We start from the raw sequence: 49,709 nt of genomic DNA on the forward strand, positions 1-49,709 counted from the left end.
GCGCGGGTGGTGGGGGGTGGGTCGGGGCCGGGGCGGGGGTGTCCGTCCTCGGAACGGCGCGGAATCGGGCGTTCGAGTGGTACTGGCGTTGACGCGCCAACCGCTGCGGGCGAACACCCCCGTCCCGTCCCCTTCCCGCCGTGCGCGGGCGACGGCCCGTTCCAGGCCGGCGGTGCGTTCCTGACCTGCGGGAATGGGGGTCTTCGGTTTGTGCGGGAGGAGAGGGCTGATGACTCGGGCGCGGCGTACGCGTGAGGGGATACTGCGGGCCGCTCGGGTGCGGTTCGCCGCTGACGGGTATCAGCGGGCCACGATCAGGGCCATCGCGGCCGACGCCTCGATCGACCCCTCGATGGTGATGCGGTACTTCGGCAGCAAGGAGCGGCTGTTCGACGCGGCGCTCGATCTGGATCTGGGGCTGCCCGACCTCACGGGGACCGACCCGGAGCAGTTGCCGCAGTGTCTGATCGCCCACTTCCTGGCACCGTGGGAGGAGGACTCCGCCGAGGGGTCCCTGCGGCTGCTGCTGCGGTGCGCGGCGACCAACGAGCGGGCCGCCGAGCGGCTGCGGCAGATGCTGCACGAGCAGTTCACCAGTTGCCTGAGCGGCGTGCTCGGGCATGAACGCGCCGCCGCCGGCAGCGGGCTGCTGGCCGCCCAGCTGCTCGGCGTGGCGTTCACGCGGTACGTGCTGCGGCTGAGGCCGATCGCCGAACTGTCGGTGCCGGCCCTGGCCGAGCTGGTCGCGCCGTCGATGCGGCTCGCGCTGGACACACCGTCAGTCGCGCCAGCTCACCGGTGAGCGGTAGGCCCGCTCCCAGAGCGGCACGACCTGTACCGTCTCGTGTTCGTGATGTCGCGCCGCGGCGGCGCGGGAGAGCAGGACGGCGGTGAGGGCGGCGAGTTCCTCGGCGCCGAGTTCGCCGCCCCGGACCACGCGGACGAGTGGTGCGGTCATCTGGGGCTCCTTCTACTGGGGCGGGTTGCCGTGCTTGCGGGAGGCCATTTCGGCGTGCTTGGTGCGCAGCATGCGCAGGCCCTCGATCAGCACGCGGCGGGTGTCGGCCGGGTCCACGACGTCGTCGAGCAGGCCGCGTTCGGCCGCGTGGTAGGGGTGCATCAGCTCGGCCTGGTACTCCTTGACCAGCTGGCGGCGCATGGCGTCGGGGTCGTCGGCGTTCTTGATCCGGCGGCGGAAGATGACGTTGGCGGCGCCTTCGGCGCCCATGACCGCGATCTCGTTGGTGGGCCAGGCGTAGGTGAGGTCGGCGCCGATGGAGCGGGAGTCCATGACGATGTAGGCGCCGCCGTAGGCCTTGCGCAGGATCAGGGAGACGCGGGGGACGGTGGCGTTGCAGTAGGCGTAGAGCAGTTTGGCGCCGCGCCGGATGATGCCGTTGTGTTCCTGGTCGACGCCGGGCAGGAAGCCGGGGACGTCGACCAGGGTGACCAGGGGGATGCTGAAGGCGTCGCACAGCTGGACGAAGCGGGCCGCTTTTTCGCTGGCGTCGATGTCGAGCACGCCGGCCTGGACCAGTGGCTGGTTGGCGACGATGCCCACCACCTGGCCGCCGAGGCGGGCGAGCGCGCAGATGACGTTGGCCGCCCACCGTTCGTGGACTTCGAGGACCTCGCCGTCGTCGACGATCTCCTCGATGACGCGCCGCATGTCGTAGGGGCGGTTGCCGTCGGCGGGGACGAGGTCGAGCAGGGCGTCCGTGGGGCGGTCCGCCGGGTCCTCCGGCGGGGTGGCGGGTGGTGTCTCGCGGTTGTTCTGCGGGAGGAGGGAGAGCAGGTAGCGGACCTCCTCGATGCAGGTCTCCTCGTCGTCGTAGGCGAAGTGCGCGACACCGGACACCTCGGCGTGCACGTCGGCGCCGCCGAGACCGCCGATGGACACCCGCTCGCCGGTGACGGCCTGGACGACGTCGGGTCCGGTGATGAACATCTGCGAGGTCTCGCGGACCATGAAGACGAAGTCGGTGAGGGCGGGGCTGTAGGCCGCGCCGCCCGCGCACGGGCCGAGCATCACCGAGATCTGCGGGATGACGCCGGAAGCCTTGGTGTTGCGCCGGAAGATGCCGCCGTAGCCGGCCAGCGCGGTGACGCCCTCCTGGATGCGGGCGCCCGCGCCGTCGTTGAGGGAGACCAGCGGGGCGCCGGCGGCCAGGGCGCGGTCCATGATGCGGTGGATCTTCTGGGCGTGCGCCTCACCGAGGGCGCCGCCGAAGATACGGAAGTCGTGGGCGTAGACGAAGACGGTACGGCCGTGCACGGTGCCCCAGCCGGTGATCACGCCGTCGGTGTGGGGACGCCGGTCCTCCAGTCCGAAGCCGGTGGCGCGGTGGCGGCGCAGGGGCTCCGCCTCGGTGAACGAGCCCTCGTCCAGGAGCAGGGCGATGCGTTCGCGGGCGGTCAGCTTGCCCTTGGCGTGCTGCGCCGCGGTCGCCTTCTCGTCCCCCTGCGCGATCTGCTCCTTGAGCGCCCGCAGGGCGGCCGCCCGGCCCTGTACGCCGTGGGCGGTCATGACGCCACCGTGGCGAGGAGTTCGGGCATCGCCCGGACCGCGTCGCCCATCGTCCAATCCAGCAGGGCCGTGCCGACGCTCATGCCGCCGCCGAACGCGGCGAGGACGACGAGTTCGCCGGGGGCGACCGCGCCGGTGCGGTCCATCTCGGCCAGGGTGACGGGCACGGAGGCGGCCCCGGTGTTCGCGTATCGCTCCAGGGTGAGGTGCAGGGCGGCGCCGTGCAGGCCGAGGTCGGGCCACAGCTCGGCGAGCATGATGCCGTTGGCCTGGTGGGGCACGAAGTGCTGGACGGCGTCCGCGGGGACGGCGGCGCCGCGCAGCAGACGCTCGATCTCCTGCGGCAGGGTGCGCTGGACGAAGGAGCGCACCGCCCGTCCGTCCATGCGGAAGTAGTGGCCGCCTTCGGTGACCGTGCGGGGAGAGGCGGGGCGGCGGCTGCCGCCGGCCTCCACCCCGATCAGCCGGTGCGCGTCGCCGCGGGTGGCCAGGGAGACGTGGCGCAGTCCCCGGCCCGCCGGGACGGGGCCGAGGACGACCGCGCCGGCGCCGTCGCCGAAGAGGACGGCGGTGCGGCGGTCGCTGTAGTCGAGGATGCGGGAGTAGAGGTCGGCGCCGATCACCAGTCCGTGCCGCTGCTCGCCGGGGCCGGCGCCGGCCAGCAGTTTCTCCACGGTCTTCAGGGCGTAGACGAAGCCGCTGCACACCGCGTTGACGTCGAAGGCGGCGGCCCGGTGGGCGCCGATGCGGTCCTGGACGAGGGCCGCGGTGGCGGGCTGGGGGTGGTCGGGGGTGGAGGTGGCGACGACGACGTACGCGAGCCGGTCGGCCGTCAGACCGGCGCGGTCCAGTGCCTCCCGGGCGGCCGCCGCGGCCAGGTCCGAGGTGGCCTCGTGGGGAGCGGCCCGGCGCCGCTCACGGATGCCGGTCTTGCGGACGATCCACTCGTCGGTCACGCCGGCGTCGTGCGCGATCTCCTCGTTGCTGATGACCGTCTCGGGCAGGTACGAGCCCACTCCGGTGATGCCGATGGACTGCACGGTTCCTCCTCGGGCAACGGCGAGCCTCAATAACTCACCATTCGTTGAAATCATCGCAGAGGCGCTTGACTAATTCAACACACAGAGAGTTCACTTGCTCGTGAATTACCGGTCGGCGCACCAGGGCGCCGTCCGGACGGTCACACCAAGACGGGGGTTGCGGAGCATGACCACCATCAGCGAAGTGAGCACGGAGGACGCCCGGATCGAGGCGACCCAGTCCCTGATCTCCGCGGGCCGCGTGGTCTTCACCGAACTCGGCTACCGCGGGACCGACTTCTCGGACCTCGCCGCGGCGGCCGGCCTGGACCCCGCGTACGCCCGCGAACTGCTGCCGGACAAGGCCGCGGTGTTCGGCGCGCTCGTCGAGCGGACCGTCAGGGTCGCCGGGCTGCTGGGCCCCGCGCTGGCCGAGGGCGTGAACGAGGACCTCCCCGCCCGTATCGCGCGCACCTACCTGGCCCTGTGGGAGCCCGGCGAGGAGGAGGAGTCCCCGCTGGTGCAGGTGTACCGGATCGGACTCGCCGACAAGGAGGCCTCGGCGGTCCTGCGCGCACGCGTCGCGGAGACCCTCAACTCGGCGGTGGACCAGGGCCTCGGCGGCGACGACCCGGAGCTGCGCACCGCGCTCTTCGGCGCGCAGCTCGGCGGGACGGCGATAGCCCGGCACCTGCTCGGGGTCAGGACGCTGGTGTCCGTGGACGTCGGCACGGTGATAGAGACGATCACGCCTGGACTGCGGGCTACGCTACTGGGCACCGCGTCCGCCGGATGAGTCCGGCAACGGCACGACGAGGAGCGCCCCGACCCCCGCCGTCGGCCTTCGACTGCCGCCCACGGATGGTCTCCACGGGCCCCGCCTGATAGAGTGTATTCACTATGCAGTGAATTATCGGTCGGCAAGCCTCGTTGAAGTGCAGTGATCCCATGACATCCAAGGGCACGGACAGTTCCGCCACCCCCGCACGCAAGTCCACCCCCGCCTCCCGGACGGCCACCTCCACCGCGAAGCGGACCCGCCCGCAGCGGGCCCGCAGCGGGCGCCGCCCCGGCGACAGCGGCACCCGCGAGCAGATCCTCGAGTCGGCGCTCCACCTCTTCGCGGACCGCGGCTACGCCAGGACCACGATCCGCGCGATCGCCGAGGACGCGGGCGTGGACCCGGCACTCGTCCACCACTTCTTCGGCAACAAGGAAGGGGTGTTCGACGCCGCGGTCAATTCGCCCTTCAGCGTCTCCACGACCTTCGACACCATGCCGGAATCGCAGACGGGCACCTCGGAGGCCGTCTGGATCGCCCGCAGGTACCTGGAGTTCTGGGAGAACGAGCGGACCCGCTACGCCATGACCGCCATCTACCGGGCGGGGCTGGCCGACAGCGCGACCTCGGACGTCCTCCGGGCCCGTGTCGAGGCGAGCGCCAAAGGCTGGGCGAGCCGGAGCGGTTACCGGGACCGCCCCGACTCCGAGGTGCGAGCGGCACTGGCCGCCAGTCATCTGGCCGGCCTGGCCATCATGCGCTACATCCTCAGGCTGAACCCGCTGGCGGAGATGACCTTCGAGGAGTTCCTCTCCTGGGTGGTGCCGTCGCTGGAGCTGCGGCTGTCCGTCGAACTGGAGCCGCTCGGGCCGCAGGACTGACCCGCGGCCGAGCGGGGCACCGGCGAACGGTCCGGACGGTCGGCCGTCAGACGCCGTCCCTCCAGACAGTGCGCACCGCCATCACGGAGACCCCTGGTCCGACCCCGAGCGCCAGACCGTGCGCTCCGTCGGCGGGCGGCTTCGCGAAGGCCCTCTCCAGCACCTCCAGCACCGAGGCGGAACCGAGATTGCCCACCTCGCGCAGCGAGTCGCGGGCCAGCCCGAACAACGCGGGCGGGCACCCGATGCCCTCGACGAGGGCATCCAGGACCTTGGGACTCCCGGTGTGCGAGACGACGAACTCGGGAGTGCCGTCGGAGCCGGCGGGGGCGGTGCGCGCCAGCCACTCGTTCAGCCGCGGCATGACTCCCCGGATCGCGCGCACCAGATCCGGGGAGTTGTGGGCGTGGAACCCGTCGCCGTCCAGGTGCGAACCGACGATGTCGTGACTGAGGGGCTGGACGCATTCCCAGGAGTGGGTGAGCTCCATGTGCGGGCCGTTCGCCCGGGAGCGGACCACGCAGGCACCGGCTCCGTCACCCAGGATCCCCTTGAAGATCATGCCGTCCATGCCCGTGTCGGCGCGGTGCAGGTAGTGGCTGAACACGTCGGCGCACACGACGAGAACGGTCGCGTCCGGTCGGGCGGCCACCAGCTCCGCCGCCATCGAGATGCCGAACACCCCTCCGGTGCAGCCCAGTTGCGTCACCGGTATGCGGCGCACCGACGGCGGCAGCCCCAGTCTCGCCATCAACAGGACGTCCAGTCCGGGCGTCGTGTGCCCGGTGGCGCTGACGACCACCAGGGCGTCGACGTCGGACGGCTCCAGGCCCGCCTCCCGCAAGGTGGTGCGGGCGGCCTTCTCCGCGAGTTCCAGGGAGTCGGCGAGGTGTTCGCGGGTGCGCACCGCGAGTGACCAGTCGCCGCGCATCTGCTCCGCGAGGGGCCGGGTGTACCAGCGCGTCCGCACGGTGGTGGCGGCGATGGTCCGGCGGATGTGGGCGCACCTGGGGTGGTCGGCGTACAGCTCGGTGATGCGCTCGAGGACTTCCTCCGTGGTGACCTGATGGCGGGGCAGAACGACGACAGGGGCACTGACGACTCGCACGACGACTCCAAGACTGTGGGAAGCCTGCAGGGGAGGTGCGGGCCGGTCACACCCGCCAGGTCCGTCCGCGCCCGGGCTGCCACCACGCCGTGGTGGAGCGACCCGTTGCCGTGGAAGTCTGCGCACGCCGAACACCCCCGGTGTCTGACAGTGCTCCCCCCGTGGGAGCGCCTTCGCAGCGCGGAAAGAAAGATGCGGAGCTGAGATCGCTGTACCTACCGGCACGCGGCGGCCCGAAGCTGACCCTTGGGGTCTGCGCCGTCGGCTGTGCCGTGGCTGACCGGCACCCGGACAGGAGCGGCCCGGGCACACCGGTGGACATGCCCTCGGCCGGTCCTGGGCTTCAGAGCGTGTCCCTGACGTGACCGTACGGCAGAGCGGGTGCCGCGGCAAGACCGAATTTCAACGCTCGTGGAATCGGCCGGGCGGACATATTGGTCCAGCTCTCAATCACTTTCCCCTCGCGGCCGGCCGCTTCGCGAATGGATGTCAACATGCATTGAAATCATCGCATGTTGAGTTTAGTCTTGGCGGACGAGCGACCCGCTCCACACCGAGAAAGGGCCGACCGCCATGTACGCACCGGCGCGCCACCGCGCGGACACCGACCCCTGGGTGGAGCGCGCGGTCTGCCGCGACGCCGACCCCGAGACCTTCTTCCCGCCCGCCGGCGGCACCGACGACTCCGACCGCGAGACGGCCGCCAAACGCCTGTGCGCCCGCTGCCCGGTGACCCGCGAATGTCTGCGCGAGGCGCTGCTGCACGAGGAGAGCACGGGCATCTGGGGCGGGCTCACCGTGCGGGAACGGCGCGAAGTGCTGCGGGTCGCCGCCTCGTTGCGGGAGATACCCGGCGAACTGGCCACGTTCCTCGCCCGCGGCGGACGCCGGATCACCGCACCGCCGCGGGAACGGCCGGCGTACGTGTGGTTCCTGCACCGGAACGGGTGGGAACCGGGCCGGATCGCCGCCGCGCTGGGGCTCACCTTCAGCCAGGTCCAGCAGGCCTGGCGCGCGGCGGAGTACGCCTCCGCCTGCACCCGCGGACCGGTGCACCGGATGCCGGGATTCAGCCCGGCGAAGGTCCCCGCGGGCAGGACGCGCACGCCGGCGGCGCGGGCGGGTGCGCCCGAGGCCGCGGCCACCGGGACGCGTGACGGCATCCGTCCCCCGGGCGGGCCGGCCACGCCCGCGGTCCGCACCGTGCGGCCGGCCCCGCCCGGTACCCGTACGCCCGACGGCCCAGCCGCCGGCGCCCCCGTGACCGGCACCCGTACGCCGGACACCCGAGTGCCGAAGGCCCGCGCGGCGGAACCGGACCGGCCCCGCGGCCCCCGGCGCTGGGTGCGGCTGGGCGGCGCGGCCGGCGCCGGCGTCGTGCGGGCGTCATGAGCGCGCTCACCTCGGCGCCGCCGCGCCTGCTGACCCGGACCGTCACCACCGACGACGGCGCCGAGATCGTCGTGGAAACCCACGGCGCACCCGACGCCCGGGCCACGGTCGTGCTGTGCCACGGCTGGACCCTGTCCGCCCGCGGCTGGCGGCCACACATCGACGCGCTGACCCGGCCCCGCCCCGGCTTCCCGGCGGTGCGCACGGTCAGCTACGACCAGCGCGGTCACGGCCGTTCGACCCGTGGCACCGCCCTGCTCGACATGGCCCTCCTCGGCCGCGACCTCGGCCGCGTGCTGACCGAGACCACCGCCGGGCTCGACGGTCCCGTGGTGCTGGTCGGCCACTCGATGGGCGGCATGGCGATCCAGCAGCTCGCCGCGCACCGGCCCGGCATGTTCGAGGCGCGGGTGGCCGGCGTCGCACTGATCTCGACCTGCCTCGACCAGGTCGGGGCGGCGCCCGCCACGCCCCACGAAGGGCAGGCGCGGCGCCGGGCCGACGCCGGGCGCCGGGCGGTCGCCGCCGGTCTGCTGCGCTCCCCCGGCTGGGCCCGCACCGTGCACCGGCTGCTCACCGGCCCGCTCACCCACCCGTCGACCGCTCCCGTGTGGCGCGCGCTGTTCGGCGCGGGGCCGCGGGGCGAGGGCGTCCGCACCGACGCGCGTGCGCTGCGCGACATCCCGCCGTTGACGGTCGCCGAGTTCTACGCCGCCCTGACCACCCATGACTGCGCCGGACGCCTGGGCGCGCTGGGCCGGGTGCCCACCCGCGTCCTGGTCGGCGCCCTCGACGCGTACACCCCGCCGCAGCAGGCCGCGCGGCTGGCCGACGACATCCCCGGCGCCGTCCTGCAGACGGTGCCGCACCAGGGCCACGACCTGCCGTACGAGCGGCCCGTGCTGGTCGTGGAGACGGTGCACGCGCTGCTGCGCGAACTGCGGCGGCCCGAAGATCCGCCCGGTGGCTCCCGCCCCCGTCCCGCCGAGCCGATGGCGACAGCGCGGTGACGCGCCCGCACACCGGCCCGGACGGTGAGACAGGGCTGCGCAGCGACGTGCTGGCGGCGCGCCGGATCGTGGTGAAGGTGGGCTCGTCGTCGCTGACGACCGCGCTCGGCGGACTCGACTCCGACCGGGTGGACGCCCTGGTGGACGTGCTCGCCCGGACCCGGGTCGCGGGCGCGGAGATCGTCCTGGTCTCCTCGGGCGCGATCGCCGCCGGTCTCGCCCCGCTGGGCCTGACCGAACGGCCCGCGGACCTGGCCCGCCAGCAGGCGGCGGCCTGCGTCGGGCAGGGGCTGCTGGTGGCCCGCTACACCGCCTCCTTCGCCCGCTACGGCCTGCGGGTGGGCCAGGTCCTGCTGACCGCCGACGACATGGGCCGCCGCACCCAGTACCGCAACGCCCACCGCGCGCTGGCCCAGGTGCTGACCATGGGCGCGGTGCCGGTCGTCAACGAGAACGACACCGTGGCCACCGCCGAGATCCGGTTCGGCGACAACGACCGGCTCGCGGCGCTGGTCGCCCACCTGGTCAGGGCCGACCTGCTGGTGCTGCTGTCGGACATCGACGGACTGTACGACGGCGACCCGCGCCGGCCCGGGACCCGGCGGCTGCGCGAGGTGCGCGGCCCGCAGGACCTGCGGGACGTGGAGATCGGCGGTACGGGCAGCGGCGTCGGCACCGGTGGCATGGTGACCAAGGTGGAGGCGGCGCGGATCGCGACCGCCGCGGGCGTCCCCGTCGTGCTGACGGCCGCCCGGCACGCCGCGGACGCGCTGGCCGGGCGGGAGACGGGAACGCTGTTCCACCGCACCGGCGACCGGGGCGCCGACCATCTGCTGTGGCTGGAGCACGCCAGCAGCCCGCGCGGGACGGTGCAGCTCAGCGACGGGGCCGTGCACGCGCTGGTGCAGGGGCGCGGGCCGCTGCCCGCGGAAGGCGTCATCCGGGTCGAGGGGCACTTCGTGGCCGGCGACCCGGTGGAACTGGTGGACGAGGCGGGCCGGGTGGTCGGCCGCGGGCTGTCCTCGCTCGCCGTCCAGGAACTCGCCCTGCTGCGCGGCCGCTCGGGCCGTGAGGTGGTCGGCCAGGACGACCTGGTGCTGCTGCCGGCCGCCGCCCGCGCCGGGTTCCCGGCCCAGCTGCGCCGACGGGTCAGCGTACGGGTCCGGCCCGCCCGCGAGGTGCCCGTCCACGATTCCGCCCGGCCCGGCGAGCCCGCGGGCCTGCCGCCGCGCCGGCCGGCGAGCTGACACCCGGCCGGTCCGAGCCCCCGCCCGGCGCCCGGGGAACCTTGCCCGGCTCCGGGCCGGCCGCCGACGCCCCACGGTGCGTCCACCGGCCGGAGGGCCGGACCGGCCGGCGGACGACCCGGCCCTCGTGCTTCCACCGCGATGTCCGGCAGCAGGGCACCGCCGTCCGGGTGACGCCGAAGGCGAGGAACGAGCAGCAGCCGCCTTCCCGTTCCACCAGGCCCCGGACCTTACGGCGAGGGGCGGGTGCACAGGGAGGCGGCGGGCCGTCGAGGGGGGTGGGGGGTGTCAACCTGTTGCGAGAGTACGGGTGTTGGAGGCTTCGGGTGGATACCGCGGTGGTTCGTGGGGGGCGTCGACGGCGGGTGGGACGGGGTTCGGCCAGGTGGGCCGCGCTCCCCTCCGGGCGGCGCCGGCGGACCACCGGCGGCGCCTGGAGGGGAGCCCGGGGAGGTACGTCGAAGCGCCCTCGTGACCACCACAGGAAGGACGCCGCTGCCGACCGCTTCCGGTGACGACCGGTCGTCGGGGGCAACACCCATGTCGACGCGCAGGTTCTTCGTCGCCACCGCGGCGGTCGCCGCCGTGCCGACGGCCGGCGCCCGTGCCGACGGCCCGGTCCGCACGGACCGGACCCGGCACGATCCGCACGGACCGGACCCGGCCGGCTCGCCGCCGGGGCCGGAACGGCCGGCTCCGGCGGCGAGACGTCAGTCGATGCCGCGGACGATGTGGGTCTCGGCCGGGTCCTCGTCCACGCCGGCGAGGGCCAGGCGCGGTGCCTCGGGCACGGCGGGCCGGAATTCCCCGTGCGGCTTGCGCTCGTACAGCAGCCGGCCCGCCGGGCTGGTCTCCGTGATGATCCGTATGTACATGGACCGACCTCCCGTCTACGGCACCGGGGCGGCGGCTCCGCCCCGGATGTGACCGTCTCCCACCAGGACGTACTTGGTGGTGGTCAGCGCGGTCACCCCCATGGGACCGCGCGCGTGGAGTTTCTGGGTGGAGATGCCGAGTTCGGCGCCGAGGCCGAGTTCGCCGCCGTCGGCGAAGCGGGTGGAGGCGTTGACCGCGACGACGGCGGTGTCCAGCGACGCGACGAAGCGGCGTGCGGCGGCCTGCGAGTCGGTGACGATCGCCTCGGTGTGGCCGCTGCCGTGCCGGCGGATGTGCTCGACCGCCTCGTCGAGGGAGCCGACGACGGCGGCGGCGAGTTCGAGGGCCAGGTATTCGCGGTCCCAGTCCGCGTCGTCGGCGGGCACCACCGCGTCGTGGAACGAGCGCACCCGCGCGTCGCCGTGCACCAGCACGCCGTGCTCGGTCAGCGCCCGCAGCGCGCGGGGCAGGAAGCCGGCCGCGACGGCCTCGTGCACCAGCAGGGACTCGGCGGCGTTGCACACGGACGGCCGCTGGGTCTTGGCGTTGAGGAGGATGGCGAGTGCCTTGTCGAGGTCGGCGTGCTCGTCGACGTAGACGTGGCAGTTGCCGACGCCCGTCTCGATGACCGGGACGGCGGCGTCCCGCACCGTGGCCTGGATCAGCTCGGCGCCGCCGCGCGGCACGAGGACGTCCACCAGGCCCCGCAGGGACATCAGTTCGCGTACGGAGTCGTGGGTCGTGCCGGGCACGACCTGCACGGCGTCGGCGGGGACGCCGGTCTCGGCGAGTGCCTCGCGCAGGGCCGCGACCAGGGCGGCGTTGGTGTGGCGTGCGGTCGAGGAGCCGCGCAGGAGGGCGGCGTTGGCGCTCTTGAGGCAGAGGCCCGCGGCGTCGACGGTGACGTTGGGCCGCCCCTCGTAGATCATGCCGACCACGCCGAGGGGGACCCGGACGCGTCGCACCTCCAGACCGCTGGGCAGCACTCCCCCGCTCACGATGTCGCCGACCGGGTCCGGCCGGTCCGCGAGGGTGCGCAACATGGCGGCGAGGCCGTCGAGTTGGCCGCGGGTGAGGGTCAGCCGGTCGAGCACGGTCGCCGACCGCCCGGCGGCGCGGGCCGCGGCGAGGTCCCGTTCGTTGGCGGCGAGGATGCCGGCCGGGTCGAGGGTCAGCCGCCGCGCCATCGCGGACAGCGCGGCGTCCCGCTCGGCCCCGGTGGTGAGGGCGAGGGCGCGTGCGGCGGCCCGGGCGGCGAGCGCCGCCTCGCGGACGGTACGGGCGGGCGCGTCGCCGGTCCCGGGGTGCCGGTGGGCCGTGGTCGTCATCGGTCCTCCCCCTGTTCCGCGGGGGGCGTCGGGGCGTGCGGCGGGTGCGGGGGCAGGACGTCCGCGGACGTCGGTGACCAGCCGATCAGTTCGGCCAGCAGCGCCCAGGCGAGGGCGTCCGCCGCTTCGCCGTGGGCGGTGGGTTCGGGGCCCGTGCTCTTCATGGGGTTCTCCCTGTCCTGCCGGGGTTGCCCGGCTCAGCCGTAGACCCGGAATCCGGCGCCCGTCTTGCGTCCCGCCCGGCCGGCCGCCACCAGATGGCCCAGCAGGGGGGCGGGCACGGTCCCCGGGCGGCGGTCGGCGTCGTGCAGGACGCGCTGGATGCTGAGCGACACGTCGAGGCCGATCACGTCGAGCAGTTCGAACGGCCCGAGCGGATAGCCGCAGCCCAGCCTCATCACGGCGTCGATCTCGTCGGCGCCGGCGTAGTGGCTCTCGGCGAGCCGTACCGCGCCGTTGAGGTAGGGGAACAGGAGCGCGTTGACGATGAAGCCGGGCCGGTCCATGCACTGCACCGGGTGCTTGCCGAGCCGCCGGCACACCTCCCGGGCGGTGTCGACGTGCCGGGGCGCGGTCTCCAGGGAGGGGATGACCTCGACCAGCCGCATCACCGGCGCCGGGTTGAAGAAGTGCAGGCCGATGACGTCCTCGGGCCGCCCGGAGGCGAGCCCGCACTCGATCACCGGCAGGCTGGAGGTGGTCGTGGCGAGCAGGGCGCCGGGCCTGCCGACCGCGCCGAGCCGGGCGAACAGCGGTTTCTTCACCGCCAGGTCCTCCGCGACGGCCTCGATCACCAGGTCGCGGTCGGCGAGCCGGTCCAGGTCGCCGGTCGGAGTCAGCCGCTCCAGCGCGGCCGTCCGGTCCGCCTCGGTGAGCTTGCCGCGGCGCACCGCGCGACCGGTGGAGGCGGCGACCGCCTCCCAGGCGGACTTGGCGCGCTCGTCGCTCCGGCCGACGACGAGGGTGTCGACGCCGGCCTTGGCGAAGACCTCGGCGATGCCGGTGGCCATGGTGCCGGTCCCGACGACGCCGACCCGGCGGACCGGGGAGGCGCCCTGCGACCGGCGGGCGGGGGCGGGTCCGGTGGCGGACGGGTCGCCGTAGTCGTAGAAGCCGCGGCCGGACTTGCGGCCGTGCAGGCCGGCCAGGGCCATGTGGCGCAGCCGGCGGGCGGGTTCGAAGGCGGGCTCGTCGTAGCGGACGGCCAGCGCGTCGAGGACGTCGCAGGCGGTGTCGGTGCCGATGACGTCGAGGAGTTCGAACGGGCCGCTGGGCAGCCCGCAGCCGTACCGCATGGCGGCGTCGATGTCGTCGCGTCCGGCGGCCCGCCGCTCGTACATGGTGACGGCCTGGTTGAGGAAGCCGAACAGGAGCGAGGCGGAGACCAGGCCGGGGCGGTCGCCCAGGGTCACGGCCTCCAGGCCCAGCGCGCGCACCAGTTCGCGTACGCGGGCCACGGCGGACGGGTCGGCGATGACGGTGCGGCCGATCTCCGCGAGGCCGGCGGCGGGCAGCGGCAGGTGCAGGCCGACGAGTCGTCCGGGCCGCCCGGAGGCCGCCGCCAGGTCGGTGAGGGAGAGCGCCGAGGCGGTGGTGGCGAGGACGGTGTCGGGCGGGCAGACCCGGTCCAGTTCGCGCAGTACCTCGGTCTTGACGTCCCGTCGCTCGGGCACGGCCTCGACCACGACCCGCGCCGCGGCGAACTCCGCCCAGCCGCGGGCGAGCCGGATGTGCCGGCCGGCGGCCCGGGCCTGCTCGGGCGTGTCGAACAGCTCGGTGAGCCGGGCCGGCGCGTCGGGGCGCGGATCCCGTACGACGACGGCGTGCCCGGCGAGCACGGCCCGGCGCACCAGCGCCCCGCCGATGGCACCGACGCCGACGATCCCGAGCGCGGCACCGCCCGGCTCCTCCGGGGCGCGGGTGTCCGCCGGGCCCGGGGTGGCCGCCGATCGCGGGGTGGCCGCCGATCGCGGGGTGACTGCCGATCGCGGGGTGACTGCCGGCTGCCGGGTTGCTGCCGGCTGCCGGGTGCCGCCTGTTTCCCGGTTGTCCGCCGCGTTCATGCCGCCACCCCGCTCAGCCGGGTCCGGTCCGACGGGGTGGCCGTCTCCCGGAAGCGGTTCAGGGCCGGTTCGTGGCGGGCGCGCAGTTCGGGGTCGCGGACGCCGAGGCCCTCGCCGGGGGCCAGGCACAGCACGCCGACCTTGCCGTGGTGTTCGTTGCGGTGGATGGACTCCACGGCACGGGCGACGTCGTCGAGGGCGTAGGTGCGCGACAGGGTGGGGTGGATCCTGCCCTTGGCGATGAGGCGGTTGGCCTCCCACGCCTCGCGGTAGTTGGCGCAGTGCGTGCCGATGATCCGCTTCAGGGACATCCACAGGTAGCGGTTGTCGTACTCGTGGACGTATCCGGCGGTGGAGGCGCAGGTGACGATGGTGCCGCCCTTGCGGGTGACGTAGACGGAGGCGCCGAAGGTCTCGCGGCCGGGATGCTCGAAGACGATGTCGACGTCCTCGCCGCCGGTCAGTTCGCGGATGCGGGAGCCGAAGCGCTTCCACTCCTTCGGGTCCTGGGTGTGCGGGTCGCTCCAGAAGCGGTAGCCCTCCGCGTTCCGGTCGATGATCAGCTCCGCGCCCAGCGAGCGCGCCAGGGCGGCCTTCTCGGGTGAGGAGACGACGCAGATCGGGTTCGCGCCGCCCGCCAGCGCGAGCTGGGTGGCGTAGGAACCGAGGCCGCCGACGGCGCCCCAGATCAACACGTTGTCGCCCTGCTTCAGGCCGGCGCCGTTGCGGGTGACGAGCTGGCGGTAGGCGGTGGAGTTGACCAGGCCCGGCGCGGCGGCCTCCTCCCAGGTGAGGTGCTCCGCCTTGGGCAGCAGCTGGGTGGCCTTGACCAGCGCCAGGTCGGCGAGACCGCCGTAATTGGTCTCGTAGCCCCAGATGCGCTGCTCGGGGTCGAGCATGGGGTCGCTGTGGCCTTCGGCGGCCTCCAGCTCGACGGAGACGCAGTGCGCCACGACGCGGTCGCCGACGTTCCAGCGCCGTACGCCGGGGCCGCGTGCGACGACGACGCCGGCCAGGTCGGAGCCGATGACGTGATACGGCCGGTCGTGGCGGGCGGCGAGCCCGCCGATGCGGGCGTAGCGCTCCAGCAGGGCGAAGGTCGGCACCGGCGCGAACAGGGCGCTCCAGACCGTGTTGTAGTTCACGGCGCTCGCCATGACCGCCACCAGGACCTCGCCGGGGCCCGGTTCGGGGGTGGGCACCTCCTCGATGTGCACGGAGTCGGCGGGTTTCCGGTCGCTCAGCGGCACGCCGTCGAACATGCCCGCCTCCGCCTTGTGCAGCACGGCCGCCCGGTAGGAGTCGGGAACCCCCAGGGCCGCCACGTCGGCCGGCACCGAGTCCGGGGACTCGATCGCCTCCACCAGTTCGCGCATGAGCAGGCACCACCTTCCGCGGTTCACGCCGGTGGTGCCGGGGCGGACCCGACTTCCCACCGGAGTAGAACTCAACAGAGAATGAACTCAACAGGCAAGGAGTTTTACACGAAGCCAGAACCCCGGCAAGCCCCGTCCGGACCCGCCCGCGAGCCACGCCCGCACCCGGACGCCCCTTGTCCGACATCGCCCGGCATGCAAAACTCACCATCAGTTGAGTTCACTGGTCGTTGAGTTTTGTTCGTCTCACCAGGCACCCGAGGGAGCTGCCGTGACACCGCACCAGCTCGAGTCTCTGCAGGCCACCGCCATCGCCGGCATCGCCGGCATCCTGATCGCGGGCACCGCCCTGGCACACCTGGCACGCAGAGTCCGTCAGCCTGCCGTCATCGGCGAGATCACCGCGGGCATCCTGCTCGGCCCGAGCCTGCTCGGACTGCTGCCGGGTGACCTGACGCACCGTCTGTTCCCGGACGATGTACGGCCCTTGCTGTCGATGGTGGCCCAACTGGGCCTTCTGTTGTTCATGTTCACTGTCGGATGGGAGCTGGACTGGGCCTCCATGCGCCGCCGCAAGAGCTCGGTGGCCGCCGTCACGGCGGGCAGCATCCTCACGCCGCTGATCCTCGGCATGGGCGTCGCCGCGCTCCTCTACCACAACCACTCGGTGGTCGACGGCGAGAAGGTCCCGATGACCTCCTTCATCCTCTACCTCGGCGTCAGCATGTCGATCACGGCGTTCCCGGTGCTGGCCCGCATCCTCAAGGACAACGGCATCAACCGTACGGCGGTCGGCGCGCTCGCCCTGACCAGCGCGGCCTTCGGCGACGTGCTCGCCTGGTGCCTGCTGGCGGCCGTGGTCGCGGTGGTCACCGCGTCCGGCCCCACCGGGTTCACCGACACCCTGTGGATGTCGGCCGGTTACGGCGCCGCGATGATCGTCGTCGTCCGTCCGCTGCTCGCCCGGGCCGTGGCCCGGATGATCCGCAGGGGCTCCGGAATCCACCTCGCGACCCTGGTCACGGCGGGGCTGCTGCTCTCCGCGTACACCACCTCGAAGATCGGCATCCACCCCATCTTCGGCGCCTTCGCCTTCGGCCTGGTCATGCCGCGCAAACCGCACGTCCTGCTGGAGGAGCGGATGCTCCGGCCGCTGCAGCACGCCGGGGAGCTGATGCTGCCGGTCTACTTCATCGTCACCGGGCTCTCCGTCGACATCGCGGACATGTCGCCGACCGCCTGGGGCGAGCTGGCCCTCATCCTCTGTGCCGCGGTGTGCGGCAAGCTGCTCGGCGGCGGCCTGCCCGCCCGGTCGTTCGGCCTGAGCTGGCGGGAGGCCACCGGCGTGGGCGTGCTGATGAACACCCGCGGCCTGACCGAGCTGATCATCCTCGGCGTGGGGCTCAACCTCGGCGTGCTCGACCAGACGCTGTTCACCGAGATGGTCCTCATGGCGCTGATCACCACGGCGATGACCGGCCCGTTGCTGCCCCACCTCTTCCCCCACCGGCTCGGCCTGGTCGCCTCGCGCCACACCGCCGCTGTGGTCCGCATGCCCGAACCCGCGGAGCAGGCCACCGACCTGGCCGGGTGACCGGGCCGCGGGCTCGGTCGGGCCCGGGTGACCGGGCCGCGGACCGACCTGGCCGGGTGACCGGGCCGCGGACCGACCTGGCCGGGTGACCGGCCGCGGGACCGGTCAGGCCCGGCGGGCGGCCACGGGAGCGGTCAGGCCCGGCGGGCGGCCACGGGCCCGGCCGGCGACCGGCCGCGGGACCGGCCCACGGGCGCGGGACGCGAGGCCCCGAACGGCACCCGCACGACAAGCGGCGTCCGGAACGACAGAAGTGACGTCCAGACAAGGAGATGGTCCAGGTGCACCCCGTCATCAGCACGCTGTCCCGGGTCTTCGACATGCCGTCGGAGTTCATCGGCGACGAGATGCAGCTCCGCGCCGTGGCCAGCTGGGACGACCTCAGCGCCGTGGAGCTCCAGGTCCACCTGGAACACGAACTGGGCACCACCCTCGACGACCACCTCATCGAACGCATCGACTCCGTGGGCCAGTTGCGCGAGTTCTACGACGAACGGCTGGCCGAGCTCAGCTCGCTGAAGGCCCCGCGGGACGCGTCCGCCATCGCCCCTCCCCTGCCCGGACCGGCCGACCGGCCCGCCCCGGCCCCGGAGACCCCTTCCGAGATGGTGATCGGCGAGACCGGCATCTCCGAGGTGGACCCGGCGCGCGGCCGGCTGGCCTATCGCGGCTATCCCGTCCAGGAGCTGATCGGCCGGGTGACGTTCGAGGAGGTCGTCCACCTGCTGATCCGAGGCTGGCTGCCCGACCGGGACGAGCTGACCGCCTTCCGCGCCCGGCTGGCGGCCGCGCGGGAACTGCCCTCCATGGTCGCCACCAACCTCGTGCTGAACTCGGGCTGCAGCACGGCCTCGGTGCTGCGCACGGCGGTGTCCGCACTCGCGGTCGCCGCGGAGGCCGACGCCGACCCGGCGGCCCACATCGACCTCGGGGAACGGCTCGTCGCCCGCATCCCGACCATCTTCGCCATCCAGCAGGCCGCCCGTACGGGGCGCAGACTCCCGCGCCCCGAACCGGAGTTGTCGCACGCGGAGAACATCCTGCACATGCTGGGCCTGCCCCGCGACCCGGAGCGGGTGAAGCTGGTCGACCTGTGCCTCATCCTCCAGGCCGAACACGGCTGCAACGCCTCGGCGTTCGCCGCCCGCGTCGCGGCCGGCACCGGCGCCGACACCTTCGCCACCATGACGGTGGCGCTCGCCACCTTCACCGGCCCGCTGCACGGCGGCGCCGCCCACCAGGTCATCGAGCTGGCCCGGGAGGGCGACAGCCCGTCCACCGCCGCCGCCTACCTGCGCGGCCGGGTCGACCAGGCCCGCGAGGAGCGCTCCCGGCACGGCTCGTACGCCGAGGAGGATCCCCGGGTCCGGCCGCTGCGCGAGGCGGCCCGGCGGCTGCGCGGCAACCCCGACGGCGAACGGGTCCTGGAGGTGCTGGACGCCGTGCGGACCGCCGCCCACCCGTCGAAGGGACCCCGCCCCTACCTGACCGTGGACTGCTACGCCGCCGCCATCTACCACATGCTCGGCATGCCCTCCGACCTGTTCGTCCCCATGTTCGCCGCGGCCCGGGTCCCCGGGTGGCTGGCGCACGTCGAGGAGCAGCGGGCCCAGCAGGGGCGCATCCACCCCCGCCTGCGCTACCTGGGCCCGCGCAACCTGCGGCTGCCCAAGGCCCTCGGGCCCGGGCACAACTGACCACCGACCGACGGCGGGAGGGCGCCGCCTTCCCCGTACCCCAGGAGTAGACGTGGAGTTCGGCTGGAACGAAGAGCAACAGGCGCGCTACGACGAGGTGCTGGCGGCCACCCGGGCCGCCTTCCCCGCGCCGCCGGACGGCGGGTTCTACAGCCGCAAGGACTGGCTGCGCCTCGGTGAGATCGGCATGCTCGGGGCCTGCCTGCCCCAGGAGTACGGCGGGCGCGGCCTCGGCGCGCTGGACACCGCCCGCGTGGTGGAGGCGGTGGGCCGCGGCTGCCTGGACACCGGCCTGGTGTTCGCGGCCGCGGCCCACACCTTCGCCTGCGCCGTGCCGATCGCCGAGTTCGGCAGCGAGCCGGTGCGGCGCCGGCTGCTGCCCGAGCTGGCCGCGGGCCGGCTCATCGCGGGCAACGCGATGACCGAACCCGACGCCGGTTCGGACTCCTCACGGCTCAGCGTGACGGCGACGGCGGTCGACGGCGGGTACCTGCTCAACGGCACCAAGAGCTTCGTCAGCAACGGCCCGGCCGCCGACGTGTACGTGGCGTACGGGACGGTGAACCCCAAGGCGGGCTTCCTCGGAGTGACCGGCTTCGTCGTGGAACGCGGCGCCGACGGGCTCGTCGTCGGGCAGCCGTACGAGAAGATGGGCATGCTCTCCTGCCCGGCCGGCGCGATCACCTTCGAGGACTGCTTCGTCCCCGAGGAGCAGGTGCTCGGCGGCGTCGGCGCGGGCGCGGCGATCTTCCAGCACTCCATGGGTTGGGAGCGGGCCTGCCTGTTCGCCCTCTACGTGGGGCTGCTGGACCGGCTGGTGGAGCAGTGCGTGGCGCACGCCCGCGAGCGGCGCCAGTTCGGTCGCCGTATCGGCGAGTTCCAGTCGGTGTCCAACCGCATCGCCGACATCAAGCTGCGGCTCGAGAGCGCCCGGCTGCTGCTGTACCGCGCCTGCTGGTCGATGGACCGGGGCGAGTCGTCCGTGCTGGAGATCGCCCTGTCGAAGCTGGCCGTCTCCGAGGGCGTCCTGGCCTCCGCCGCCGACGCCGTACGGGTCTTCGGAGGGCGCGGATACCTGCGCGAGGACGGCATCGAGGCCGTCCTGCGCGACGCCGTGCCCAGCACGATCTTCTCCGGTACCTCCGACATCCAGCGCCAACTGATAGTGAAGGAGATAGGGCTGTGAGGCTCCACCAACTCGTCATCGACTCCGCACGGCGCGCCCCTGACTCCCCGGCCGTGCGCACCTCCCAGGGGGTGCACAGCTACGGGGAGCTGGACGAACTCGCCGACCGCTACGCCGCCGCGCTGCACCGGCGCGGTGTGCGGCCCGGCGACCGGGTGGTGCTGTGGACCCACAAGACCGTGGACGCCGTCGCCCTGATGCAGGGGGCGCTGCGCGTCGGCGCGGTCTACGTCCCGGTCAGCGCCAACAACCCGGCCGCCCGCGTCCAGCGCATCGCCGCGGGCTGCTCCCCGGCCCTGGTGGTGGCCGACGCCGACGGCATCCGCCGCGCCGCCGACGCCGGCTGGCCCGAGGCGCTGCCGCTGGCCGCCTTCGACGACGTACGCGACCAGGCGCCCGCCGCGGACGCCCCGCCGGTGCACGACAACCAGCCCGACGACCCGGCCTACATCCTGTACACGTCCGGTTCCACCGGCGAGCCCAAGGGCGTGTGCATCAGCCACCGCAACGCCCTGTCCTTCGTCCGCTGGGCCGTCGCCGAGACCGGGCTCACCGCCGCGGACCTGCTCTCCAACCACGCCCCGTTCAACTTCGACCTGTCCGTCTTCGACCTGTACGGCGCCTTCCAGGCGGGTGCTTCCGTCTTCCTGATCCCCGAGGGCCTCGCCTACGACCCGGCGCAGCTCGGCGCGCTGCTGCGCGAGCAGCGGATCAGCGTCTGGTACTCGGTGCCGTCGGCGCTGATCCTGATGATGCAGCGCGGCGACCTGCTGGCCGGTGACCCGCCCGAGGCGCTGCGCGTGTGCGTCTTCGCCGGCGAGCCCTTCCCGATCCAGCAGGTCCACGAGCTGCGCAAGGCGTGGCCGGACGTGCGGATGTTCAACTGGTACGGGCCGACCGAGACCAACGTGTGCACCGGTTACGAGGTCACCGAGCGGGACCTGGGCAGCACCCGGGCGCTGCCGATCGGCGCGCCCGCCTCCGGTGACCGCATCCGGCTGCATCCGCCGCGGGCGCGTGAGGGCGAGATCGTGGTGAGCGGCCCGACGGTGATGCTCGGCTACTGGGGCCGGGAGCCGCAGCAGGGCGCGTACTTCACCGGGGACATCGGGCGGATGGGCCCGGACGGGATGCTGGAGTACGTGGGCCGGCGCGACCAGATGGTGAAGGTGCGCGGCCACCGGATCGAGCTCGGCGACGTGGAGTCCGTGGTCGCCGCGCACCCGCGGGTGCGGACCGCGGCGTGCGTGGTCGTGGGCAGCGGTCTGGACGCGCGTATCCACGCCGTGGTGGTGCCCGAGGGCCCCAAGGCGCCGGGCCTGCTGGAACTCAAGCGCGACTGTGCCGACCGGCTGCCGCTGTACATGGTGGTGGACGCGGTGCACGTCGTCGACGCCTTCCCGCTCACGGCGAACGGCAAGACGGACCGTCAGGCCCTGGTGGAGCGCATCACGGCCGTCGATCCGGGGTGACCTGCGATGTCCGCGGCCCTGGCCTTCCTGGGCCTCACCGACGACGAGGATCTACAGATGCCCGAACAACTCCGTTCCTCCCTCACCCTGCCTGACCAGGTCGACCTGCACACCTTCCGTTCGGTGATGGGGTCGCTGCCCACCGGGGTCAGCGTGGTCACCAGCGTCACGTCCGACGGCGAACCGCGCGGTCTGACGTGCAGCGCGGTGTGCAGCGTCTCGGCCTCCCCGCCGCTGCTGCTGGTGTGCGTCAAGCATCCCAGCGGCACGCTGGAGGCCATCCACGAGAGTTCCGTCTTCGCGGTGAACTTCCTGTCCTCCGGGATGGCCGAGACCGCCAGGACCTTCGCCTCGCCGGTGCCCGAGCGGTTCTCGGGCGTGGCCTGGAGCCCGGGCAAGCGGATCGCCGCGCCGGTCCTCGACGCCAACGTGGCCACCGCCGAGTGCATCCTGACCAGCAGCTATCTGGCGGGCGACCACCAGATCCTGATCGGGCGCCTGGTGCACGGCGACGTCAGCACCACGCACACGCCGCTGGCGTACTGGCGGGCCCAGTTCTCCGAGGTGACCACCCAGCCGGCCGCCTGAGCGGCCCACGACGCCGCCGGCCTTCCCCCTGCGTTGCGGGGAAGGCCGGCGGCGTCGTGGTGTCCGCGGTGGTGCGGCCGGGCCGGCTCAGCGCCGGGCGCGCGGCCGCGGCAGCGCGCGCAGGACGCCGCCGACGTAGGCGTGGAACACCGCCTCGTCGAGCAGGAAGTGGCCGCCGGGCAGCCACTCGATGCGGACGTCACCCGAGGCGTGGTTCTCCCAGTCGCGCAGGCCCGCGTCGTCCACCATCGGGTCGTCGGTGCCGGCGCACACCCACAGCGGGCAACCGAGCGGCGGTCCGGGCAGCGGCTCGTACGTCTCCGACAGGGTGAAGTCGGCGCGCAGCATCGGCGCGAACAGCTCGATCAGCTCCGGGCGTTCGAACAACTGCGGCGGGGTGCCGCCGAGGCGGCGGACCGCGTCCAGGAAGGCCGGGGCGGCGAGCCGGTGGATGTCGGGGAAGGGCCGGCGGGCGGTGGGCCCGTTACGGCCGACGAGCACGACGCCGCTCGGCGGCCGGCCCAACGCGCTCCAGTGACGCGCCAGTTCGTAGGCGAAGGCGGCGCCCATGCTGTATCCGAGCAGGACGTAGTGGCCGGTGGTGTGCGGGGCGGAGGAGCGCACCAGGTCGGTCAGCACCTCTCCGAAGTCGTCGCGCACCGGCTCGGCCATCCGGCGCCCGTGACCGGGCAGTTCGAGCAGCTCGGTGCGCGCGGCCGCGGACAGGGCGGTCCGCAGTCCGGTGAAGGCCTGCGCGGCCCCGCCGGCGTACGGCAGGCACAACAGCGCCGGCGCGTCGGCGGGAGCGGCGGAAGCGGCCGGGGCTGCGGAAGCGGCTGGAACTGCGGGAGCGGCGGGTGGCACGGCGGCGGCCGCGCCGGGAGGGGTCACCTGCATGACGGGATCTCCTTCTGCTGGGCCACGCCGGCCCCGGAGGGCACCGGCGCGGGAGGGGGCGGGGAGGAATCGAGGTGAACGGCGGCGGAGGGAGCCGGGTGACCGGCGGTGGAGGGGACCGAGTGACCGACGGCGGACGGGACCGGGTGACCCGCCGTGGACGGGACCGAGTGACCGACGGCGGACGGGACCGAGTGACCGACGGCGGACGGGACCGGGTGACCCACCGTGGAGGGGGCCGAGTGATCAGCCGTGGAGGGGGCCGAGTGATCAGCCGTGGAGGGGACCGGGTGACCCGCCGTGGAGGGAGCCCGGTGACCCGCCGTGGACGGGGCGAGGAGACGCACGCTCGCGCCTGCCCTGACCAGGGTGCGGATGTCCGCCGGCTCCGCGGCGAGCGGGCCCACGTCACCGGGGGCGGCCGCCGGGAGGAGCCCGTCGTCGTGGCCGGGGAGGCGGCCGAGCACCCGTACCACGTCGCCGCCGCCCGCCACGGCGACCGCCGCGCGGAATCCGGGGCCCGCGTCGATCAGCCACAGCCGCCAGGCGCGCCCGGGGTCACCGGGGGCGCGGTGGACGCGCACCGGGCCGCCGCGGCGCTCGCCCGGCGCGACCCACACCGCCGTGAGGTCGCCGGCCAGGCCGGTGCCCAGCGCCTTCAGGACCGCCTCCTTGCACGTCCAGTGCGTGAACAGGGCACCGTGCGACGGGTCCTCGGCGCTGCCGGGACAGCGCGGGTCCTCCCACGGGGAGAGGATCTGGCGGCGCAGGCCGGCCGGGTCGCGCAGCGGCGTGACGCGTTCCACGTCCACGCCGACGGGGCCGTCCCGGCTCACCGCGACGAGCGCCAGGCCGTCGGTGTGGGACAGGCTGACCCGCAGTCCGGGGTCGCCGCCGACGTAGGGCTTGCCGAACTTCCCCCGGACGAAGGCGACGCGGTCGGGGCTGCGGCCCGTGTACAGCGCCGTGACCGCCCGCAGCGCGGCGTGCGAGCAGGCGTACAGCGTGCGGGCGGAGGGGACGACCCGGTCGGAGCGGCGCCGTTCCTCGGGCGCCAGCAGCCCGGCGCAGCGCTGCAGCAGCGCCTCCCGCCGGGGTCCGGGGCCGGGTTCGGGGACCACCCAGACGTGCGTCTCACCTGGCGGCGGACCGTACCGTGCTCGGTTCATCGGGCCTCCAACCCTCTTCCGGGCGGTCGTGGTTGGCCACTTGACGCGGAACTCAACACTAGTAGAGTTCATCAGGAAATGACATCATCAGGCGTTGAAATCTACGAGTGTTGAGCTTCCCGCCGGCACCACTTCTCAACGCGTCTCAAGGAGGCACGGCGTGGCCAGTGACCGCGAAGAACTGCTCTCCCAGCTCACCGAGTTCGTCCAGGAACGGCTGCTCTCCGAGCCCGACTCGCAGGGCCTGGCCGCGGACACCCCCCTGCTGGAGTGGGGGATCCTCACCTCGATGAACACGGCTCAGCTGCTCACGTTCATCCGTGACGAGCTGGGGACCAACATCCCGCCGACCGAGCTGACCGGCGGCAACTTCCAGAACCTGGACAGCATCACCGATCTGGTGCTGACCCTCCGCTGACCCCGCGTGCGCACGGCCGGCACGCGACCCGAGCGGCCGCCGCGGAACGCGCCCGACACCACACCACACAGGAGATCACGTTGTCCGAGGCATCCGAGAACAACGGCTACGACTACGACATCGGCATCATCGGCGGCGGTCCGGCCGGTGCCACGGCGGCCGCGTACCTCGCCAAGGCGGGCCTGTCCGTGGTGGTCTTCGAATCGGAGACCTTTCCGCGCGAGCACGTCGGCGAGTCCCTGGTCCCGGCCACCACCCCGGTGCTCATCGAGACCGGAGCGATGGAGAAGGTGGAGGCCGCCGGCTTCCCCAAGAAGTACGGCGCCGCCTGGACCTCCGCGGAGGACCGGGACATCCCGCACAACGGCTTCACCGGGCTGGACCACGACTTCCGCTCCGCCGAGGTCCTCTTCAGCGAGCGGGACCAGAACGGCGTCGACCGGGACCACACCTTCCACGTGGACCGCGGCAAGTTCGACCAGATCCTGCTGCAGAACGCGGAGAGCCTGGGCGCGAAGGTGTACCACGGCGTCCGCGTCAACCGCGTCGACTTCTCCGACCGCGACCGGCCGGTCCTCGAGGCCAAGGTGGGCAACCAGGCGATCGGCGTGCCCGTCCGCATGGTGGTCGACGCCAGCGGCCGCCGCACCATGATGGGCGCCCAGCTCAAGTGCAAGGAGCCGGACCCGGTCTTCAACCAGTACGCGGTGCACACCTGGTTCGACGACTTCGACCGCAAGGCCCTCGCGGTCAACAAGGACCAGGCCGACTACATCTTCATCCACTTCCTGCCGCTCGAGGACACCTGGGTCTGGCAGATCCCGATCACCGACACCATCACGTCCATAGGTGTCGTGACGCAGAAGGCCCGCTTCAAGGCCGCCAAGAACGACCTGGAGACCTTCTTCTGGGACACCGTCGGCAGCCGCCCGGCGCTCAAGGAGGCCCTGCAGAACGCCCGCCGGGTCAAGCCGTTCAAGTCCGAGGGCGACTACAGCTACGCCCTGACGAAGATCGCGGACGACTCGCTCGTGATGATCGGCGACGCGGCCCGGTTCGTCGACCCGATCTTCTCCAGCGGCGTGAGCGTGGCGCTCAACAGCGCCCGCCTGGCCGCGGCGGACATCATCGCCGCCCACGAGGCCGGCGACTTCCGCAAGGAGCGCTTCGACACCTACGTGAAGACGCTGCGCAGCGCGGTGAGCAACTGGTACGAGTTCATCTCGATCTACTACCGCCTGAACATCCTCTTCACGGCGTTCGTCCAGGACCCGCGCTACCGCCTGGACGTCCTGAAGATGCTCCAGGGCGACGTGTACGACGGCGAGCCCAAGGCCCTCGCGGCGATGCGGGAGATCGTCGAGGCGGTGGAGAAGGACCCCACCCACCTGTGGCACAAGTACCTGGGCAAGCTCAAGGCCCCCTCCGCCGCGGCCAAGTTCTAGGCCGCCGGGTCCGGGCCGTGGGGCCCAGGCACGCCCCACGGCCCGGCTGCTCGCGCACCTCCCTCGACGCACCACGCGCACCTCCCTCGACGCACCGCGCGCCCCGTCGAAAGCGCCCCGCGGCCCGTCGAAAGCGCGCCGCGCCCCGCAGAAGGCACCACGCGCACCGTGAAGGCGCCCCGCGCCCCGCCGAAGGGCATCGCGCGCCCCGCCGAAGGCACCACGCGCCCCGCAGAAGGCACCACGCGCCCCGTCGAAAGCACCGCCCGCACCGTCAAGGCACCACCCACCCGATCGTCGCTCCTGACAAGGGGGATCCATGCCCGCCCGCAACGGAACCAGCTCCGACCCGGACATCGCTCTCGTCGGCATCGGTTGCCGTTACCCGGGCGGGGTGGTCGATCCCGAGTCCTTCTGGCGCGTCCTGCGCGACGGCGTCGACGTCATCGGGGAGATACCCCCCGAGCGCTGGGGCCCCGAGTACATCAGCGAGGACGGCTCGGCCCCCGGCACCGGCTACTGCCGCTGGGCCGGCGTCCTGCCCGGGCTCGACCGCTTCGACGCGGACTTCTTCGGCATCTCCTTCCGCGAGGCCCGCGAGATGGACCCGCAGCAGCGGCTGCTCCTGGAGGTCTCCTGGGAGGCCCTGGAGCACGCGGGCCTGACCAAACCGCGCCTGTCCGGATCGAGGACCGGCGTGTTCTTCGGCATGCTCGGCATGGACTACACGCTGCTGCACTCCAAGACGCGCGGCGTGAAGGCCATCGACCCCTACTACGCCAGCGGCAAGGAGTTCAGCTTCGCGCCCGGCCGCGTCGCCTACACCCTGGGGCTGCACGGGCCGGCGCTCGCCGTGAACACCGCCTGCTCCTCGTCCCTGGTCGCGGTGCACCTCGCCTGCCGCAGCCTGGCCAGCGGCGAGGCCGATACCGCGCTGGCCGGCGGCGTCAACGTCCTGGCCACCCCCGAGCTGTCCATCTTCATGAGCAAGGTGCAGGCCCTGTCCCCCACCGGCCGCTGCAAGCCGTTCTCGGCCGCGGCGGACGGCATCGTGCGGGGCGAGGGCTGCGGTGTCGTCGTGCTGAAGCGGCTCGACGACGCCCTCGCCGACGGCGACCGGGTGCTCGCCGTGATCCGCGGCAGCGCCTTCAACCACGACGGCCGCAGCGCCGGCCTCACGGTGCCCAACGCCTCCGCGCAGGAGTCCCTGCTGCGGGACGCGCTCACCCGGGCCGACGCCCGGCCGGAGCAGGTCGCCTTCGTCGAGGCCCACGGCACCGGCACCCCGCTCGGCGACCCGATCGAGGCGTACGCGCTGCACCAGGTGTTCGGACCCGGCCGCGAGCACCCGCTGCACATCGGCTCGCACAAGGCCAACTTCGGGCACACGGACGCGGCGGCCGGTGTCGCCGCGCTCATCAAGACCGTACTGACCGCCCGGCACCGTCTCGTCCCACCGCAGCTGCACCTGGGCACCCCCAACCCGGCCATCCCCTGGAACGACGGCCCGCTGACCATCTCCCCCGAGGCCGTCCCGGTCGACGGCGCGGGCGAGGAGACGCTGTACGGCGTGAGCGCCTTCGGGCTCAGCGGCACCAACGCGCACCTGCTGCTGTCCGCCCCGGCCGACGAACCGCAGCCGGTGACGGGGCATCAGGAACCCTCCCCCGCCGTGCTGTTGCTGTCCGGCTCCACCGAGCAGGCCCTGCGGGAGCGCGCCCGCGACCTCGCCGAGGCGCTGGACGACGACCGTCCGCTGCCGGACGTCCTGCACACCGCGGCCGTACGGCGCACCCACCACGAGGCACGCGCCACCGTGATCGCCGCCGACGCCGCCGAACTGCGCGCCTCACTGCGGGACCTCGCCGAGGGCGAGCCGGACGAGCGCACCGTCACCGGCACCGCCGAGCCGCGCCGCCGGCACCGTACGGTCTTCGTCTTCTCCGGTCAGGGCTCGCAGTGGAGCGGCATGGGCCTGGACCTGTGGGACCGGGAGCCGGTGGCCGCCGCCTCGCTGGAGCGCAGTGACGAGGTGCTGCGCGCCGCCGGGCTGCCGGGGCTGCGCGAACTGCTCGGCGGCGACCGGCTCGCCGACACCGAACTGGCCCAGCCCGCGGTGGTGGCACTCCAGTTGGCGCTCGCGGAGGTGTGGCGGGCGCGGGGTGTGGAGCCGACGGACGTGATCGGCCACAGCCTCGGCGAGATCTCCGCCGCCTGCTTCACCGGCGCCCTCGGCCTGCCCGCGGCCCTCGACCTCGCCGTGCGGCGCGGGCGGATCATGGCCGCGGCCGCCGGAACCGGGCGGATGCTCGCGGTGGCGCTGCCCGAGGACGAGGCGGTGGCCACTGCCGCCGGCACCGGCCGCGCGGTCACCGTCGCCACCGTCAACGGGCCGTCGGCCACCGTGCTGGCCGGGTCGGAGGAGGACCTGACGGCCATCGCGGCGCTGCTGCGCGAGCGGAACGTCCCGGCCCGCTTCGTCCCCGGCGACTACGCCTTCCACAGCCCGGCGATGGCACCCTTCGCCGAGCGACTGCGCGCGGAACTGGGCGACCTGGCACCGAGCCCGCGCCCGGACGCGTTCGTCTCCACGGTCTCCCCCGACACCCCGCCCGCCGTGCTGGACGCGGACTACTGGGCGGCCAACGTCCTCAGCCCGGTGCGCTTCTGGCCGGCGGTGAAGAACCTGATCGCCGACCGGGGCGCCGACTTCGTCGAGATCGGCCCGCACCCCACCCTGGTCCGCCCGATCGGCGACGGCCTCACCGCGCTGCGCCGCCCGGGCGTCGCGGTCGGCTCGCTGCGCCGCGACGCGGACGGGCCCGCCACGCTGCTCACCGCGCTCGCCGAACTGCACTGCGCGGGCGCCGAGGTCCGCTGGGACGGCCTGCTGCCCGGCCGGCCGACGGACCTGCCCCGGCATCCCTGGCAGCACGAGTCGTTCTGGCTGCCGGAGGTGACCCCGGGCACGCAGTACGCGCCGGGCGCCGTGCCGGACGCGGTGGCGCGCCCCGCGCAGCTCGCGGTGCAGCTGATCGACGAGTCGGGCAACCCCCTGGGGCCGGCGCGCCGGCTCGACCTCGGCGGCGGCGCCCCGGGCGAGGCACCGGCCGGCGCCCTGCCCGTCCCCGACCTCACGACTCCGGCGGGGCTCCCCCCCTCCGCCGGTGACTCCCCGGCCGCGGCCCCGGCCCCCCACGGGGCCGGCCGGGAAGTCGATCCGTCCGCCGCCGCTTCCGCGAGGAGGCGGAGCGGAGCGGCGGCGGACATCACCGCACCGCGGGAAGGCGGCGCCACGGCCCCCGGCGGCACCGCGCAGGGTCGCGGCCCGGCCGGCGGGACCGACCGGCAGCGCCGCGGCCTGATGCGCCGCACCACCGAGGTGCTGGCCACGGTGCTCGGCCAGGACCCGGGCCGGCGCATCCCGCCCCGGCGCGGCTTCGCCGACCTCGGCCTGGACTCGCTGACCATCGTGGAGTTCGTGGACCGGCTCGGCATGGAGCTGGGCCTGGACATCCCGTTGTCCACCCCGTTCGAGCGGCCCTGCCTGGACGAGCTGGTCGACCACCTGCTGCCGCTGGTGGCGCGGCGGGAGGCCGCGTCGGCCGGGCCGGGCGAGGAGACCGCGTCGGCCGGGCCGGGCGAGGAGGCGGCGTCGGCCGGGCCGGGCGAGGAGGCGGTGACCGGCGTCGCCGCGCCGCCCGAGCCGCAGCCGGCCGAGCCGGCCGCCCCCGCCGACGACCCGATCGCCGTCGTGGGCATGAGCTGCCGATTCCCCGGCAGCCCCACCGTCGGCGACTACTGGCAGCTGCTGCGCGACGGCCGCGTCGTCATCCGGGACGTGCCGCCGGACCGCTGGGACGGTCAGGCGTTCCTGTCCGACGGCGCCTGGACGCCCGGCACCATCACCTCACTGCGCGGCGGCTACCTCGACGACGTCCGTGGCTTCGACGCGGCGTTCTTCCGGGTCTCCCCGCGCGAGGCGCGCAGCCTCGACCCGCAGCACCGGCTGTTCCTGGAGGTCGCCTACGAGGCGCTGGAGGACGCGGGCGCCACCCGGGACCGGCTGCGCGGCTCGGCGACCGGCGTCTTCGTCGGGATGAACAGCTCCGACCACTCCCAGCAGGTGGCGGGCCGGCTGCAGGACGTCGACCTGTACTACGGCACCGGCAACTCCTTCGCCGGGGCGGCCGGACGGCTGTCGTACTTCCTGGGCCTGACCGGTCCCAGCATGGCGGTGGACACCGCCTGCTCCTCCTCGCTGACCGCGGTGCACCTGGCGATCCAGAGCCTGCGCTCCGGCGAGAGCGACCTCGCGGTGGCCGGCGGCGTCAACGTGATCCTCAGCCCGGTCATCCCGGTCTCGGTGTCGGCCGGCGGCGCCCTGTCGCCGTCCGGGCAGTGCCGCACCTTCGACGACGCGGCCGACGGCTACCTGCGCGGCGAGGGTTCCGGAGCGGTCGTGCTGAAGCGGCTGTCGCAGGCCCTGGCCGACGGCGACCGGGTCTACGCCGTGCTGCCCGGCAGCGCGGTCAACCAGGACGGCGCGAGCAGCGGACTGACCGTGCCCAACGGCACCGCGCAGCGCGCGCTGATCGAACAGGCCCTGGCGCAGGCCGGGCTGAGCGGTCGCGAGGTCGGTTACGCGGAGGCGCACGGCACCGGCACCCCGCTCGGCGACCCGATCGAGCTGCGGGCGCTCGCCCAGTCGCTCCGGCCCGACGGCGCCGACGGCGCGCCGCTGCTGGTCGGTTCGGCCAAGCCCAACATCGGGCACCTGGAGGCGTCCGCGGGCATGGCGGGCCTGATCAAGGCCGTCCTCGCGGTGCACCACGGCCGGATCCCGCCGCACGTCGGTGTGACCACCCGGCCGACCTCGCAGGTCCGCTGGGAGGAGATGGGGCTGGCCATCGCCGAGGGCGGCGAGAGCTGGCCCGAGCCGGACCGGCGCCGCGTGGCGGGCGTCAGCTCCTTCGGCTTCACCGGCACCAACGCGCACATCGTCGTCGCCGAGCCGCCCGTCGCGCCGGAGACCGGGCGCTCGGCGGCCCTGGCGCCGGCGGCGGACCGGCTCGCGGACCGCTTCGCGCTGCCCCTGTCGGCGGCTCAGGAGTCCGCGCTGCCCGCCGCCGCCCGGCAGTACCTCGACCTGCTGGAGTCGGCCGACGCGGACGTCCTCGCCGACCTCGCGTTCACCGCGGGAGCGCGCCGCAGCCACCTGGAGCACCGGGCCGTCGCGGTGGGCCGGGACGTGGTCGCGGTCCGCTCGGCCCTGCGCGCCCTGGCCAAGGGCGCCGAGCATCCCGGGGTGCTCACCGGCACCGCCGACACCGTCCGCTCCTGCGTGTTCGTCTTCTCCGGCTTCGGCTCCCAGTGGGCCGGCATGGGCCGCCGGCTGCTGGAGAACGAGCCGGTGTTCCGGGAGGCGGTGCTGGCCTGCGAGGAGGAGATGCGCAAGTGGATCGCCTGGTCGCCGCTGGCCTCGCTGCGCGGCGAACCGGACAGCCGGCCCTTCGACGAGGGCATCCCGCAGGAGCTGATCTTCGCCGTGCAGGTCGGCCTGGTGGAGCTGTGGCGCAGCTGGGGCGTGGAGCCGGCGGCGGTCGTCGGGCACAGCATGGGCGAGGTCGCCGCCGCGTGGGCGGCCGGGGCGCTGACGCTGGCGCAGGCCGCGGAGGTGCTGTGCCTGCGCTCGCGGCTGCTGGACACGCTGGTCGGCACCGGCGGCTCGGTCGTGGTCGGGCTGAGCCGCGAGGAACTCGCCCCCTACCTGGTGCTGTACGAGGACAAGCTGGGCATCGCCACCGTCAACGGCCCGCGCACCACGGTCGTGGCCGGCGCCCTCGACGCGCTGGAGGAGCTGACCGAGGAACTGACCGAGGCGAACGTGTTCGTGCGGCGGGTGAAGGTGCCGGTGGCGCCGCACTCCCCGCTGATGGACCCGCTGCGCGAGCGGCTGGTGTCCGGGCTGGCGCACCTGACGCCGTCCGAGGCCCGCGTCCCGGTGTACTCGGCGGTGGCCGGCGGCGAGGTGTCCGGACTCGACCTGACCGCCGAGTACTGGGGCCGCAACCTGCGCGACACCGTCCTCTTCCAGGACGCGGTGAGCGCGGTGGAGGACGCCGAGGAGCGGGTGTTCGTCGAGATCTCCCCGCACCCGGTGCTGGTCTCCGGCACCGAGGAGTCCCTCGCCGCGGCCGGGGCCGGACGCCCGCTGGCGCTGCCCTCGCTGGTCCGCGACGAGGACGAGGTGGGCGCGCTGCTCACCACCTTCGGCGCGCTGCACGCGCACGGCGTACCGGTCGACTGGTCCGCGTTCGCGGGCGCCGGCCGCCGTGTGGTGGACCTGCCCCTGTACCCGTGGCAGCGCAAGGAGCACCGCCTGCCGGACCTGCCGGCGGACCGCACGGGCGGTTCGGGCAGCCTGGTCGGCACCCCGGTCCGGCCGGCGCACGCGCCGTGGACCGCGCTGGTCCCGGTGAGCGTCGACGGCACCCGCAGCCCCTGGCAGACGACCGGCGACGGACCCCGTACGACGGTGTCGGCGGCCGCCCTGCTGGAGGCCGCGCTCGGCACGGCCGCCGCCATCGGACCGGCCGCGCCGGCGCTGAGCGGCGTGCGGTTCGGCGCCGCGCCGCGCACGGACGGGGAGAGTCGGGCGGAGCTGCAGGCGGTCGCCGACACCCGGCAGGGCACGCTGGTGCTGCACTGCGTCGCCGAGGACGCGCCCGCCGAACCGGCGCTGACCGCGGCGGTGGGCCTGCCGGAGGACTTCACCGCGCCCGCCGCCGACACGGCGCCGCTCGCGGACGACGAGCCGCTGCGGGCCACGCTGGCCGAGGCGTTCCCGGCGTTCGGCGTGGAGTCGGCGGGCAGCGGCCGGGGCCGCGCGGAGGTCACCGTCCGGGTGCCCGACGCGGCCGCCCGGCACCGGCTGCCCGCCGAGCTGCTGCGCCTGGCCCTGTACCTGACCGCCGACACGGCGGCGGACGGGGTCGCGTCGATCGGCTCGGTGCGGGTGAAGGCGGCCGTCGACGGCACCGTACGGCTGTGCCGCGGGCCGGTGCGCCGGACGGCCGAGGGGCTGGCGGAGGCGGACGTGACGGTGCTGGACGCCGCGGGCCGGTCGGTGCTGGAGCTGACCGGGCTGTGCCCGGCCGCCGCCTCGGCGCCGGCGCCCGCGGACGCGCGGCGCGACCGGCTGGAGAGCCTGCTGTACCGGATGGTGTGGACCCCGGCGGGGCAGCGCCCGGCCGGTGCCGAGCAGGACGCCGCCACGCCGCCCGCGACGCGCTGGCTGGTGTGCGGCGACACCGAGCACCTCGCCGGCGCCGTGGCGGAGCAGCTGAGGGCGGCCGGGTGCGAGGTGCGCCGGGTGCGCTCGCAGGCCGCGCCGCCGTCCGGGGATCCGCACGACCTCGCCCTGGACCCGGCCGACCGGGACGCCTGGCGGACCCTGCTCGCCGTGCACGCCAACTCGCCGACCACCGGCGTCTGCGACCTGTGGCCGCTGGAGGACCTCGACTCGCGCCCGGACGGCTGGCCGGCCACGGTCGCGCTGACCGCGGCCCTCGCCGACGCCGAGGGCCCCGCGCCCCGGCTGTGGCTGGTCACCCGGCACGCACTGCTGCCGACCGGCCACGCGGGCTACCCCGACGGCAACCAGGGCGCGCACGCCGGCCTCGGCCGGACGCTGGCGATGACCCGCCCCGACGCGTGGGGCGGCCACGTCGACCTGACCCACGGCAGCGCCGAGGAACTGCGGGTCCTGGTGACCCGGATGCTGGGCGTGCCCGGCGACGAGCACGTCCGCGTCGAGCACTCCGCGGTGCTGGTCGGCTCCCTGGTGCGCGGCGTCGCGCCGCGGCCCGCCGAGCGCAGGCCGCTGTCCGCGGACCGCTGGCACCTGGTGACCGGCGGGGGCGGCGCGCTGGCGCCGTGCGCGGTGGAGTGGCTGGTGGGCGCCGGTGCCCGGCGGATCGTCCTGGTGGACACGGACGCGGCGGACACGGCGGGTGGGACGCCCACCGACCGGATCGCCGCCTGGCGGGCGTCGGGCGCCGAGGTCCGCACCGTCGCCACCCACGGCTCGCGCGGTGAACTGTCCGCGCTGGTCGAGGAGTTGCGTGCGGAGTGCGGGATCGCGTCGGTGGTGTGCGCCGGCTCGCCGGGGGCCGCGGTGCCGCTGGAGGAGACGACGGAGGCGCTGCTGCGCGCCGAGCTGGACCGGGGCCGGACCGCCGAGCTGCTGCACCGGCTGACCGCGAAGGACCCGGTGGGCCTGTTCGTCCTGCTGGGCTCGGTGCCGGGCACCTGGGGCGGCGCGGTCACGGGCGCCTCGGCTCCGTCGGACTGGGCGCTGCGGGCGCTGGCGGCGCGCCGCCGGGCGAACGGCCTGCCGGTCACCCACCTGGAGCTGATGCCCCTGGCGGGCAGCGAACTCCTCGACGAACGGACGACTTTACTGCTGAAGACCAGCGGCATCGGCCCGCTGCGGGAGGAGGACCTGATCGCCGCGCTCGACCTGCTGGCCGGGGAGGACTCGGTGCACTGGGCGGTCGCCGACGTGGACTGGGAGCAGTTCCGCACGGCGCTCGCCGACGCCCCGCACCGGCGGCTGTTCGCCGAGGTGCTGGGGTCGGGGCGGCGCGAGGACGGCACCGGGTTCGTGGCCGGGCTGGACGCGCTCGACCCTGACCAGCGCCGGGACCGGACGCTGGACTGGGTGTGCGGGCAGGTCGCGGCGGTGCTGGGCCTGTCGGAGGACGAACTCCGCGCCGACCAGGGCTTCTTCGACCTCGGCATGGACTCGGTGATGTCGCTGACGCTGCGCCTCAGGCTGTCCCGGGAGCTGGATGTGGAGCTGTCCTCGACGGTCGCCTTCGAGCATCCCACCGCCCTGGCGCTGACCGCGCACCTGCTGGAACGCCTCGGTTGTCCGGCCGACGCCGCGGAAGGCGGCGGCCCGCACGACCCCGCGGCCGAGCCGTCGGCGGCCGAGGGCGCCGCCGGCGCCTTCGACCTCGACGAGCTCGACGACGACGAACTGCTACGCCAGTTGGAGGCGGAGATCTCCGACTCGCAGAACTTCGGGTTTGAGGAGAACCGATGACGAAGAGCCCCGCCGAGCAGCCCAGCCAGGACGTCCTGCGCGGCCGGCTGAAGGATTCCCTCGGCACCATCCGCACTCTGCGCGCCCGGGTTCAGGAGCTGCAGCGACCGCAGCCGCTCGCGGTGATCGGCATGTCCTGCCGGCTGCCGGGCGGCGCGAGTCCCGAGGAGTTCTGGCAGTCGCTCACCGACGGCCGCTCCCTGACGTCGCAGTTCCCCGAGGAGCGGCACTCCGTCGCCGGTTTCTACCATCCCGACCCCGATCACCCGGGCACCGCGTACACGCTGGCCGGCAACTTCCTCGAAGGGCCGGTGGACACCTTCGACCCCACCGTCTTCGGCATCTCACCGCGTGAGGCGGCGGGCATGGACCCGCAGCAGCGGCTGGTGCTGGAACTGGCCTGGGAGGCCATGGAGAACGCCTGCCTGCCGCCGGCCGAGCTGGAGGGCAGCCGGGTCGGCGTGTTCCTGGGCGCCAGCACCAGTGACTACGTGCGCATGCGGCAGCAGAAGGGCGCGCTCGCGGACGTCGACGCCTACCAGCTGATCGGCGAGCCGAGCTTCCTGGCGGGCCGGGTGTCGTACACGTTCGGCTTCCAGGGCCCCAGCATGGTGATCGACACGGCGTGCTCCTCCTCGCTGGTGGCGCTGGAGCAGGCGGTGCTCAGCCTGCGCTCGCGGGCCTGCGACATGGCGCTGGTCGGCGGGGTGAACCTGATGCTGTCGCCGTACGGCTTCGTGCTGGTCAGCAAGTTGCGCGCGCTGTCGCCCGACGGCCGCTGCAAGACCTTCGACTCCTCCGCGGACGGGTACGCGCGCGGCGAGGGCGGCGCGCTGTTCGTGCTGAAGCGGCTCGCCGACGCCGAGGCGGACGGCGACCGCGTGCTGGCGGTGGTGCGCGGGGTGGCCACCGAGCACGACGGGCGCAGCAGCGGACTGACCGTGCCCAACCCGGCCGCGCAGCAGAACGTGATCAGCTCGGCGCTGAAGAACGCCGAGATCTCCGCCGAGCAGCTGTCGTACGTCGAGGCGCACGGCACCGGCACCCAGCTCGGCGACCCGATCGAGCTGCAGGCGCTGAACGCGATCACCAGTGTGGGCCGTCCGGCCGACCGTCCGCTGCTGGTCGGCTCGGTGAAGACGAACATCGGCCACCTGGAGCCGGCCGCGGGCGCGGCGGGCATGCTGAAGGTGGTGCTGGCCCTGCAGCACGAGAAGCTGCCCAGGCACCTGCACCTGAACGACCCCAACCCGCAGATCCCCTGGGACCTGCTGAACGTGCGGGTGACCACCGAGGACACCCCGTGGCCGCAGGGCCCCCGGCTGGCCGGCGTGTCCAGCTTCGGCGCGAGCGGCACAAACGCCCACGCGGTGCTCGGCGAGGCGCCCCGGCCCGCGCCCCGCGAGGGCGCGCCGCGCGAGGTGGGTCTGCTCACGCTGAGCGCCAACAGCCCCGAGGCGCTGCGGGAGATGGCGCGGGCCTACGAGGCGCCGGTGCGGTCGGCCGACACGCGCGCCCTGTCGGACATCTGCTACTCGACCCACATCGGGCGGGCCCGCATGAAGCACGGGCTCAGCGTCACCGGCGACCGCGACGAGCTGGCCGCGGGGCTGGCCGCGTTCGCCGCCGGGGAGCGGGCCGAGCAGGTGATCGCGCACGGTCCCGCGGGCGCCAAGGCGCGCCGGGTGGGCTGGCTGTTCACCGGGCAGGGCTCCCAGTACGCCGGGATGGCCGCCCGGCTCGCGGCGACGGAACCGGTGTTCGCCGACGCGCTGGCGGAGTGCGTCGCGGCGCTCGACGAGCACCTCGACGAGCCGCTCGGCCCGGTCCTGACCGGTGGCGCGGACGACGGGCGCATCGACCGCACGGGCTTCACGCAGCCCGCCCTGTTCGCCGTCGAGTACGCGCTGGCCCGGATGTGGGAGGCGTGGGGCGTGCGGCCGAGCGCGCTGATCGGGCACTCCCTGGGCGAGATCACCGCGGCCTGCGTGGCGGGGGTGCACTCGCTGAAGGACGCGGCGAGGCTGGTCACCGCGCGGGCCCGGCTGATGGAGGCGCTGCCCTCGGGCGGGGTGATGGAGACCCTGGTGTGCGACGAGGAGACGGTGCGCGCGGCGATCGCGGAGGCGGGGCCGGTGCCGGGCACGGCGGTCGCCGCGGTGAACGGGCCCACCGACGTGGTGCTGTCCGGCCCGGCGGAGGAGGTCTCCCGGGTGGTGGAGCTGCTCGCCGCGCGCGGCGTCAAGCACCGCCCGCTGAAGGTCTCGCACGCCTTCCACTCGCCGCTGATGGCGCCGATGCTGGAGGAGTTCCGGGCCGTCACCGAGACCCTGACCTACAACCAGCCCAAGTACCCGGTCATCTCGAACGTGACGGGCCGCGAGTGGGGCCCCGACCAGCTGCGGCCGGCCTACTGGTCGGAGCACGTGCTGGCGCCGGTGCGCTTCTACCAGGGCGTGACCCGGCTGTACGAGACCGGCTGCCGCACCTTCCTGGAGCTGGGCCCCGCCCCGGTGCTGCTGGGCCTGGGCGCCCGCTGCCTGCCGGAGGACGGGGTCGCCTGGATCCCGTCGCTGCGCCGGGACCGCGAGGACGGGCACATCGTCGGCCAGGCCCTGGGCGCGCTGCACCACCGGGGTGTGGCCGTCGACTGGCAGGCCGTGCACGCCGCCGAGCGGCCGCGCCGCACCTCGCTGCCCAGCTACCCGTGGCAGCGCGAGCGGTACTGGTTCAACGACGGTGACCCAGCCGCCGACCCAGCCCTGCTGACCGCCGACGACGCGCCCGGCGCACTCTTCGAGGGACACATGCTGTCCGGGCCGCCCACCTTCTCCCCCCGGCTCGACCAGCTCGACGAGGTGTTCGTGCAGACCGGCCAGGACGGCCGCCGTCAGGTGTCGGCGGGCGGGTTCTGCAACTGGGCGCTGGCCGGCGCGGCGAAGCTGCCCGGCGCGCAGCCGAGGCTGGTGGACCGTTTCGTGGTGGGCGAGCCGCTGCTGCTCGACCCCGAGCACCGGCCGGCGAGGATCCGCGTGTACGTGCTGCCGCAGGACGACGAGGGGCGCTCGCTGTTCCTGTGCTTCTCGCGGCAGGGCGTGGAGTCCGCGGAGAGCGGCAGCTGGCGGCTGCACGCCCGCGGTGTGCTGGTGCGCCGCCCGCCCGCCGACGCCGGCGGCGACCTGGCGGCCATCCGCGCCCGCTGTGTGCCGGTCGGCCGGGACACCATCACCGTGCCGGGCTGGGCCGAGGCCGTCGTGGGCGAGGTGTACCAGGGTCCGGGCGAGGTCCTCGCGGAGGTCAGCCAGGCGGCGGAGCGGCTGCCCCGGGGAGCCCTGCTGGACGTGACGCTGGGCCTGCTGCGCCAGTCGGAGCACGCCCCGGAGCCGGGCGAGCCGCAGCCCACGGCGATCCCCTCGGGCACCCGCCGCTACGTGCACGGCTGGCTGGCCCCGTCCTCGGGCGAGGGCGGGCTGCGCGGCGGCCTGGAGATCCTGGGCGCCGACGGCAGCGTACTGATCGCGATGCGGGACGTGCAGCTGCGCCCGCAGGCCGCGCCCGCCGCGCCCGAACCGGCCCGCGGGGCGCACGAGGACACGGTGTGGCAGGAGGTGTGGCGGCCCGCCGACGCGGCCCGGTTCGCGCAGCGCGGCCTGCGCGGCGAGCGGGTGCTGCTGCTCGGCGGTGGGACGGCCGCACTGGCGGTCACCGAGCGGCTGGTGCTGCGCGGCGCCGACGTCACCCGCACCGAGTCCACCGTCGAGGCTGCCGTACGGGCGCTCGAGGTGAACGGGGCGTACCAGCACGTGGTGCTGCTCGGCGGCCTGGATCTGCCGCTGTCCGGCTTCGACTCCGGTTCGGTGCGCCAGGCCCGGGAGAGCGTCGAGCACGTCTTCCTGGCGGTGGCCCGGAAGCTGGCCGAGGCGGAGACGGAGACCCGGATCTGGGCGGTGACCCGGGGCGCCCAGTGGACGGGCACCGGGCAGCGCGAACTGTGCGTGCCGGCGGGGCCGTTGTGGGGGCTGGGCAAGGTGACCGCGCTGGAGCACCCCGAGCTGTGGGGCGGTCTGCTGGACCTGGACCCGGCGGGCGGCGCCGACGAGGCGGAGCAGATCGCCGGCCTGCTGGCCACCGAGACCGTGGAGGACCTCACGGCCCGGCGCGGCGAGGAGCTGCTGGTGCCGCGTCTGGTGGCGGTGCCGCAGGCGGAGGAGCCGGTCCCGCCGCGGCTGAGCGATCTCGGCAGCTATCTCGTCACCGGCGGCCTCGGCAGCCTGGGTCTGCTGGTCGGCGAGTGGCTCGCCCGGTCGGGCGCGGGCACGGTCGTGCTCATCGGCCGCACCGGGCTGCCGGACCGTTCGCGCTGGGACGCGCCGGACCTCGACGACGCGACCGGCGCGAAGATCGCCGGGGTGCGGCGGATCGAGGCCCAGGGCGCGGACGTGCGGATCGAGGCGATCGACGTGTGCGACGAGACGGCCCTGCGCTCGCTGACCGACCAACTCGGCCTGGCCGGCCGCCCGTTGCGCGGTGTGGTGCACGCGGCCGGCCTGTCGGAGCCGCAGTTCCTGCGGGAGAGCGACCCCGAGACGTACGACCGCTGCCTGCGTCCCAAGGCGGACGGCACCTGGGCGCTGCACAACGCGACCGTCGACCAGGACCTGGACCTGTTCGTGTCGTTCTCCTCGATCGCCTCGGTGTGGGGCTCGCAGCACCTGGCGGGCTACGCGGCGGCCAACGCCTTCCTGGACTCCTTCGCGCACCACCGCAAGCTGCGGGGCCTGGCCGCCACGACCGTCAGCTGGGGGCCGTGGGGCGCCCGGTCGGGGCTCGCGGACGACTCGGTGATGGCGTTCCTGCGCTCCATCGGTCTGGTGCAGCTCGATCCGGACCACGCGCTGGAGCTGCTCGGCGAGGCCATCGCCGACGGCGTGGCGCACCGCACGGTGTGTTCGGCGGACTGGGCGCTGTTCCGGGACCTGATGGAGGCTCGCCGGGAACGGCCGATCCTCAGCGAGATACGCAGCGCGCCCGCTCAGGACGGGGGGACCGATCCCGAACTGGGAGCGCTGACGGCCAAGTTGATCGGGCTCGACCACGCCGATCGGCTCGCCGAGCTCAACGAGTACATCCGCGTCCAGCTCTCCGCGATCCTGCGCATGGAGCTGGACACCCTCACCGAGGACACGCGCCTCGCCGACATGGGTCTGGACAGCCTGATGGTCATGGAGCTCATCAGCCGCTGCCGGGACGACCTGCGCCTGGAGATCAACAGCCGCGACTTCTTCGCCTGCCCGGGCATCCACTGGGGTGCCCATCTCCTGGAGCTGGTCGAGCAGCGGTACCCGGCCGGCCGGAAGACGCCGGCAACCCGGGCCTGACCGCCGGGGCCCGTCTTCCGGGGTGTTGAAGGAAGACGGGCCCGGACCCAGCAATCCGCCTCGACCACTGGAGGAACGAGCATCATGCAGCCACTGCCCGCGTCCAATCCGTCCGGCAGGGCGGACCACGACGTCGCCATCCTCGGCGCCGGCATCGCCGGGTCCGTCCTGGCCGCCATCCTGTCCCGCAACGGCGTGAAGACCGTGCTGATCGACGCGGGGACGCACCCCCGGTTCGCGGTGGGCGAGTCGACGATCCCCTACACCTCGGTGATGCTGCGCATCCTCGCCGCCCGCTACCGGGTGCCGGAGATCGCCCACCTGAGCCACTTCTCCACGATGCGCTCCAAGGTGTCCTCCAACTCGGGGCAGAAGCGCAACTTCGGCTTCGTGTACCACCGCGAGGGCCAGAAGCAGGACCCGCACGAGATCAACCAGTTCGTGATCCCGGTGGCCCTGTCCACCGAGTCGCACATGTTCCGCCAGGACGTCGACGCCTACATGTACAACGTGGCGCTGAGCTACGGCACCACGGGCCGCCTGGCCACCCGGGTGACCGACGTCGCGATCGACGGCTCCGGCGTGACGCTCGCGGTGGACAACGGGCCGGACATCCGCGCCCGCTACATCGTGGACGCCGGCGGCCACAACTCGCCGCTGGCCCACAAGTTCGGGCTGCGCGACGAGGTGCCGCAGCAGCGCACTCACTCGCGCACCCTCTTCACCCACATGATCGGGGTACGTCCCTACGACGACTGCCCGGCGGCCCAGGGGCACGACAACCCCAGCCCCTGGCACGAGGGCACGCTGCACCACATCTTCGACGGCGGCTGGCTGTGGGTGATCCCCTTCGACAACCACAAGGGCGCCACCAACCGGCTGTGCAGCGTCGGCCTCACCCTGGACCCGCGCCGCCACCCGAAGACGGACACCCCGCCCGAGCAGGAGTTCGCCCGGTTCCTGGAGCGTTTCCCGGCCATCGCCCCGCAGTTCAAGAACGCGACGGCGGCCCGGCCGTGGGTGTCCACGGGCCGTCTGCAGTACTCGTCGAAGAAAATCGTCGGCGACCGCTTCTGCCTCACCTCGCACGCGGCCGGCTTCGTCGACGCGCTGTACTCGCGCGGCCTGACCAACACCACCGACGTGGTGAACTCGCTGGCCTGGCGGCTCATCGAGGCCGCCCGGGACGACGACTTCTCCGCGGAGCGCTTCGCCCACGTCGAGACCCTCCAGCAGGGTCTGGTGCGGGCCCACGACGACGTCGTCGGGTCCTCCTTCACCTCGTTCCGCGACTACGGCATGTGGAACGCGACGTTTCGCATGTGGGCCCTGGGCACGGTGCTCGGCACCCTCAACGCCCAGGACGCGCTGGTCCGTTTCCAGCGCACCGGCGACCACATGATCTGGCGGGAGCTGGAGGCCCAGCCGCACCCGGGCGCCCTCTTCCCGGCCAGCGTCGGCTTCAACAAGATCACCGACGCGGCCTGGTCCGCCTGCCGGGACGTGGAGGCCGGCCTGATGACGCCGGACCGGGCCACCGGCGAGCTGTTCGACCTGTTGCAGGACGACGGCTACGCCCCGCCCCCGTTCGGTCTGCACGACCCGGAGAACCGGTTCTACAACCCCAACCCGCCGCGGATGCTGCGCACCATGCACTGGGCCAGGCGCGGCCCTGCGGCACCCGACACCGGGCCCGTCGTGGCCAGCGCGCTGGGCGGCTTCCTGCGCTCCCGCTTCCACAAGAGCGCCTGAGGGCGAAGGAGGAGATAACCATGCCCAAGGACGAAGAGGCGCCCACGCCGACGAAGGACAGAGCGACGGACAGCCCGGGGACGCGCGGCCGCCGGTCGCGGCCGGCCGCGACCCCGAAGGACGTCCAGGCGCGGCGCACGGCCCGCGCGGCGGACGACAGGGGCGGGCGGGCGGCGCCCGGGGCGGCTGACGCGGACCGGGACAGCGGCTGGCTGGAGGGCGCCGAGGCGGTGGGCGCGGCCGAGTCCGCGCTGCCCGACGAGCCGGAGGACACCCGGCCCGAGGACATCCGGGCGGCGACCGCCCGCACCGAAGGCGCCGGGGCCGAGGGCGCCCGCGCCGGAGCCGTCCGCGCCGGAGGCGGCGCCGTGGTGGACGGGTCGTCGCGGATCGTGGCCGCGGCGGCGGAGGCGCGGACCGTCGGCGCGGCGGCACCCGCGTCCCGCCACAAGGTCGCCGTGCTGGGCGCGCATCTGGGCGGCGGCATGCTCGCCGCGGTCCTGGCCCGGGCCGGCCTCGACGTGGTCCTGGTGGACTCGGCGCACGACGCCTCGATCCCGGCGGGCGAGACGACGGTCCCGTACACCGCGGAGGTCTTCGAACTCCTCGCGCGCCGCTACGGCGTCCCGGAGCTGGCCGCGCTCGGCCACTTCGGGCAGCTGCCCGCGTCGGTGCGCGCCGGATCCGGGCTGAAGTCGAGCATCGGCTTCGTCTACGCCCGCCCCGGCGCCCGCGTCCGCCCGCACCAGAAGCTGCAGTTCAACGTGCCCAGCGAGCACGGCGAGTCGCACCTGTACCGGCCGGAGGTGGACGCCTGGGTGCACCGGGTCGCCGTCGGCCACGGGGCGAAGGCGCCGCAGGGCCGTCCCGTGCTGAAGGACGTGCGGGGCGAGGCGGGCGACTTCACGGTCGAGCTGGCCGACGGCAGCAGTGTGGCCGCCGAGTTCGTGGTCGACATGTCCGGGCCGGACGCACCGATGCTGGCCCGCCTGGGGCCGGAGCCGGCGCTGCGTCCGCTGCGCCACTCCTCCCGGGTGCTCACCGCGCACCTGCGGGGCGTACGGCCGCTGGAGCGGCGGGTGGACCCGGGGCCCGGCGGCACGGCGTGGACGGGCGGCACGACCCAGGTGGTCTTCCCCGGCGGCTGGATCCAGCTGGTGCCGTTCGGCTCCGAGCGGGACGGGGACGACGCGCTGACCAGTGTGGCGGTCAGTCTGGACACCAAGCTGTGGCCGCAGGGGTCGGCGTCCGCGGAGGAGGACTTCCAGGAGCTGGTCCGTCAGTTCCCGGACCTGGCCTGGCAGTTCGAGAAGGCAACCACCGTGCGTCCGTGGACGAGCGCGGAGCCGTGGCAGTACGCGGCCACCGCTGCGGCGGGCCCCGGCTTCGTCGTCCTCGACCGCTCCGCCGTGCGCTGCGACTTCACGCTCTCCCGGGACGTCACGCTGACCGCGGAACTCGTGCACGAGGCGGCGGCGCACATCGTGGCGGCGGCGGCCGAGGACGACTGGTCGGTGGCACGGTTCAGGGGCCTGGAGTCGTTCCAGGCGGCCCTGATCGAGCACAGCGAGCGGCTGCTGGGCACGGCGCTCACGGCCACCACGGACTTCCGGCTGTGGAACGCCTTCTGCCGGGTGTGGCTGCTGCACTCGATGTTCGCCGCGCTGTCCCTGAAGCGGGCCCGCAACGACGCCCTGGCGTCGGCCGGTCACCCCGGACAGTGGCGGGAGCTGGGACAGCACCGGGGCGCGGGGCTGTGGTTCCCGGTGTATCCCGGTTTCGTCGCGCTGTTCGACGACATGGACCGGCTGGTGCGCCAGGTCGCCGACAACCGGATGGACGCGGGGGCCGCCGCCGAGCGGATCTTCGGCCAATTGCGTCAGGCGTCCTTCGTTCCCCCGCTGTTCGGATTCGGCGATCCGACCGACCGCTACTACAACTTCACTCCCCTCAAGCGGATCAAGACCCTGCTGTGGGCCAAGCGCCGGGCCCCGCACATGGTCCGGCGGGTCCTCACGCCGGGGGCCACCGTTTCCCCCAGCGTCGAGCGGTGACCGGCCGGCCGGGCGTCACCTGACGGCGCCCGGCAGAAGCCGCCGTTCCGCGCCCGCCGGGCGGGCGCGGAACGGCGGCTTCGCATGCGGGCGTCCGGTGGCGGGGCGGTGCGCCCGGTGCGCGGACGGCGACTGCCGGTTCCGGCCGGTCCGCCCACCGGCGCACCGGGCGTGGCTGGACACGGCGCCCGGCGAACGGAATGCTCCCTACCGGGGAGTCACCGCATGTGGAATGCTGGTAACGTTGATTTCCACATCCCATGAATTAACGGAGGGGCAATGAGTAACGGAGCCGGGAGCCCCTGCCCGAACAGCACCCGTCGCGGCGCCACGCCCCGTGCGGGCCGCCCCACGCGGGGCGGAGGCCGGCGGCCGGGTCAGAGCGGCACCAGGAACCAGATCCTCACCGCGGCTCTCGAACTCTTCGCGGACAAGGGCTACTCGGGCACCACGATGCGTGGCATCGCCCAGCAGGCCCGGGTCGACCCGGCGCTCATCCACCACTTCTTCAACAACAAGGACGGCCTGTTCCAGGACGCGGTCTCCTCACGCCTGGACATGTCCGCCCTCTTCGACTCCCTGACGGACGACGAGGTGCAGGCGGGCCGGCAGAGCCGCGGCGAGTGGGTCGCGCGTGCGTTCCTCTCCTACTGGGAGGACGAGGCGACCCGGCCCGCGCTGGTGGCCGTCTACCGCACCAGCCTGTCGGACGAGGCGACGGCCAAGACCTTCCGGGACCGGATCGAGTCGTCCTTCGAGGCGTGCCTGAGCCGGTTCGTCCCCGAATGGTCCGACCACGCGCCGGCGTTCACCTCGCTGGTCTCCGCGCAGCTGGCGGGTCTGGTCATGCTGCGCTACGTGCTCGCGGTGGAGCCGCTCGCCTCGCTGGACTTCGAGGAGCTGATGGACTGGCTCGCGCCGTCCATCCAGGTCCACTTCGACCGCCTGGCGCAGGAGTAGCCGCCGGCGGCAGTGCCCACCACGGCCCGGCCTCCCGCCGCGGCGCCGGTCTCCACGGCCCGCGTCGTGGCGCCCTCCGCGCGCGCCAGGACGAAGACGCCGCGCCCGGCCACCAGCGCGGCGGCGGCTCCGGCCAGCGCGGTGGCCGTACCCGCGGCACAGCGGTCGCCGAGGACCAGGAAGCCGACGACGGCCGCGAACACCGGGTTGACCAGGGTGACCGTGGCCAGCGGCGCCTCCAGGCCGGTGCGGTAGGCGCGCTGGCACAGCAGCAGCCCGCCGGGCGCCAGGCAGACCACGCCGACGGCGAGCAGGACGGCCGTACCCGACTCCCCCGACCCCCGTCCGGTCACCTCCAGCACGGCGGTCTGGGCCAGCGCGGAGGCGGCGCCGAACGCGACGCCGGCGGCGGCCGCGTACGCCAGGCTGCTGACCGCCGCCCGGCGCGCGGCGAGCGCCGCCACCGCCAGAACGCCGAGGGCCGCGGCGGCCAGCGCCCCGACGCCCAGCGCCTCCCGCCCCTGCAGCGGACGGCTGACGCCCGCGGAGGGGACCAGCATCAGCAGCCCGACGACACCGGCCACCGTCGCCGCCGTGCCCGACCACTGCTCGGAGGTCATCCGGTGCCGCAGCAGCGGGACCGACAGCAGCGGCGCCGCGACCAAGGTGAGCACACCCAGCATCTGCACGGCGACCAGGGAGCCGTAGCGCAGGGCCGCGGTGTGCAGCAGCGCGCCGAGAGCGTTGAGCAGGACGGCGGCCCACCACGCGGGCGAGCGGCCGAGGCTCCGGCCGCCCGGTGCGCCGGACCGCGCGGCCGTCGACCGCTGCGCGACGGCCGCGGCCGCGTACACCAGGGCCGAGGCCGTACCGAGCGCGAGAACCGTCCACACGGTGTCTGCGACTTCCTTTCGCCGCACGGGAGCGGCAGTGGCGGAAAATGGCGACGGGCCGGGGTGCCGCCGTCGGGCGGCGCCCCGGCCCGGACGCGCGGGGATGCCGGGGCGGGCGGCGACGTGTACGCGCCGCCCGCCCCGGGTCAGTCGCTCACGCGCCGCCCGGCACGTCGGCGACGTCCTCCGGCCGGACCTTGGGCAGCGCGAGCACCAGCAGGCAGGACAGCCCGAAGCAGCCGATCTGCCAGAACACGACCTGCTCGAAGCTGTCGCTGAAGTTGGCCTTGCGGGCCTCGGGCACGGCCGTGCCGAGCACCGCGGACTTCACCTTCTGCTTGACCTCCTGCGGCAGCGGGCTGTTCGCCATCTCCTTCTCGATCCGCGCGCAGCTCGCGGGCGTCTCGGTGAGGTCCTTCTGGTTCATCTTGTCGTGGAAGCAGGTCTGGAAGGCCGTGGTGATCTGCGTCTGCTGCGCCTCGGCCACCCCGGCGGCCGCGAGGTCGCCACGCAGCCGGGGCACCGCCGACGCGCTGGCGTCGTCGGCGTTCGAGCCGAGCAGCCCGTAGAACAGGATGCCGGCGACGGCGATGCCGATGGCGATGCCGACCTGCTGGACGGTGGCCAGCATGCCGGACGCGGAGCCCGCGTTGCTGGAGCGGATGCCGGCCAGGATGATGCCGGTGCACGGCGCCAGGAAGAAGCCGCCGCCCAGGCCGGCCACCATCAGGGAGGGAACCAGCTGGTAGCCGTGCAGGTCGGAGCCCGCCCAGTGCAGGGTGCCGATGACCCCGGCCATGCCGACCAGGAGCAGACCGGTGCCCAGTGCCAGCGTCTTCGTGCCGAGCTTCCTGACCACGGCCGCCGAGCGCGCGGAGCCGACCGCGATGAGGGCGGCGAAGCCGAGGCTGACCAGGCCGGCGGAGATCGGCGTGTAGCCGAAGCCGATCTGCAGGCTCATGAAGAACGTCATGAAGAACGACGGGATGCCGGCGAAGAACACGACGCTGATGATGAGCCCGACGGTGAACGACCGCTCCTTGAACAGCCCCGTGGGCACCAGTGGGGAGCGGTCGGCCGCCTTCGAGAGCTTGTTCTCGTAGAGGAAGAACTCGGCGAGCAGCACCGGGCTCAGCACCAGCAGCGCCAGGCTCCAGCCCGGCCAGTCGTGCTCACGGCCGATGACCAGCGGCAGGATCAGGCTGAACAGGCCGGCCGTCAGGATGCCGGCGCCGGTCACGTCGAGCCGCTGCGCGCCCGGCGCGGAGGACTCGGGGATCTTCGCCAGGCCCAGGCACAGGGCGATCACGCCGATGGGCAGGTTGACGTAGAAGATCGCACGCCAGTCGGTGCCCAGGATGTTCAGGTCGATCAGCCAGCCGCCGAGGACCGGGCCGAGCACGGTGCCCAGGCCGACCGAGGCGCCGTACATGGCCAGGGCCTTGGGGCGTTCCTGCTTGGAGAAGATGACCTGGATGATCGACAGGACCTGGGGGAACATCAGGCCCGAGCACATGCCCTGAAGCACCCGGGAGGCGATCAGGAACGTGGAGCTGGGGGCCGCGCCGCACAGGGCCGAGGCGATGGTGAAGCCGAGCATGCCGATGAGGAAGACCTTGCGGCGGCCGTGGATGTCACCGAGCCGGCCGCCGGTCACCAGGGTGCAGGCGAAGGCGAGCGAGTAGACCGCGACGACGAGCTGGATCTCGGCGAACGTGGCGCCGAGATCGCTCTGCAGCGACGGCAGCGCGACCATCGTGATGGTCGTGTCCAGCATCTGCATGAAGATCGCGGACAGGGTGACCGCGAGGATCACCCAGCGCGCGGGGTTCGCGGTGGCGGACGGAGCGGGTGCGGTGCCGGGCGGAGCCGTCACGCCGGTGTCGATGGATTCCATGTTTCCTCCCTGGGTCGACTGCCTTGCCCGACAGCGCCCTCAATATTTCACTCTCCAATGAAGTCTACGAGTACTGAATTCTTTTGGGCAACCGCTGCGACCGCGATCCGGACACTCGCCGTCCGCCCGACCGCCCGCCCACGCCTCGGAGTTGACCTGCGTCAACCCGGACGGCCGGGGCGCGGACGGCCACCACCAGGCCGGGACCGGAGCGCCGGACGTACGGATGTCCGACACCGCGGAGAAGGGATCCGGCGGCCGTACGACGACCGCGACCGGCACCGGCACCGGCACCGGCACAAGGACACCGACGCGGACACGGCGGCACGGAGAGACCGACGCGGGCACGGCGGCGCGGACACGACAGCGGAGAAACGACAACAGGAAAACGACTGCGGGGACACGACGGCGATGGGATAGGACGGCGATGGGACACGACGGCACGGTGCCGGGCGGGATCGAAGGCCGATCCCGCCCGGCACCCCCGCCGAACGTGCGCGCGGCCCCTCAGGAGGAGGCACGAGCGCCGCCGGCGATCCCCTGCGGCGCGAGGAACGCGGCCACGACCGGAGCCAGCGCGCGCACCATCTCCTCGTCGTCCTCGGCCAGCCCGGGATCCAGCAGCCCCATGCGGCGGGACGTGTTGACCCCGATGAACAGGCTGCTGATCAGCCATACCTTGACCTCGTCGGCACCGCTGTCCGCGACCTCCCTGGGCAGCAGCGACCGGCTCAGCCGCTCCCTGGCCGCGGGCAGGTCCGCCGCGGACCGCAGGACGCCGAGGATCCGACGCTGCTGCACCGGGTCGTTCCAGTCGGCGACCGCGTGCCGCATCAACCATTCGGCGGCGTCCGGATCACCTCGCTCCATCGCCTCCCGGATCGCCTCGGCGGGCCTGACCGTCTCCTCGACCACAGCGCTGTAGAGATCCTCCTTTGAGGCGAAGTAGTGCCCGATCAGTGCGGGATCACAGCCGGCGTCGGCTGCGACGGCCCGCAGGGAGGTGTTGCTGTACCCCAGTTCGGCGAAGAGGTCCGCCGCCGACCTCATGATCGCGCGGCGGGTTTCGGATGCGCCTCTAGCGTTTGCCACGGCGGCACTTCCTCTCGATCCCGAGTCCCCCGAAGGACGCGCGACGCGAATTCATCTTGGCGTGAAGTCTACGTTCAGTGACTTCCTCGGTCAAAGCTTTGCGCCGCGCGTAGACCGCTTGCGGGCACCACTTCCCGGCCGGCCTGCGCTTCGACCACGGACGCCGTCGACATCCCCGCCACGAACCCCGAACGGCCGGACTCTACCCCCGCCCCAAGGGCAATTCAACACCCATTGAAATCATCGTTCGTTGAGCCTAGGCTCGCGATGGGCTTCCGCCCCCGTCGGTCCGTACGACACGCGCATTTTCCGCCCAGGGAGAGGCACTTGCCGGTGACGAATCAAACAGAGCAGCTCGACCGGGTCGTCATACGCTTCTCGGGCGACTCGGGCGACGGTATGCAGCTGACAGGTGATCTGTTCACCTCCGAGACGGCGTCGTTCGGCAACGACCTGTCGACGCTGCCGAACTTCCCCGCCGAGATCCGCGCTCCCGC

The 49,709-nt window shown here is 73.8% G+C and carries 32 protein-coding genes; 18 read left to right on the forward strand and 14 right to left on the reverse strand.

Going from position 1 to position 49,709, the window contains the following annotated elements:
- The first annotated feature begins 229 nt into the window (after positions 1-229).
- Positions 230-802, forward strand: coding sequence for a TetR family transcriptional regulator (locus tag VKA29_RS08830; RefSeq protein WP_324784703.1), 573 nt, complete (start codon positions 230-232; stop codon positions 800-802).
- Here VKA29_RS08830 and VKA29_RS08835 read toward each other — a convergent pair.
- From VKA29_RS08835 to VKA29_RS08845, 3 genes are read right to left on the reverse strand one after another with little or no spacing between them, the layout of a single operon-like run.
- Complete coding sequence (locus VKA29_RS08835; RefSeq protein WP_324784704.1) at positions 779-958, reverse strand: acyl-CoA carboxylase subunit epsilon; 180 nt, start codon at positions 956-958, stop codon at positions 779-781. The genes VKA29_RS08830 and VKA29_RS08835 overlap by 24 nt on opposite strands.
- A 12-nt stretch (positions 959-970) precedes the next feature.
- Positions 971-2,527 carry an acyl-CoA carboxylase subunit beta gene (locus VKA29_RS08840; RefSeq protein WP_324784706.1) on the reverse strand — a complete coding sequence of 519 codons (1,557 nt, stop codon included), beginning with the start codon at positions 2,525-2,527 and terminating at the stop codon, positions 971-973.
- Positions 2,524-3,567 carry a ketoacyl-ACP synthase III gene (locus VKA29_RS08845; RefSeq protein ID WP_324784707.1) on the reverse strand — a complete coding sequence of 348 codons (1,044 nt, stop codon included), beginning with the start codon at positions 3,565-3,567 and terminating at the stop codon, positions 2,524-2,526. Before VKA29_RS08845 ends, VKA29_RS08840 begins: the two co-directional genes overlap by 4 nt.
- Before the next feature lie 166 nt (positions 3,568-3,733).
- On the opposite strand from VKA29_RS08845, the gene VKA29_RS08850 reads away from it, so the two are divergent.
- Entirely contained in the window at positions 3,734-4,342 is a 609-nt protein-coding gene (locus tag VKA29_RS08850; protein ID WP_324784709.1) for a hypothetical protein, read from the forward strand.
- 152 nt (positions 4,343-4,494) lie between these two features.
- Complete coding sequence (locus VKA29_RS08855) at positions 4,495-5,208, forward strand: TetR/AcrR family transcriptional regulator (protein WP_324784711.1); 714 nt, start codon at positions 4,495-4,497, stop codon at positions 5,206-5,208.
- Between the two features lie 46 nt (positions 5,209-5,254).
- On the opposite strand, the gene VKA29_RS08860 is transcribed toward VKA29_RS08855, so the two are convergent.
- Positions 5,255-6,316 (reverse strand): PhlD, encoded by a 1,062-nt coding sequence (locus VKA29_RS08860; RefSeq protein WP_324784712.1) that lies wholly within the window; start codon positions 6,314-6,316, stop codon positions 5,255-5,257.
- Positions 6,317-6,889: 573 nt separating this feature from the next.
- On the opposite strand from VKA29_RS08860, the gene VKA29_RS08865 reads away from it, so the two are divergent.
- From VKA29_RS08865 to proB, 3 genes are read left to right on the forward strand one after another with little or no spacing between them, the layout of a single operon-like run.
- Positions 6,890-7,708 (forward strand): WhiB family transcriptional regulator, encoded by an 819-nt coding sequence (locus VKA29_RS08865; protein ID WP_324784713.1) that lies wholly within the window; start codon positions 6,890-6,892, stop codon positions 7,706-7,708.
- Positions 7,705-8,718, forward strand: a complete 1,014-nt coding sequence (locus tag VKA29_RS08870; protein ID WP_324784714.1) for an alpha/beta hydrolase — start codon at positions 7,705-7,707, stop codon at positions 8,716-8,718. Before VKA29_RS08865 ends, VKA29_RS08870 begins: the two co-directional genes overlap by 4 nt.
- Positions 8,715-9,965, forward strand: coding sequence for a glutamate 5-kinase (gene proB, locus VKA29_RS08875; protein ID WP_420718464.1), 1,251 nt, complete (start codon positions 8,715-8,717; stop codon positions 9,963-9,965). Before VKA29_RS08870 ends, proB begins: the two co-directional genes overlap by 4 nt.
- Before the next feature lie 710 nt (positions 9,966-10,675).
- On the opposite strand, the gene VKA29_RS08880 is transcribed toward proB, so the two are convergent.
- From VKA29_RS08880 to ccrA, 5 genes are read right to left on the reverse strand one after another with little or no spacing between them, the layout of a single operon-like run.
- The gene (locus tag VKA29_RS08880; RefSeq protein ID WP_324784715.1) at positions 10,676-10,840 is read right to left on the reverse strand and encodes a hypothetical protein; all 165 of its coding nucleotides are present in this window, start codon (positions 10,838-10,840) and stop codon (positions 10,676-10,678) included.
- A gap of 15 nt (positions 10,841-10,855) precedes the next feature.
- A complete protein-coding gene (locus tag VKA29_RS08885) occupies positions 10,856-12,169 on the reverse strand; it encodes a glutamate-5-semialdehyde dehydrogenase (protein ID WP_324784716.1) in 1,314 nt (437 codons plus the stop codon).
- The gene (locus VKA29_RS08890; protein WP_324784717.1) at positions 12,166-12,333 is read right to left on the reverse strand and encodes a hypothetical protein; all 168 of its coding nucleotides are present in this window, start codon (positions 12,331-12,333) and stop codon (positions 12,166-12,168) included. The genes VKA29_RS08885 and VKA29_RS08890 overlap by 4 nt, the downstream gene beginning before the upstream one ends.
- A gap of 33 nt (positions 12,334-12,366) precedes the next feature.
- The gene (locus VKA29_RS08895; protein WP_324784718.1) at positions 12,367-14,232 is read right to left on the reverse strand and encodes a 3-hydroxyacyl-CoA dehydrogenase family protein; all 1,866 of its coding nucleotides are present in this window, start codon (positions 14,230-14,232) and stop codon (positions 12,367-12,369) included.
- Entirely contained in the window at positions 14,229-15,608 is a 1,380-nt protein-coding gene (gene ccrA / locus VKA29_RS08900) for a crotonyl-CoA carboxylase/reductase (protein ID WP_324784719.1), read from the reverse strand. Before ccrA ends, VKA29_RS08895 begins: the two co-directional genes overlap by 4 nt.
- Before the next feature lie 271 nt (positions 15,609-15,879).
- On the opposite strand from ccrA, the gene VKA29_RS08905 reads away from it, so the two are divergent.
- The 5 genes from VKA29_RS08905 (at position 15,880) to VKA29_RS08925 (ending at position 22,145) form a co-directional block, all read left to right on the forward strand.
- A complete protein-coding gene (locus VKA29_RS08905; protein ID WP_324784720.1) occupies positions 15,880-17,202 on the forward strand; it encodes a cation:proton antiporter in 1,323 nt (440 codons plus the stop codon).
- Positions 17,203-17,483: 281 nt separating this feature from the next.
- Positions 17,484-18,899, forward strand: coding sequence for a citrate/2-methylcitrate synthase (locus VKA29_RS08910; protein ID WP_324784721.1), 1,416 nt, complete (start codon positions 17,484-17,486; stop codon positions 18,897-18,899).
- A gap of 52 nt (positions 18,900-18,951) precedes the next feature.
- Positions 18,952-20,085: an acyl-CoA dehydrogenase family protein gene (locus VKA29_RS08915; protein ID WP_324784722.1), complete on the forward strand. Its 1,134-nt coding sequence runs from the start codon at positions 18,952-18,954 to the stop codon at positions 20,083-20,085.
- Complete coding sequence (locus tag VKA29_RS08920) at positions 20,082-21,557, forward strand: amino acid adenylation domain-containing protein (RefSeq protein WP_324784723.1); 1,476 nt, start codon at positions 20,082-20,084, stop codon at positions 21,555-21,557. Before VKA29_RS08915 ends, VKA29_RS08920 begins: the two co-directional genes overlap by 4 nt.
- 6 nt (positions 21,558-21,563) lie before the next feature.
- Positions 21,564-22,145, forward strand: coding sequence for a flavin reductase family protein (locus VKA29_RS08925; RefSeq protein ID WP_324784724.1), 582 nt, complete (start codon positions 21,564-21,566; stop codon positions 22,143-22,145).
- Positions 22,146-22,232: 87 nt separating this feature from the next.
- On the opposite strand, the gene VKA29_RS08930 is transcribed toward VKA29_RS08925, so the two are convergent.
- Together VKA29_RS08930 and VKA29_RS08935 are read right to left on the reverse strand one after the other, a co-directional pair.
- Entirely contained in the window at positions 22,233-23,042 is an 810-nt protein-coding gene (locus VKA29_RS08930; RefSeq protein WP_324784725.1) for a thioesterase II family protein, read from the reverse strand.
- A complete protein-coding gene (locus VKA29_RS08935) occupies positions 23,033-24,211 on the reverse strand; it encodes a 4'-phosphopantetheinyl transferase family protein (RefSeq protein ID WP_324784726.1) in 1,179 nt (392 codons plus the stop codon). The genes VKA29_RS08930 and VKA29_RS08935 overlap by 10 nt, the downstream gene beginning before the upstream one ends.
- 160 nt (positions 24,212-24,371) lie before the next feature.
- Between VKA29_RS08935 and VKA29_RS08940 the strand changes: the two genes are divergently transcribed.
- The 7 genes from VKA29_RS08940 (at position 24,372) to VKA29_RS08970 (ending at position 45,330) form a co-directional block, all read left to right on the forward strand.
- A complete protein-coding gene (locus VKA29_RS08940) occupies positions 24,372-24,629 on the forward strand; it encodes an acyl carrier protein (protein WP_324784728.1) in 258 nt (85 codons plus the stop codon).
- A gap of 80 nt (positions 24,630-24,709) precedes the next feature.
- A complete protein-coding gene (locus tag VKA29_RS08945) occupies positions 24,710-26,074 on the forward strand; it encodes an NAD(P)/FAD-dependent oxidoreductase (protein WP_324784730.1) in 1,365 nt (454 codons plus the stop codon).
- A gap of 319 nt (positions 26,075-26,393) precedes the next feature.
- Entirely contained in the window at positions 26,394-35,186 is an 8,793-nt protein-coding gene (locus VKA29_RS08950) for a polyketide synthase (RefSeq protein WP_324784731.1), read from the forward strand.
- On the forward strand, positions 35,183-40,564 hold the full coding sequence (locus tag VKA29_RS08955) for a polyketide synthase (protein WP_324784732.1): 5,382 nt from the start codon (positions 35,183-35,185) through the stop codon (positions 40,562-40,564). Before VKA29_RS08950 ends, VKA29_RS08955 begins: the two co-directional genes overlap by 4 nt.
- An 84-nt stretch (positions 40,565-40,648) precedes the next feature.
- The gene (locus tag VKA29_RS08960; RefSeq protein ID WP_324784733.1) at positions 40,649-42,316 is read left to right on the forward strand and encodes an NAD(P)/FAD-dependent oxidoreductase; all 1,668 of its coding nucleotides are present in this window, start codon (positions 40,649-40,651) and stop codon (positions 42,314-42,316) included.
- A 20-nt stretch (positions 42,317-42,336) separates the two neighbouring features.
- Positions 42,337-44,370 (forward strand): hypothetical protein, encoded by a 2,034-nt coding sequence (locus VKA29_RS08965; RefSeq protein ID WP_324784734.1) that lies wholly within the window; start codon positions 42,337-42,339, stop codon positions 44,368-44,370.
- Positions 44,371-44,649: 279 nt separating this feature from the next.
- Entirely contained in the window at positions 44,650-45,330 is a 681-nt protein-coding gene (locus VKA29_RS08970) for a TetR family transcriptional regulator (RefSeq protein WP_324784735.1), read from the forward strand.
- Here the strand turns inward: VKA29_RS08970 and VKA29_RS08975 are convergent.
- The 3 genes from VKA29_RS08975 to VKA29_RS08985 all read right to left on the reverse strand — a co-directional run bounded on the left by VKA29_RS08975 (position 45,225) and on the right by VKA29_RS08985 (position 49,212).
- Entirely contained in the window at positions 45,225-46,223 is a 999-nt protein-coding gene (locus VKA29_RS08975) for a hypothetical protein (RefSeq protein ID WP_324784736.1), read from the reverse strand. The two genes, VKA29_RS08970 and VKA29_RS08975, sit on opposite strands and share 106 nt — an antisense overlap.
- A gap of 154 nt (positions 46,224-46,377) precedes the next feature.
- Entirely contained in the window at positions 46,378-48,120 is a 1,743-nt protein-coding gene (locus VKA29_RS08980; protein ID WP_324784737.1) for an MFS transporter, read from the reverse strand.
- 507 nt (positions 48,121-48,627) lie between these two features.
- The gene (locus tag VKA29_RS08985) at positions 48,628-49,212 is read right to left on the reverse strand and encodes a TetR/AcrR family transcriptional regulator (protein ID WP_324784739.1); all 585 of its coding nucleotides are present in this window, start codon (positions 49,210-49,212) and stop codon (positions 48,628-48,630) included.
- Positions 49,213-49,709: the final 497 nt, after the last annotated feature.

Source organism: Streptomyces sp. H51 (genome assembly GCF_035656535.1).
Taxonomy (GTDB): domain Bacteria; phylum Actinomycetota; class Actinomycetes; order Streptomycetales; family Streptomycetaceae; genus Streptomyces.

Coding starts and splice junctions, on each gene's coding strand:
- VKA29_RS08840 (WP_324784706.1), bottom strand. CDS start 2,527: ATGACCGCCCACGGCGTACAGGGCCGGGCGGCCGCCCTGCGGGCGCTC.
- VKA29_RS08960 (WP_324784733.1), top strand. CDS start 40,649: ATGCAGCCACTGCCCGCGTCCAATCCGTCCGGCAGGGCGGACCACGAC.
- VKA29_RS08870 (WP_324784714.1), top strand. CDS start 7,705: ATGAGCGCGCTCACCTCGGCGCCGCCGCGCCTGCTGACCCGGACCGTC.
- VKA29_RS08970 (WP_324784735.1), top strand. CDS start 44,650: ATGAGTAACGGAGCCGGGAGCCCCTGCCCGAACAGCACCCGTCGCGGC.
- VKA29_RS08880 (WP_324784715.1), bottom strand. CDS start 10,840: ATGTACATACGGATCATCACGGAGACCAGCCCGGCGGGCCGGCTGCTG.
- VKA29_RS08855 (WP_324784711.1), top strand. CDS start 4,495: ATGACATCCAAGGGCACGGACAGTTCCGCCACCCCCGCACGCAAGTCC.
- VKA29_RS08935 (WP_324784726.1), bottom strand. CDS start 24,211: ATGAACCGAGCACGGTACGGTCCGCCGCCAGGTGAGACGCACGTCTGG.
- VKA29_RS08890 (WP_324784717.1), bottom strand. CDS start 12,333: ATGAAGAGCACGGGCCCCGAACCCACCGCCCACGGCGAAGCGGCGGAC.
- VKA29_RS08895 (WP_324784718.1), bottom strand. CDS start 14,232: ATGAACGCGGCGGACAACCGGGAAACAGGCGGCACCCGGCAGCCGGCA.
- VKA29_RS08955 (WP_324784732.1), top strand. CDS start 35,183: ATGACGAAGAGCCCCGCCGAGCAGCCCAGCCAGGACGTCCTGCGCGGC.
- VKA29_RS08930 (WP_324784725.1), bottom strand. CDS start 23,042: ATGCAGGTGACCCCTCCCGGCGCGGCCGCCGCCGTGCCACCCGCCGCT.
- VKA29_RS08965 (WP_324784734.1), top strand. CDS start 42,337: ATGCCCAAGGACGAAGAGGCGCCCACGCCGACGAAGGACAGAGCGACG.
- VKA29_RS08850 (WP_324784709.1), top strand. CDS start 3,734: ATGACCACCATCAGCGAAGTGAGCACGGAGGACGCCCGGATCGAGGCG.
- VKA29_RS08885 (WP_324784716.1), bottom strand. CDS start 12,169: ATGACGACCACGGCCCACCGGCACCCCGGGACCGGCGACGCGCCCGCC.
- VKA29_RS08950 (WP_324784731.1), top strand. CDS start 26,394: ATGCCCGCCCGCAACGGAACCAGCTCCGACCCGGACATCGCTCTCGTC.
- VKA29_RS08830 (WP_324784703.1), top strand. CDS start 230: ATGACTCGGGCGCGGCGTACGCGTGAGGGGATACTGCGGGCCGCTCGG.
- VKA29_RS08925 (WP_324784724.1), top strand. CDS start 21,564: ATGTCCGCGGCCCTGGCCTTCCTGGGCCTCACCGACGACGAGGATCTA.
- ccrA (WP_324784719.1), bottom strand. CDS start 15,608: ATGCGCGAACTGGTGGAGGCGATCGAGTCCCCGGACTCGGTGCCGGCC.
- VKA29_RS08980 (WP_324784737.1), bottom strand. CDS start 48,120: ATGGAATCCATCGACACCGGCGTGACGGCTCCGCCCGGCACCGCACCC.
- VKA29_RS08835 (WP_324784704.1), bottom strand. CDS start 958: ATGACCGCACCACTCGTCCGCGTGGTCCGGGGCGGCGAACTCGGCGCC.
- VKA29_RS08865 (WP_324784713.1), top strand. CDS start 6,890: ATGTACGCACCGGCGCGCCACCGCGCGGACACCGACCCCTGGGTGGAG.